The organism is Pseudomonas huaxiensis (assembly GCF_003231275.1).
GTDB lineage: Bacteria > Pseudomonadota > Gammaproteobacteria > Pseudomonadales > Pseudomonadaceae > Aquipseudomonas > Aquipseudomonas huaxiensis.
The window spans coordinates 56947-98791 of sequence record NZ_QKVL01000024.1 but is presented as its reverse complement, the minus strand read 5'-3'; the positions used below and the strand labels follow the sequence as shown (position 1 = coordinate 98791).

At 62.3% G+C, this 41845-nt stretch carries 34 protein-coding genes, 1 tRNA gene and 2 pseudogenes (1 of these 37 cut by a window edge); 21 read left to right on the top strand and 16 right to left on the bottom strand.

The features are described 5' to 3' along the window. Positions 1-200: 200 nt before the first annotated feature. The 5 genes from DM374_RS21990 to ung all read right to left on the bottom strand — a co-directional run bounded on the left by DM374_RS21990 (position 201) and on the right by ung (position 7855). Positions 201-443 (bottom strand): hypothetical protein, encoded by a 243-nt coding sequence (locus DM374_RS21990; RefSeq protein ID WP_157969734.1) that lies wholly within the window; start codon positions 441-443, stop codon positions 201-203. A 21-nt stretch (positions 444-464) separates the two neighbouring features. Beyond that, positions 465-2333, bottom strand: coding sequence for an autotransporter outer membrane beta-barrel domain-containing protein (locus tag DM374_RS21985; protein WP_225422558.1), 1869 nt, complete (start codon positions 2331-2333; stop codon positions 465-467). Positions 2334-2947: 614 nt separating this feature from the next. Continuing rightward, entirely contained in the window at positions 2948-4882 is a 1935-nt protein-coding gene (locus DM374_RS21980; protein ID WP_110971794.1) for a hypothetical protein, read from the bottom strand. Positions 4883-5113: 231 nt separating this feature from the next. Next, a complete protein-coding gene (locus DM374_RS21975) occupies positions 5114-7024 on the bottom strand; it encodes a hypothetical protein (RefSeq protein WP_110971793.1) in 1911 nt (636 codons plus the stop codon). A gap of 138 nt (positions 7025-7162) precedes the next feature. After that, positions 7163-7855 (bottom strand): uracil-DNA glycosylase, encoded by a 693-nt coding sequence (gene ung, locus DM374_RS21970; protein ID WP_110971792.1) that lies wholly within the window; start codon positions 7853-7855, stop codon positions 7163-7165. Between the two features lie 129 nt (positions 7856-7984). Here ung and DM374_RS21965 point away from each other — a divergent pair, with 129 nt between their 5' ends. After that, positions 7985-9115: an enoyl-CoA hydratase/isomerase family protein gene (locus DM374_RS21965; RefSeq protein ID WP_110971791.1), complete on the top strand. Its 1131-nt coding sequence runs from the start codon at positions 7985-7987 to the stop codon at positions 9113-9115. Positions 9116-9149: 34 nt separating this feature from the next. On the opposite strand, the gene DM374_RS21960 is transcribed toward DM374_RS21965, so the two are convergent. Further along, a complete protein-coding gene (locus DM374_RS21960) occupies positions 9150-9626 on the bottom strand; it encodes a hypothetical protein (RefSeq protein ID WP_110971790.1) in 477 nt (158 codons plus the stop codon). A 213-nt stretch (positions 9627-9839) separates the two neighbouring features. On the opposite strand from DM374_RS21960, the gene DM374_RS21955 reads away from it, so the two are divergent. The 5 genes from DM374_RS21955 (at position 9840) to DM374_RS21935 (ending at position 13695) form a co-directional block, all read left to right on the top strand. Next, positions 9840-11327, top strand: coding sequence for a sensor domain-containing diguanylate cyclase (locus tag DM374_RS21955; protein WP_110971789.1), 1488 nt, complete (start codon positions 9840-9842; stop codon positions 11325-11327). Next, complete coding sequence (locus DM374_RS21950; protein WP_110971788.1) at positions 11320-11541, top strand: cysteine-rich CWC family protein; 222 nt, start codon at positions 11320-11322, stop codon at positions 11539-11541. Before DM374_RS21955 ends, DM374_RS21950 begins: the two co-directional genes overlap by 8 nt. A gap of 32 nt (positions 11542-11573) precedes the next feature. Continuing rightward, the gene (locus tag DM374_RS21945; protein WP_110971787.1) at positions 11574-12266 is read left to right on the top strand and encodes a 16S rRNA pseudouridine(516) synthase; all 693 of its coding nucleotides are present in this window, start codon (positions 11574-11576) and stop codon (positions 12264-12266) included. A 323-nt stretch (positions 12267-12589) separates the two neighbouring features. Then, the gene (locus DM374_RS21940; protein ID WP_110971786.1) at positions 12590-13474 is read left to right on the top strand and encodes an alpha/beta fold hydrolase; all 885 of its coding nucleotides are present in this window, start codon (positions 12590-12592) and stop codon (positions 13472-13474) included. A 147-nt stretch (positions 13475-13621) separates the two neighbouring features. Next, a tRNA-Gly gene (locus DM374_RS21935) sits at positions 13622-13695 on the top strand. A gap of 157 nt (positions 13696-13852) precedes the next feature. Here the strand turns inward: DM374_RS21935 and DM374_RS33240 are convergent. Beyond that, positions 13853-14152, bottom strand: a complete 300-nt coding sequence (locus DM374_RS33240) for a hypothetical protein (RefSeq protein WP_157969733.1) — start codon at positions 14150-14152, stop codon at positions 13853-13855. A 74-nt stretch (positions 14153-14226) separates the two neighbouring features. On the opposite strand from DM374_RS33240, the gene DM374_RS21930 reads away from it, so the two are divergent. The 5 genes and pseudogenes from DM374_RS21930 to DM374_RS21915 all read left to right on the top strand — a co-directional run bounded on the left by DM374_RS21930 (position 14227) and on the right by DM374_RS21915 (position 20789). Beyond that, entirely contained in the window at positions 14227-15579 is a 1353-nt protein-coding gene (locus DM374_RS21930; protein WP_110971785.1) for an APC family permease, read from the top strand. A 42-nt stretch (positions 15580-15621) separates the two neighbouring features. Next, positions 15622-16914 (top strand): annotated as a pseudogene (locus DM374_RS34445) (PDC sensor domain-containing protein); the annotation flags it as partial. Positions 16915-17016: 102 nt separating this feature from the next. After that, a complete protein-coding gene (locus tag DM374_RS34440) occupies positions 17017-17772 on the top strand; it encodes a methyl-accepting chemotaxis protein (protein WP_404821365.1) in 756 nt (251 codons plus the stop codon). Positions 17773-17836: 64 nt separating this feature from the next. Next, positions 17837-18784 carry a cation diffusion facilitator family transporter gene (locus DM374_RS21920; RefSeq protein WP_110971784.1) on the top strand — a complete coding sequence of 316 codons (948 nt, stop codon included), beginning with the start codon at positions 17837-17839 and terminating at the stop codon, positions 18782-18784. A 274-nt stretch (positions 18785-19058) separates the two neighbouring features. After that, the gene (locus DM374_RS21915; protein WP_110971783.1) at positions 19059-20789 is read left to right on the top strand and encodes a SulP family inorganic anion transporter; all 1731 of its coding nucleotides are present in this window, start codon (positions 19059-19061) and stop codon (positions 20787-20789) included. A 37-nt stretch (positions 20790-20826) separates the two neighbouring features. Here the strand turns inward: DM374_RS21915 and DM374_RS21910 are convergent, their stop codons facing one another. Both DM374_RS21910 and DM374_RS21905 read right to left on the bottom strand, forming a co-directional pair. Then, positions 20827-21465, bottom strand: coding sequence for a LysE family translocator (locus DM374_RS21910; RefSeq protein ID WP_110971782.1), 639 nt, complete (start codon positions 21463-21465; stop codon positions 20827-20829). 66 nt (positions 21466-21531) lie between these two features. Continuing rightward, entirely contained in the window at positions 21532-22605 is a 1074-nt protein-coding gene (locus DM374_RS21905) for a glycerophosphodiester phosphodiesterase (protein WP_110971781.1), read from the bottom strand. A gap of 112 nt (positions 22606-22717) precedes the next feature. Here DM374_RS21905 and DM374_RS21900 point away from each other — a divergent pair, with 112 nt between their 5' ends. From DM374_RS21900 to DM374_RS21885, 4 genes and pseudogenes are all read left to right on the top strand, one after another. After that, positions 22718-23743, top strand: a complete 1026-nt coding sequence (locus tag DM374_RS21900; RefSeq protein WP_110971780.1) for a DUF4917 family protein — start codon at positions 22718-22720, stop codon at positions 23741-23743. A 103-nt stretch (positions 23744-23846) separates the two neighbouring features. Then, positions 23847-24392, top strand: a complete 546-nt coding sequence (locus DM374_RS21895) for an RNA polymerase sigma factor (RefSeq protein ID WP_110971779.1) — start codon at positions 23847-23849, stop codon at positions 24390-24392. Continuing rightward, positions 24389-25342 carry a FecR family protein gene (locus DM374_RS21890; protein WP_110971778.1) on the top strand — a complete coding sequence of 318 codons (954 nt, stop codon included), beginning with the start codon at positions 24389-24391 and terminating at the stop codon, positions 25340-25342. The genes DM374_RS21895 and DM374_RS21890 overlap by 4 nt, the downstream gene beginning before the upstream one ends. Positions 25343-25607: 265 nt before the next feature. Next, positions 25608-28178, top strand: a pseudogene (locus tag DM374_RS21885) (TonB-dependent hemoglobin/transferrin/lactoferrin family receptor). Between the two features lie 172 nt (positions 28179-28350). Here DM374_RS21885 and DM374_RS21880 read toward each other — a convergent pair. The 4 genes from DM374_RS21880 to DM374_RS21865 form a co-directional block, all read right to left on the bottom strand. Further along, positions 28351-29568 carry a class I SAM-dependent methyltransferase gene (locus tag DM374_RS21880; protein WP_110971777.1) on the bottom strand — a complete coding sequence of 406 codons (1218 nt, stop codon included), beginning with the start codon at positions 29566-29568 and terminating at the stop codon, positions 28351-28353. Positions 29569-29674: 106 nt separating this feature from the next. Beyond that, the gene (locus tag DM374_RS21875) at positions 29675-30292 is read right to left on the bottom strand and encodes a TPM domain-containing protein (RefSeq protein WP_110971776.1); all 618 of its coding nucleotides are present in this window, start codon (positions 30290-30292) and stop codon (positions 29675-29677) included. 194 nt (positions 30293-30486) lie between these two features. Then, on the bottom strand, positions 30487-31239 hold the full coding sequence (locus DM374_RS21870) for a TPM domain-containing protein (protein WP_110971775.1): 753 nt from the start codon (positions 31237-31239) through the stop codon (positions 30487-30489). Beyond that, positions 31239-31835 (bottom strand): LemA family protein, encoded by a 597-nt coding sequence (locus DM374_RS21865; protein WP_110971774.1) that lies wholly within the window; start codon positions 31833-31835, stop codon positions 31239-31241. The genes DM374_RS21870 and DM374_RS21865 overlap by 1 nt, the downstream gene beginning before the upstream one ends. A 186-nt stretch (positions 31836-32021) precedes the next feature. Between DM374_RS21865 and bglX the strand changes: the two genes are divergently transcribed. From bglX to DM374_RS21845, 4 genes are all read left to right on the top strand, one after another. Then, the gene (gene bglX, locus DM374_RS21860) at positions 32022-34319 is read left to right on the top strand and encodes a beta-glucosidase BglX (protein WP_110971773.1); all 2298 of its coding nucleotides are present in this window, start codon (positions 32022-32024) and stop codon (positions 34317-34319) included. A 63-nt stretch (positions 34320-34382) separates the two neighbouring features. Beyond that, complete coding sequence (locus DM374_RS21855) at positions 34383-36140, top strand: sensor histidine kinase (protein WP_110971772.1); 1758 nt, start codon at positions 34383-34385, stop codon at positions 36138-36140. Continuing rightward, complete coding sequence (locus DM374_RS21850; RefSeq protein ID WP_110971771.1) at positions 36134-37468, top strand: sigma-54-dependent transcriptional regulator; 1335 nt, start codon at positions 36134-36136, stop codon at positions 37466-37468. Before DM374_RS21855 ends, DM374_RS21850 begins: the two co-directional genes overlap by 7 nt. 260 nt (positions 37469-37728) lie before the next feature. Further along, positions 37729-39054: an MFS transporter gene (locus tag DM374_RS21845; protein WP_110971770.1), complete on the top strand. Its 1326-nt coding sequence runs from the start codon at positions 37729-37731 to the stop codon at positions 39052-39054. Positions 39055-39157: 103 nt separating this feature from the next. Here DM374_RS21845 and DM374_RS21840 read toward each other — a convergent pair whose 3' ends face one another. After that, positions 39158-39913: a COG4705 family protein gene (locus DM374_RS21840; protein ID WP_110971769.1), complete on the bottom strand. Its 756-nt coding sequence runs from the start codon at positions 39911-39913 to the stop codon at positions 39158-39160. 331 nt (positions 39914-40244) lie between these two features. On the opposite strand from DM374_RS21840, the gene DM374_RS21835 reads away from it, so the two are divergent. Together DM374_RS21835 and DM374_RS21830 are read left to right on the top strand one after the other, a co-directional pair. Beyond that, complete coding sequence (locus DM374_RS21835; RefSeq protein ID WP_110971768.1) at positions 40245-40649, top strand: hypothetical protein; 405 nt, start codon at positions 40245-40247, stop codon at positions 40647-40649. A gap of 108 nt (positions 40650-40757) precedes the next feature. Further along, a complete protein-coding gene (locus DM374_RS21830; RefSeq protein ID WP_095154796.1) occupies positions 40758-41363 on the top strand; it encodes a flavin reductase family protein in 606 nt (201 codons plus the stop codon). A gap of 9 nt (positions 41364-41372) precedes the next feature. Here the strand turns inward: DM374_RS21830 and DM374_RS21825 are convergent, their stop codons facing one another. Next, a complete protein-coding gene (locus DM374_RS21825; RefSeq protein ID WP_110971767.1) occupies positions 41373-41603 on the bottom strand; it encodes a hypothetical protein in 231 nt (76 codons plus the stop codon). Positions 41604-41643: 40 nt separating this feature from the next. Further along, positions 41644-41845, bottom strand: the 3' portion of a protein-coding gene (locus DM374_RS21820) for a putative quinol monooxygenase (protein ID WP_110971766.1). 107 nt of this gene lie beyond the right edge of the window; 202 of the gene's 309 nt are visible here — the last part of the coding sequence; the start codon falls outside the window, past its right edge; it ends in the stop codon at positions 41644-41646.

Sequence of the window (41845 nt, the reverse complement as noted above, 5' to 3'; positions counted from 1 at the left end):
CCGGGTCCCCTCCCTCCGGTGCCTTGCGGGGCCACGCGGCCTACGACTCGCTTCGCAAGTCTACATCTCGCGTCTTCGGCTAACGCCGAAGGGTGCTTCGCACCTGCCCCTTCAGACACCTCCACTCGGCCTCCTGACGTCGCACCTTGTGGCGTCTGGACTTGCGTGCATGAAGAGCAGAAGCAAGATCAAGAGCAAGATCAAGAAAGAGCAAGAAAGAGCAAGAAAGAGCGAGTCGGCGGCTTCATCAGATTCTGTTTTCGAAGATCCGCCATCACAGGCGCCGCCGAAAGGTGGAAGGGGCCGGCAGCCTCGCCACATCGAATGGATAAGCTCCCAGCAGCCAAGCCCAAGCCCCAAAGATCACGGCCCCGGTACTCAATGAAGTATCCACAATAAAAAAAGCCCGGATCACCGACCCGGGCCACAAAACGCAGCTCCATGCTGCCCCCCATCCGCTTCGCTTACCAGAGGTAGCGAAGTCCTACGTTCATGCTGTACGGCATTTCGATGTTCTTGCCGTTGCTGTATTCAAAATCGGCATGTACCTGGAAGTCCCTCGACAGCGACAGTGCGACACCGGCACCCAGCTCTCCACGGGAACCGGACAGGTCGTTGTTGAAGCTGTTGTCGTTGACCTTGACCTTGTTGTTGCTGGCGAACTCATGGGCCAGCGCAGCCTTCAGGTACGGCTGCAGGATGCGCCCCTCGTCCAGGTGGATGGTCTTGCCCACGGTGGCACCGACCTTGCCGAGCAGGGAACGGGTCGCACCGGTGTCGGCTTCCATGTCGTTGCTGAAGCTATAGTCCTTCGACTGGATCACGGTCCCCGCAACCTGCGCGAAAGGCTCGACGAAGTAGTTGTCCTTGAGCTTGATATGCCGCCCCACTTCCACCGAACCGCCGATACCGTGGTTGTCGTAATCACCCTTGGCCCGGGTGCCATCGCTCAGGCCGACCTTGGCATCGTTCTGATAGCGGTTGTACTTGATCACGGTGTCGACGTAGTAGCCGCTCTTGGCGTCCAGCCAGGTGGCATAACCACCGAGGTAGTAGCTATCGATAGTGCCGCTGGATCCGTGGCTCAAGTTCAGGTCAGACTTGCTGTAACCAGCCAGGGCACCGATCAGCCATTGGCCGTCACCCCAAGGCAGCGGTGCGTCCGCACCGAAGGACATGCCTTGTTGGTTCTGGGTGTAACCCACGCCGGACGAAGCATCGGCGACGTTGTACTGGTTGCTATGGGCACGCATCCAGACACCGGCGCTACGGCCTTCGCTGTAGCGCAACTCGCCCATTCGGGTACGCAGGGTGGTCAGTTCGCCGTAGAACACTGTCGGTGCGGTACCTGAGAGGGCCATTACCGTTCTGGTGCCGGGGCTGATAGTGCGGGTTTCCGGATCGAGGAACCAGTCGTCGCCTTCCTGCTTGAGGCTGTAGGAGTAGGCACCGAGGTCCACTGCACCACCCAGCAGGCTGAACTGGGCACCGCCGCCGCCGGTATGCACCACCTGCAACGGCACGCCGGCCGCCGGATCAGTGCCACTGGCGCTGATCAGCAGATCATGGTTGCCAGTGGCCTGGCCGGTGATGTTGATGAAGTCGGTTTCGTTGGTGGCGAAGTTCGAACCCATGACGAACGTGCCGTTGCCGGACAGCGTTTCGAGATTGAGGGTGTAGAAGGAATCGGTGTCGCCCATGGTGATGCGGCCACCATTCATGTTCAGCTTGGTGACGCTACTGTCGCCGGTCATCATCCACTGCGAGGTGGCGTCGATGCTGGCCTCCTGCACGTTTTCCATGCGGCCGGTGAACAGCGAGCCGTTGTTCAGCGCGAGGGTGCCGGTACCGCCCTGCTCGATGATGAAATCGCCGGTCAGGCCGCCATTGTCGAAGGTGAAATTACCGGTGCTGGTGTCCGAGATATTGATATTGCCGATGAGGTCGCTCTGGGAGACGCGCACGTTGGCCGTGGAGCCGTCCAGCACATCGATGATGGTGCCGTTGCCGCCTTCGAGCGTGGTGCCGTTGAGGATATCGATGTCGGCGCTGGCGCCGCCAGACAGATCGATAGCGGAACCGGTCTGGCCGACCACGCGCGTGCCAGCCAGCACCAGCGTCGCTCCCGGCGTCGGGTCACTTGGATCGACAAGAATGGAGATACCCGTCCCCGCGCCAATGATGCTGCCGCCCTGCGCACTGGTTTTGCCGGCGAGGAAAAGCGCGACGCTGCCAGCCCCCGTGGAAATGAGATCGGTGTCAAGCAAGGTGAGGGTGCTTTCGCCCGAGACCGAAGCGGCACCAGCACCTCCGGTGATTACACTGCCGGTCACAAGAGCGGTGGAGCCCCTGGCCTCATTCAGGTCGGTCGACAGCGAAAGTCCCTGGCTAGTACTGGTGACATTGACGCCAGTCAGGTTGACAGAAGACCCGGCCGCGTCGATAGCACTGAAAGCCGGGCCGCTGTTGATGACGGAGCCTCCCGTCAAGTTCAGTGAGGAACGCTTTTCAAGAGCGACCGAATTGAGCGTTGCATCCTGGCCATTGAGAGCCGCGTCATTCCTTAAAATGTAGTTATCGGGAGCAGTGCTGGAATCGATATTACGCGTCGTGCCGTCGATGATCTCGACAGCTTGTACCATTCGACCCGGCAACAAGAACAACGGCATTAAAAGAACAAGCGGCGCGACCCGAACAATGCTTCGCTCAGGCTTGGAAGTTCTGGTGACCATAATATTCTCACCTACGTTGTTTATCTGAAATTCATCTCGAATATGAAAAGTTATTTCGAATATCAGCGATTTTCCGGAGCCGCAGGATACTTAGCGTCCTACGGACGGTATGTAGGATTTTTCCACTCCCAATGTAGGGCATGGCAACACGTAACGAAACTTTCGGTGGGGTCTGGAATGTAGAAATCCAGACCCCATCGAAACGGGGCGGTTTATCAAGGCCGCGGGCAGACAGTCCCATCCGAGTAGAAGCGGCCGATGAGTACGTAGTGAGGACTCGAGGTTCCCGAGGTCGCCCCACCATCGCGGGTGAGCTTCCAGAACACAACGATCGACCCTATGGGTACGGGGTCGATGTGCTCGCCATCCCCCCATGGCACATTGAATGTCACCACTCTGACAGCCGCTTCGGCCACTGTGACTGTGTGCTCGAATACGCGGCGGGTAGCCTCCACCGGGTTAGCGGGGAACCCTGGATCACCCGGCATGATAAGGTCAGTGTCCATGACCCAATGAATTTCCAGCGCGTCATCGGGCTCGAATCCGGGATAGCTCATCTGGATATCGACACCCTTGATCCAGGGCTCGACACTGCAGTTGATAGTGTCACTGACGGGGTCTCGATTGGAGAAGACTACGAGTGGCAGGTCCTCGATAAGATTGACCGTTACCACAATGTTGGTTGGAGGAGACTCCTGTGCATTTGACTCCAGGCCATCGGCGTAGATCGAATAATGAGCTGGAATGTTGCCATTACCATTCGCTTCAATCATCGCCCACGGCAAGGGCATCGTAATTGAGCCGGTGGTAATGTCCGCAGCGCTCAGTTCGCGCACACCCACGACAGTTCCACCGTAATAGACTTTGATGAATTCGCCAGCCTGAGCCTGGTCATAAACCTGCACTGTGATAGTCGCATCCTGCCCTTTGTCCTCCGGTACGATTGCATCGCTCTCGCCGGTGAAACTTTCCAGCGTCAGTTCCTCCAGATCAGGGTTGATGATATCCGGCTCATCCGGATTTGGCGGGCCAACTTGCGTCAGATCAACCCGAACAGTCGTCGGCGGGGACGGGTACGTCACACCACCGCGAGTCACGTCATAAGTGACCTCTGCATCATATTCCCGACCAAGGTCGCTTATTTCCTTGAAGCTGATAGTTTTGTACTCTTCCGGGTGCGAAATAGACTCCAGATTAACGCTATTCCAGTAGAAGTTTACGAAGTCTCCACTGATGGGCGTGACATAGTCATGGTACAGATCGACACCATCCCGGGCCTGCGCCAAGGATATAGTTGGCCCTTCCGGAATCTCAGGGGCGTTCACCAGGGTCGGTGCGGGGTTTTTAACAAGATAGACATCATCTGGAATCGACAGGTTCGTGCGGTTCCCCGCCCGGTCGACCACATTGTAGGTGAACTGCAGCTCCCCTCCGGGGAGAGCATCGAAGAATGATCGTGCAATCGTTACTTCAAACGGATCCTCCAACAGAACATCCGCAATGATCAAATCAGTATTGATGTAGAAGTCATACCTGTCTCCCGGTTTGTGCGCACGCAGCGTTGGAATCTTGACGGTGACGCCACCATGGGTCGTCAGATACTCTGGCGTGATCCTGTTGCCGGCAGGCAGATCGTCCGGGAGTTCTGCAGCAGCGGGCTGACTGCCTTCGTTCGGGTCAACTTTATCAATGAAGAACGGCACAGAAAAACTGTAGGTCGGGTTAAGGAATGGCTTGTCCCGGGTCCTGTAGGAGAGCTGGTAAGCCCCATGGGAAAGCGCGCTGACTGGAACCTCGAGTTCTACCTTGCCAAAGCCTGGCAGAATATCTTGCGGCTCGCCATAATCGCCATCGTTGAACCGGAACGCGATCTCGTGAGGCCTGTTAGGCATGCCGTCCCATTCCAGCACCTCGACCTTGACCGCCTGATCGATAGGAATGGTATTGGGCTGGTCGTCGTCTTCATCTGGCAGTGCATTCAGCAGGGTCGGAGGATCGAGCGTCGGCACCTCGTTATTGACAAGATTAAAAACTCCAGACCTTTGACTCGCTTCGAACCTGGCTTTCTGCGCCCGCTTATCCGCTTCGGTCCTGGCCTTCAGCACTTTCAGTTGTACCAGCTCAGGGGAAAGTTTATCCATATCATTCATGTCAGTGTCTCCCGTTTTATCGACGCAGCTATTGACGTGGCTTCACCACTTGACTTCAGTAGACTCCGGTTTTAAAAATCGCGCACCTGACAGAAATAACAGGTACGTTTTACAACAGCGCTTCCCACACAGATCTGACTCAATACAAGAACCCGAAAAAGTTCCAGCCATGTATCAGGCCGAACAATCGTCACGGCCTCCGCGGACAGCGCTCATACAATCAACTTCTAACTAGGTTCCATCACAGGGCTTATCAGAGCCGGGGACGACAAGCGAAATCTTGAGCACTCGGTTGGGCGCGATTCCCGGCGTACCGTCGACTTTGCTCAAGTGATAAGTGACATTCGCCGAGCCATCTTCGAGTGGCAGGGGCAAAACCAGATCGACGAATCTATCCATCAACACGTTCAGCCCGTTTTGTGCTTGATCCTGCGTCAGCGTTACAGCCGGGAACAATACATGGCCGAACATAGGTCGATCGCCAACGATGCCCCTCGACAACTGCCAACTGAGCTGAATCTTGTCGCCTGCTTCGAGCAACTGGGGATTGCCGGGTATCTTTATCCAGATCCCTTTCCAGGGTTCGTTTATGCAGCTGATGAAGCCATACAGGTTGGCATCGGGGAACGACACCCGTTCCAGACCTTCCAGCGGTATGACGGCCACTCTCACCTGCGTGTCATCGCTGCGCTGGCGATTAACGCCATTGGACACCCAGTACCAGACCGGCAGCGCCGCATTGTTCCCGACAGCCTCGATGATTGGCCACGGCACGGTGAACGAGATCAGTTGGCCGGGCAGGTCACCCGCCTGCACACGGTAGCTGTCCACCGCCACGGGATGGTTGCCCCAATGCAGTTCCAGCAGGTCACCGACGTCCGGGTTGCTGTACAGCCGGACTTGCACCGTTGCATTTTTGCCCCTATCGGGCCCCACCAACTGGTTGTCGCCGGTAAGCCCCTTCACCACCACCCTTTCCAACGCCGGGTTTATCGGGTCAGGGCCGACCGGATCAGGCCCTGCGACCGAAAGGTCGACAGTGAAATTCGTGGGCAAGGAGTTCCTGCCTGCGCCAGCCCCCCGCTTCCACTGATAGATGACCTCGCAAGGCACTGCTCCGGCGAAGCCATCGGCAGAAAGCGTCACCCAGTCGACCGGAACCGATTGAGGCCATTGCGGGTTGCTGCCCAGGGTTATCAGCGACAGCGGCCGACCGTTCCACCAGGCCTGAAGGGTGTCGCCGGCCAATGTGTCGGCGATGGGCCCTATTTCCACCCTGACACCGGTTCGAGCATCTTCCAGATCAATCAATCGATCGGAGGTCGCCAAGGGAACGACCGGCGGCGGAAACTCGCGAGGAATGGCCGGCAGGTCGATGACCTCGATGCGCACGGGCGGTGACTGGTCGTTGCGATTTCCCGCCCGATCCATCAGTACGTAGTAGCCGTAGCGCGTCCCGTTGCCTGCCTCGCGCAGGACATCTCCCGAATAGCTGATCGTGATTTTTGCAGCTGGCAGCAAGTGCTCTTCGGTGATCAACAGACGCCCGACCGGCTCAGCCTCGAAACGCCCGCCCCAATAAAACAGGACCTGATCCCCAAGCTTCATTTCCAGCCAAGGTGGTACCTCGACGTCACCCAACTCATCCCCATTGGCAGCCAACCACTCCTTCGTGACCCCCTTGGTAACCACGTCGGGAGGAAAGATCAATGGCTTGCCAGGATTGTCGGTGTTGGGCGCCCGGCGATCCACATCGACCAAAATCGATTCCGACTCGTTAGAGTTGCCACTTTCCGTGGCCACCGTGTAGCGAAGCGTGCGGATACCGTCAGCGTTGAAGTGACTAGGGTCAATCGAGTACTCCACCGGAAAATCCTGAGTGGAGTCAAAGGGTCGCGCCCGGCGGACAAATCCAACCATCTCGTCGCCCCAGAAGAACCGGAAGTCCAAGTAAAAACCCGGGTATGTGTCATAGGTCGGCCAACCATTCAGCACCGCAACTTTCAACGGCTGATACTGAAACTCCACGGGGAGCACCCAGGCACTTTCGCCAGGCAAAGGTGCCAAGGCATCCGGCACCACCGGGGCCTCATAGAGCGTCTTGCCCGCTGAGCAGCCGATGCAAACGATAGTTTCAGACATTAGAAAACTCCCAAATCGCGTCATGCAACCTGGGAACTATTCAAAGCCCAAAATCAAAATCGCGAAACTGACAAAAATACTAGGTACCCACGAAAACGCCCGGTCGGAACCGGGCGCTTAATTTTCATGAGGATTTCTTCAGTTCGCCGGAACCTGCCAGACGATCGGCGCTAATCCACGCTCTTCGAGGAACTTGTTGGTCCGACTGAAATGTCCGCAGCCGAGGAAGCCTCGGTACGCGGACAGCGGTGAAGGGTGCACCGACTTGAGGATCAGGTGGCGGGTGCCATCGATCAGCTTGCTCTTGCTCTGAGCGTGAGAGCCCCACAACAGGAACACCACATCGCTACGTTGCTCGCTGACCACCTGGATGATGCGATCGGTAAAGAACTGCCAACCCTTGTTGGCATGCGATGCGGCGTTGGCGCGTTCGACCGTCATGGTGGTGTTGAGCAGCAGCACGCCCTGATCGGCCCAGGATTGCAGGCAGCCGTGGCGGGGAATCTCGATGTTCAGGTCGCGGTGCAGCTCTTTATAGATATTCACCAGCGATGGCGGCGTGGCTACCCCCGGCTGCACCGAGAAGCACAGGCCGTGGGCCTGGCCCGGGCCGTGGTACGGGTCCTGGCCGAGGATCACCACTTTCACCTGGTCCAGCGGCGTGGAGTTGAGGGCGTTGAAAATCAGCGGGCCGGGCGGGTAGACCTCTTTGCCGGCGGCCTTTTCCTGGCGCAGGAATTCGCGCAGTTCGTGCATGTAAGGCTGTTCGAATTCGGCGCGCAGGGCCTCCTTCCAACTGGGTTCGAGCTTGATACGATCGTCGTCGGTCATGGGGGTATCCGTTGAACAATGGGGCGGACACTAGGAAAGCTGTCCGCGCTTGTCAATCGATCCGACCGGCGACCTGCACGATCAGCCTCAGCGACCATACTTGTCGGGTCTACTTGAGTGAGGTCGCCCATGGCTGTGCAGTTCGAAGTACTCACCGGTGTCGACGGCGCGCGCCTTGGCATTGCCACCCTCGATGCGCCGTCGAGCCTCAACGCCCTGTCGCTGCCGATGATCGAGCAGTTGAGCCTGCACCTGCGTGCCTGGGCCCAGGATCCGGCGATCGTCTGCGTGCTGCTGCGCGGCAACGGCGCCAAGGCCTTCTGCGCCGGCGGCGACGTGCGCAGCCTGGTGGAAGCCTGTCGCGCCCACCCTGGCGAAGTGCCGCCGCTGGCCGCGCACTTTTTCGCCGCCGAATACCGCCTCGACCATTCGCTGCACCACTATCCCAAACCGCTGCTGTGCTGGGGCCACGGCCATGTGCTCGGTGGTGGCATGGGGCTGCTGCAGGGCGCCGGGGTACGCATCGTCACGCCGTCCAGTCGCCTGGCTATGCCGGAGATCAGCATCGGGCTTTACCCGGACGTCGGCGCCAGTTGGTTTCTCGCCCGCCTGCCCGGCCGTCTCGGCCTGTTTCTTGGCCTGACCGGTGCACCGATCAATGGCCGCGACGCCATCGACCTGGGCCTGGCCGACCGCTTCATGAAAGACGAACAACAGGAACAACTGATCGAGGGCCTGCTGCAACTTAACTGGCAAGAACAGACCGCGATGCAACTCACCAGCCTGCTCAAGGCGCTGGAGCAGGAGGCGCACGAAGCGCTGGAGCAGGAAGCGCACGAAGCGCTGCCCGCGGCGCAATGGCTGCCGCGTCGGGAGAAGATCGACAAGGTGCTGGATGTCAGTGATCCGGCCTGCGCCTGGAAGGGCATCGGTCAACTGGCGCAGCAGGACGACGTGGTGTTGGCCAATGCCGCGCGGACGCTGCTCAAGGGCTGTCCATTGACCGCGCATCTGGTCTGGGAGCAGATCAACCGGGCGCGTTATCTGTCGCTGGCGCAGGTGTTCCAGATGGAATACGCCATGAGCCTGAATTGCTGCCGGCACCCGGAATTCAGCGAGGGCGTGCGGGCGCGTTTGCTGGACAAGGACAACACGCCCCACTGGCACTGGCCGGACATTGCCCAGGTGCCGGAGGCGGTGGTCGAAGCGCATTTCAACAAGGCCTGGGAAGGACGACACCCCCTGGCGGATCTGGCGTGAGGCCAGGCGTCAGAGGGTGTCGGATTTAGCGACATCAGTGGTCGCGGCCACGGTCACCGTTGCGGTCGCCGTTGCGTCCATCGCCGCGGCCGTCACCGCGATTGCCACGCCAACCGCCACCCCGGTCGTCACGACCTGGTCCGCGGCTCCAGTTACGGTCGTTGCGATCAGGACCACGGTTCCAGCCATGATCATTGCGGTCAGGCCCGCGATTCCAACGGCCGTCTGGACGGCCCGGACCATGACCGTCAAAGCGGCCAGGGCCAGGGTACGGCCGGTGGGACGGACCTGGCGCCGGTTGGTAGTAGCGCGGCGCCGGAGCGTAGTAACGCGGTTGCTGGGGTACTACGTAGTAACCGCGGTTGTAGGGATAAGCCGGCCGGTAGTAGCCCGGATAGTCATAGCGATCGACCGAATAGACATCGGTTCGATAATAGCCACCGCCCCCATAAGGCACGCAAGCGGTGAGCAACAAACCCAATACGGCAAGCAGAGAGAGTTGGCGATACATGGCGGCCTCCTGGACCGCGGAACTGCCCATCCCAGCGGCGCTGGTCGGCGTCGATCGGCAAACGTTCATCGACATTGAATCAGACCGCGAAAAGTCCGTGCCGTGCGATTTCAGCAATAATTTGAAATAGGTTGATACCCGCAAAAATCCTCCAGTTATTTTTTCGCTACACCTCTAGAATAGGAGGCATTGGTAGCTGCTCCCGGGATTCCCATGCCCCTTCGTTCCGCCCTGTTTTCGCAACGGTCCCTGCTGCTGGCATTACTGCTGTTACTTGGCTGCGGCTTCATCTCGACTTCGCTGGTCAGCTACTACGCCTCGCGCAGTTCGATCCGCGACAACATCGTCAATACCGAACTGCCGCTGACCTCCGACACGGTCTATTCGGAAATCCAGAAAGACCTGATCAGGCCCATCGTGGTGTCCTCGATGATGGCGCAGGACACCTTCCTGCGGGACTGGACCCTCGCTGGCGAAACCAATCCGGAGCAGGTCACCCGCTACCTCAGCGAGGTCGAGCGCCAGCAGCGCGCCTACACAGCGTTCTTCGTGTCCGAGGCGAGTGGCACCTACTACCAGGCCAAGGGCATCCTCAAGAAAATCGACCCGAGCACCGAGCGCGACCGCTGGTACGCGCGGGTCAAGCAGATGACGGCGCCCTACGAGATCAACGTCGACCTGGACATGGCCAATCAGGACAGGATGACGGTATTCATCAACTACAAGGTGTTCGACTACAACCACAACTTCATCGGCGCGGCGGGCGTCGGGCTGACGGTCGATGCAGTGGTCAAGCTGATCGATGCCTACCAGTTGCGTTACCAGCGGGCGGTGTACTTCGTCGATGTCCGCGGCAAGATTGTCCTCACCGGCTCTTCCGGCGGCCCGGAAAGCGCCCGCGCCGGTATTTCGCTGGACAGCATCCCGGCGCTGAGCCCGCTGCTGGCGCGCATGCCGACGCCGACCACCGGCAGCCGCGACTACGAGCGCAACGGCCAGAGCCACTACCTCAATGTGCGCTTCATTCCCGAACTGGACTGGTACCTGTTCGTCGACAAACCCATCGGCGACAGCCTCGACAGCGCGAAGCAGTCGCTGTACCTCAACCTGGCGATCTGCGGGGTCATCTCGCTGATTGTCCTGGCGATGATCAACGGCATGATCCGCCGGCATCAGGACGGTATCCAGGAACTGGCGACCCTCGACAGCCTGACCCACCTGCACAACCGCCGTGCCTTCGACCTGCTGGCGGCCCAGGCATTGCTGGAAGCAGAACGCACGCCAGCGCCGCTGACCGCCTTGCTGCTCGACCTCGACCACTTCAAGGAACTCAACGACACCTACGGCCACCTGGCGGGCGACGAAGTGTTGCGCCAGTTCGCCCGGGTGCTTGAAGGCAGCCTGCGCCAGGCCGATATCCTCTGCCGCTGGGGCGGCGAGGAGTTTGTCGTCCTGCTCAAGGACACCGATGCGACGAAAGGGCTCGCCGTGGCCGAGAAAATCCGCCAGCGCACCGAAGAGCGGACGTTCATGTTCGGTGAAACCGCCATCGAGCTGACCACCAGCATCGGTTTGAGCAGCCTCCACGCCAACGACACCCTGCACAGCCTTATCGCCCGTGCCGACCTGGCGCTGTACCGGGCCAAACAGAGCGGGCGCAATCGCGTCTGCTGCGAACCCTCGGCGCCCGACCATGGCTGATCCCGACCGCTGCCCCGCCTGCGGCGCCCGCAATCAGTGCAGCCTCGCCGATCCGCGCACCGCGGACCGGGCCTGCTGGTGCTACAGCGTGCAAATTGATCCGGCGCTGATCGAGGCGCTGCCCGCCGAACTGCGCAACGTCGCCTGCCTGTGCCCGTCCTGCGCGCAGGTCGATGCCCAACTGAAAGCTGCCGACGCTTCACCAAACGGCTAAACTGCGCGCCCTTTTACAGCACGCCCTCGCCCATGCGCCTTGATCGCTTTCTCACCAATCTGCCCTGCTTCAATCGCCAGCAAGTGCGTTTGCTGCTGGTGGAGCGCCGCGTTCGGGTCGATGGCCAGGTGGTGAGTGATCCGCGGCACGAAGTGCGGGTGTTCAGCCGCGTCGAAGTTGACGAGCAGGTGTTGCAGGCAGGGTATCCGGCGCGTTACTTCATGCTGCACAAACCCGCCGGCTGCGTCAGCGCCACCACGGACCCGGTTCACTCCACGGTGCTGGACCTGCTCGATGAGCCGCACAAGGACGACCTGCACATTGCCGGGCGGCTGGACTTCAACACCACCGGCCTGATGCTGCTGACCAACGACGGGCAGTGGTCGCGACGCCTGACCCAGCCGCAGACCAAACTGCCCAAGGTCTATTACGTGGAGACCGAGCAGCCGATCGAGGAGCACTACGTCGCGCGCTTTCGCGAGGGGTTCTACTTCGCCTTTGAAGACCTCACCACCCAGCCCGCCGAACTTGTGCCGCTCAGCAGCCACAGCGCGCGCCTGAGCATCATCGAGGGCCGCTACCATCAGGTGAAACGCATGTTCGGCCACTACGACAACAAGGTCGTGCGCCTGCATCGCGAGCGCATGGGCCCGCTGGAACTGGACCCTGCACTCGCCCCCGGGCAATACCGGCCACTGCGGGCGGACGAAATCCTGGCAATCTGAACCGCCCCGCGTCCGACAGAAAAAATTCATTAATTGCCCGAACGGCACTTGCAGCATCGCCCACGGGCTGCTTGAATCGAATCGTCGGTCTTCATGTGACTTACCAGTCACATCCATAGTCCAAGACACCTTTTTGCTGGCTACCCGTGCCTCGATGCGCAGGAGACCTGCAAATTGCCCACCAAGAACAACACCCGTCGACCAAGCCGGTATCGGATCGACAAGGGCCCCTCGCTTCACTTCCAGGCGTATGCCTACCTGTCATAAAGAACGTGCAAGCTTGCTTGGACGGATACCCTTTTTTTGCGCCAGGAGTCCATGACATGAGGCCAGAAATTGCTGTGCTGGATATACAGGGGCAGTACCGGGTTTACACGGAGTTCTATCGTTCGCAAGAAGCCGAGAAAACGATCATCCTGATCAACGGCTCGCTGGCTACCACGGCTTCTTTCTCGCAGACCGTGCGCAATCTGCACCCGCAATTCAACGTTGTGCTCTACGACCAGCCGTATGCCGGCAAGTCCAAGCCGCACAACCGCCACGAAAGGCTGCTGACCAAGGAAACCGAAGGGCAGATCCTGCTGGAACTGATCGACCACTTCGGCGCCGACCAGGTCATGTCCTTCTCGTGGGGCGGCGCCTGCACCCTCATGGCCCTGGCGCACAAGCCACGGCGCATCGAGCGGGCAGTGGTCAGTTCGTTCTCGCCGGTAATCAACGAACCGATGCGCGACTACCTGCAACGCGGGTCACGGTTCCTCAAGGACTGCGACCGCTATCAGGTCGGCAATCTGGTCAACGACACCATCGGCAAGTACCTGCCGCCGCTGTTCAAGCGTTTCAACTACCGGCACGTCAGCAGCCTGGACAACCACGAATACGCGCAGATGCACTTCCACATCCACCAGGTGCTCGACCACGACCTGGAGAAAGCGCTGAGTTCGGCCCGGGCCATCGATATTCCGGTGCTGTTCGTCAATGGCGAATGGGATGAGTACACCACCACCGACGATGCACGGCAGTTTGGCCGCCACGTGCGCAACTCGCACTTCAGCGAGATCCGCAGTGCCGGGCACTTCCTCGACATGGAAAACAAGTCGGCCTGCCGCGACACCCGCGACGTGCTGCTGAACTTCCTCAAGCCGACGCAACGCGAACAACGCCTGCGTTACCAGCCTGTACAGGGCCAGCATGCACTGGCCATCTGAGGGAAACGGGCACCTGTAGCACAGCCAGCGGTATCGATTGCCCTGCCAGGCAAACTGAAGATCATCGCCCTGTCGCTACAGGTCGCACGCACGATTCACGGATAAAGCTTCAAATCGTTTCACGGTTCTGGTAAAAAGTCGGCCTGCGCGGGTGTCGTATAATGGCATTACTCCAGCTTCCCAAGCTGATAACGAGGGTTCGATTCCCTTCACCCGCTCCAGATTCCCCAACACCCGCCCCACGTTCCGCCCTTCCTGCGCTGCACTCCTCCTGATTCAAATCCTCGCGAACCACCCGAACTCCAGACGCATTCGCGTCGACCTGTTCTACGCTCTCTGATTAAAAAACCCTGCCAACTACGTAAATTTTTACGAACATCAAAATCGACAATCAGGCGTAAAAGCCGGATCAACACCGAAAAAATACAAAAAATCTCGATAAATATTCATGAAATAAAAATAATGTAGCGTTTTACTTGACACGCTACCGCCCCTTCGTTTCTTATTTTTCACACCTTGCCCTGCGCCCGATAAACGAAGAAGAACAGCGCCGCCGCCATCATGACGCCCGTCCGCCCTTGCCCACACGCACCGCCTTCGTCGTTCCGGCCCTGCAAAACCTGACACCGGCGCCTTGTCCGCGCCCATTTCCGCTCCGCCATAAAAGGTAAACAACATGGAGCTGATCCGCCCAACCTTGCCGTGCCCGTCGCGCACCGTACCCGTCGTCCTGCTTCAGGAGCATCGCCCCCATGCAGCCTGAACACAGCAGTGCCGGCAACGTCCAACTGCGCAAGTCCCTTCGCCTCTGGCAGGTGGTGGTCATCGGCCTTGCGTATATCGCGCCGATGACGGTGTTCGATACCTTCGGCATCGTGTCCGGTATCACTGCCGGCCACGTTCCCAGCGCCTATGTCCTGGCCCTGCTCGGCATCCTTTTCACGGCGGTGAGCTACGGCACGCTGGTGCGACGTTTCCCGCAGTCCGGCTCGGCGTACACCTACACTCAACGGGCAATCAACCCCTATGTCGGCTTCCTCGTCGGCTGGTCGTCGCTGCTGGATTACCTGCTGCTGCCGATGGTCAACGCGCTCCTCGCCAAGCTCTACTTGTCGGCGATGTTCCCGGAAGTGCCGGAGTGGATCTGGGTGGCGGGCTTCGTCACGCTGATCAGCCTGGTCAACATGCGCAGCATCAATCTGGTGGCGAACTTCAACACGCTGTTCGTCGCCGTGCAGATTCTGATCATGGCGGTGTTCGTTTACCTCTGCCTGCGCGGCCTGCACCAGGGCGAAGGCCTGGGCACAGCCTGGTCGCTGACCCCGTTCGCCGACGAGAAAACCCAGTTCAGCGCGCTGATGGCCGGGGCGACCATTCTCTGTTTCTCGTTTCTGGGCTTCGATGCGGTCACCACGCTCTCGGAAGAAACCCACCAGCCGGAGAAAGTCATCCCGCGCGCGATCTTCCTGATCGCCCTGATCGGCGGGGTGGTGTTCATCCTCATGTCGTTCTTCATCCAGTCCTACTTCCCGACCATGGACCGCTTCCATGACCACGAAGCCGCCCTGCCGGAAATCGCCCTCTATGTCGGCGGCAAGCTGTTCCAGTCGATCTTCATCGCCTGCACGGTGATCAACACCATCGCCTCGGGGCTGGCCTCCCAGGCCAGCGTGTCGCGCCTGCTGTTCGTCATGGGCCGCGACAAAGTCATCCCGCACAACGTCTTCGCGCGCCTGCACCCACGTTTCAAGACACCGGTGCTGAACATCGCCATCGTTGGTTTCATTGCCCTGTCGGCGATCTTCTTCGACCTGGTGACCGCCACTTCGGTGATCAACTTCGGCGCGCTGGTGGCCTTCAGCTTCGTCAACCTCTCGGTGATCAACCACTGCTACCTGCGCGAAGGGCGCAATCAGGGGTTGGCCAACAAGCTCAAGTACCTGGTCCTGCCCACCATCGGCTTTTGCATCATCGCCATGCTCTGGCTTGACCTCGACGAACACTCGCTGCTGTTCGGCGGCGCCTGGGCATTGTTCGGGGTGTTCTACCTGACCTGGCTGACCAAGTCTTTCCGGGTTGCGCCGCCCACCTACATCGCCGAATGAGCCAGCCCGTCGACAACGCCCGCCACTGAGCGGGCGTTGCTCATGATCGAGAAGGAAATCACCCCCATGCTCCTGCGCCGCTTCTCCATTCAGTGGAAGATCATTCTCCTTACCGGCCTGTGCGTTTCGGCCATCATCGTGTTCCTGATGCTCACCTCGCTGACCCAGGCCCGGCGCAGCGCGGAGCAGGTGTTCGCGGCCAACACCGAGCTGCTCGACCATAACGCCCGCCTGCGCCTGCAAGCCCACGGCGAAACCCAGGCACTGCGGATCCAGCGTTACTTCATGGATGCCTGGCAGTACGGCAATGGTTTCGCCCGCCTGGTCCAGGTCCTCAAGGCCCGCGGCGATGCCGACCTGCGCAGTGAGCTGGTCAGCCAGACGCGCACCGCCCTGGCCGGCAACTCCGACCTGATCGGCCTGTATCTGGTGTTCCAGCCCGGCGCGCTGGACCATCAGGATGCCCGCTTCGTCGGCCAGGACAGCCTGGGCAGCAACGACAGCGGGCGCTTCTCGCTGTATTGGTCGCAGCCCAATCCCGGCAACCTGGAATCGGAAGCGATGCCCGAATCAATGCTGGCCGACACCAGCACCGCCGCCAACGGTTCGCCCTACAACCGCTGGCTTACCTGCCCGCTGGATACCGCGCGGGCCTGCGTGCTCGATCCCTATTTCGACGAGGTCAACGGCCGTCAGGTATTGATGACCAGCATCGCCCTGCCCCTGCTGGAAGACGGCAAGGTCATCGGCGTGATCGGCCTGGATATCGGCCTCGACAATCTGCAGCAACTGAGCCAGGACAGCCGCAAGGAGCTGTTCGACGGCCAGGGCCAGGTCAGCATCGTCAGCCCCGCCGGCCTGCTGGCCGGGTACAGCCGCGACGCCACGCAATTGAGCAAGACCCTGGAACAGGCCTTCGGCACGCAGGCAGGCGAACTGGTAACGGCGATCCGCTCCGGCAAGGCAGTCGAGCGTCTGGAAGGTGGCGACATGCACATCACCCGCCCCTTCGCGCCCATTCCCGGCGCGGCGCCATGGCAGGTGCTGCTGGAGGTACCGGAAGCGGTACTGCAAGCACCCGCCATCGCTCTCAATGAACGCCTCGACGCGCACAACCAGGCGGCCAACCTCACTAGCCTGTTGATCGCCATCGCCGCCGCCGTGGTCGGCCTGCTGCTGGTCTGGCTGACCGCCCGCAGCGTCACCCGGCCGATCCTCGCGGTGTCTGAGCGACTGCGCGACATTGCCAGCGGCGAAGGCGACCTGACCCAGCGCCTGAACTACACCCGTGAAGACGAACTGGGCCAGTTGAGCGGCTGGTTCAACCGTTTTCTCGACAAACTCCAGCCGGTGATCATCCAGGTCAAAGCATCACTGCACGAGGCCCGCGGCACCGCCGACCAGTCCGCCGCCATCGCCAGCCAGACCAGCGGTGGCATGCAGCTACAACAACGGGAAATCGAACAGGTCGCCACCGCCGCCAACGAAATGAGCGCCACTGCCCATGACGTCGCCCACAACGCCTCGCAAGCAGCCCATGCCGCGCGCGGCGCCGACCAGGCAACCCGCGAGGGCCTGGAACTGGTGGCGATCACCCGCGAGTCGATCGACCGGCTGGCCACCGACATGGACCTGGCCATGGACCGGGTCCGCGCCCTGGCCGGACGCAGTGAAGAAATCGGCTCCGTACTCGACGTGATCCGCGCCATCGCCGAACAGACCAACCTGCTGGCGCTCAATGCCGCCATTGAGGCCGCCCGCGCTGGTGAAGCGGGTCGTGGCTTTGCCGTGGTCGCCGACGAAGTACGCAACCTCGCCCAGCGCACCCAGGTCTCGGTGGAGGAGATTCGCCATGTGATCGAGGCGTTGCAGCTCGGCACCCAGGACGTGGTCGACGCCATGCACGAAGGCCAGCGCCAGGCCAAGGACAGCGCCACCCGGATGGAGCAGGCGGTACCCGCGCTGCAACGGGTCGGCGACGCGGTGACGGTGATCAGCGACATGAACCTGCAGATCGCCTCGGCCGCCGAAGAACAGAGCGCGGTGGCCGAAGAGGTCAACCGCAACGTCGCCGGAATTCGCGACGTGACCGAGTCGCTGTCCGGTCAGGCCGATGAGTCGGCGCGCATCAGCCAAGCCTTGAATCGCCTGGCCAATCAACAACAAGCTTTGATGGAGCAATTCCGGGTCTAGGATATGACCAGCAAAAAACGGGCGTGCCGTGGTGGACGCCCGGCAATCATGGGAGCCCCATTAGATGGGTACGCGCTTTTTTGACCTGACGAGCGAACAGGGCGTGCTGCGCACGTCCATCGTCGTCACTTTATTCATCGCCGCAATCGGCATTGGCTTCGGCCTCGCCTCAGGCTCGTTCTCCATCGTCTTCGATGGCGTCTATTCGATGGTCGATGCCAGCATGAGCGGCTTGTCCCTTGTGGTGGTCAAGCTGATCACTGCCCACACCCGCACCGAACGCATGTCACGCAAGTTGCGCGAGCGTTTCACCATGGGCTTTTGGCACCTGGAACCAATGGTCCTGGCGCTCAACGGCATCCTCCTGACCGGCGTGGCGCTGTATGCGCTGATCAACGCCGTGAGCAGCCTGCTCGAAGGCGGGCGAGACCTGGAGTTCGGCGTGGCGCTGATCTACGCCGTGGTCACCGTGAGTGCCTGCCTGGCCATCGCCATCCTCGAAGCCCGCGCCAACCGCAAGATCCGCTCGGACTTCGTGGCGATGGACGTGAAAGGCTGGGTGATGTCGGCAAGCATCACCGCGGCGTTGCTGATCGCCTTCTGCTTTGGCCTTGCGGTCCAGGGCACGCGCTGGGAATGGCTGTCGCCGTATATCGACCCGGCGGTGTTGGCGCTGGTCTGCGTGGTGATCATCCCGATGCCGATATCGGTGGTGCGCCAGGCGCTGGCGGACATGTTCCTGGTGACCCCGGCCGATTTGAAGCAGCACGTCGATGAAGTCGCCCAGGCCTTTGTCGAGCGGCACAGCATGCTGTCGTATCGGGCTTATGTGGCGAAGGTCGGGCGGTCGCGGGAAATCGAGCTGTACTTCATTGTCCCCCGGACCATGCCCGCCCGGAACATTGCCGAGTGGGACGCGTGGCGGGATGAGATCGGCAATGCCATTGGCGGAGAAGGACCGGATCGGTGGTTGACGGTGGTGTTCACCGGGGATCCGGAGTGGGCGGAGTGATGGGGTGATTTTTAGGGCCTCATCGCTGCGGTTCGGCGCCCCGACAAGCCAGCTCCCACAAGGTTCTGAAACTGTGGGAGCTGGCTTGTCGGGGCGCCGAACCGCAGCGATGAGGCCAGAGAGACCACAACAACCGCTTCAGATTGGCCTCACAACTGTTCAGGGTATAGGATGCTGGCCAAATGCCGACCACGACCCCGACCGTCCCCCAAGGACGCGCCGGGCGTCAAGGTATTGCGCTTGTGTCTGCCCGATACATCAAAAGGACCTGATCATGTTTCTTTCCCGCTGGCTTCCGGGCCTGGCCAACCTGCTGCATTACCGTCGCGAGTGGTTCCGCCCGGACGTGCAGGCTGGCCTTTCGGTTGCCGCCATCCAGATTCCCATCGCCATCGCCTACGCGCAGATCGCCGGCCTGCCGCCGCAGGTGGGCCTGTATGCGTGCATCCTGCCGATGATCGTTTACGCGCTGGTGGGCAGTTCGCGGCAGTTGATGGTCGGCCCGGATGCGGCCACCTGCGCCATGGTCGCCGGGGCGATCGCGCCACTGGCCATGGGCGATCCGCAACGGCTGATGCAGTTGTCGGTGGTGGTCACGGTGCTGGTGGGGCTGATGCTGATCGCCGCGGGGGTGGCGCGGGCCGGGTTCATCGCCAGCTTCTTCTCGCGCCCCATTCTGATCGGCTACCTCAACGGTATCGGCCTGAGCCTGCTCGCCGGGCAACTGGGCAAGGTGGTGGGCTTCAAGATCGAGGGCAACGGCTTCATCCTCAGCCTGATCAACTTCTTCGAGCGGGTCGGCGAGATTCAATGGCTGACCTTGAGCATCGGCCTCTCGGGTCTGGCGATGCTGATCTGGTTGCCACGACGCTACCCCAAACTGCCCTCGGCGCTGGTGACGGTGGCGGTGTTCACCCTGATCGCCGGTGTGTTCGGCCTCGACCAGTACGGCGTCGCGGTGCTCGGCCATGTACCCGGCGGTATGCCGGAGCTGGCCTGGCCGCAGACCTCGCTGGAAGAAATGAAAAGCCTGCTGCGCGACGCCCTGGGTATCGCCACCGTGAGTTTCTGTAGCGCCATGCTCACCGCCCGCAGTTTCGCCGCGCGGCACGGCTACGCGATCAACGCCAACCATGAATTCGTTGCGCTGGGCGTCTCGAACCTGGCCGCCGGGGTGTCGCAGGGCTTCGCCATCAGCGGCGCCGACTCGCGTACCGCAGTCAACGACATGGTCGGCGGCAAGAGCCAGTTGGTGGGCATCATCGCCGCGCTGGTGATCGCCGTGATCCTGATGTTCTTCACCACGCCCATGGCCTGGATTCCGCAGGCGGCGCTGGGCGCGGTGCTGTTGATGGCTGGCTGGGGCCTGATCGACGTGCAGTCGCTGCGCAAGATCTGGGCGCTGAGCCGCTTCGAATTCTTCCTGTGTGTGTTCACCACCATCGGCGTGCTCGGGGTTGGCGTGTTGCCGGGGATCATCATCGCCGTGACCCTGGCGATCCTGCGCCTGCTCTACAGCATCTACCAACCCACCGACGCGGTGCTCGGCTGGGCACCCGGCATCGAAGGCCAGGTGGACATCAGTCGCCACAAGGACGCTCGCACCGTGCCGGGCCTGGTGGTGTACCGCTTCGACGACGCGATCCTGTTCTTCAACGCCGACTACTTCAAGATGCGCCTGCTCGACGCCGTGCAGCGCGAGCCTGAGCCGAAGGCCGTGCTGTTCGATGCCGAGGCGGTAAGTTCCATCGATGTCAGCGGCATCGCGGCGCTGCGCGAAGTGCGGGATACGCTGAAGGCCCAGGGTATCGAGATGGGCATCGCCCGGGCGCGCGGGAATTTCCTCAGGATGCTGGTGCGCTCGGGCCTGGCGCGGGAGATGGACAACCATCTGCTGTATGGCTCGGTACGCGCCGGGATCCGCGCGTACCGGTTGTGGCGCAACAAGGTCAGACGGGATGAGCAGGATGCCGGGCGGGCAGCGCCGGTGCCTGATCTGCCTTGAGGATGGCCCGGCAGGAGCGAGCTGGCTCGCGCCTGCATCAGCCGCGCCGCGGAATCAGTCCCGGCAGCGCATGCAGCAAGGCATTCACGGCAAAGCCGATGAACATCAGCCCGCACGCCCGGGTGATCCACAGCTCGTAGCGGGTGTACAACGTGCGCACCTGCCGTGCGCCGACCACCACGATCAGGATCAGGTAGGCCAGCAAGCCGCCAAGGAAGCTCAGCGCGATCAGCGCCGGCAGCATCGACCAGTCCAGCGCCTCGGCGCGACTGGAGAGCAGCGCGGTAAAGGTCGCCACCGCCACGGGGTACGCCTTGGGGTTGGTCAGACCGAAAACCACACCGTGCCAGAACGGCTGGCGTACCGCGCCCTGCTCGCTACCTGCTGCGCCCGGTCGGCTGCGCAATGCACGCAGGCCGAGCCAGAACAGGTACAGGCCGCTGATCAGGCCGAGGATGTCGAACACCGAACTGCCGATCTGCCGCGCGCCGACGATCGCCACCAACGCAGTGCTGCACCAAAGCACATCTCCCAATAAGTGACCGCAAAGAAACCCGGCGCCGGCGCGACGGCCCCGGGTGGCGCCGATCCCCAGCACAGCCAGCACGCCAGGGCCCGGTGTGATGCCATAGATGAAGCCGGAAGCAAGCACGGCGAACAGCAGCGATAGCGTCATGGGGAGGAAGTCCGTATCAGGTAGACGCCAGAGTCTACGCCGCCTCCAGGGCAATCGACCAGTGGCTCAATAGCCGCCGGACTTCAACAACACCGCCTCGTCCTGCGGCACCCCTCGTCCATAAAAGCGCAACAGCGCACCCGTGCGATTCGTGAAGATGCCATCGACCCCGGCGTCGCTGACGCGCTGGAAATCCACCGCCTCATCAACGGTGTAGACGTGCACCAGCAGACCCTTGTCGTGAGCCATGCGGTTCATCCATGGCTGCACCAGGTCGGCGTAACTCTGCTCGCCTCCCGCTGCCAGCGCAGCGGACGGGCCGACGCCGACGGCGCCCGCCGCCTTGGCATGATCGAGCCAGCGTTCGAATTCGGTGCGGTCCCGGGGTTGCTGGCGGGCGAGGAAGGCGGCTTTGTCGCGCTCGCCCGACTCGGCAAAGGTCGGGCCCGGCGTCGGTTCGATGTGCCCCTTGCCCAGCCACAACAGCAGCACCTTGGGCACCTGCGGCATGGCTGTGTGCAGCAGCGCGAGGCTGTCGCGGTCAAAACTCTGCAGCACCACCCGCCCCGGCACATCCAGCCAGCCGCGAGCCTGCAAGGCGCGCTGCAGGTCCTGCTCGATACCGGGAAACAGGTTCGGCACCTTGGTTTCGATGTACAGCCCGGGCCGCAGGGCAGGATTGGCTTCTGCGATGTCCATCACGTCCTCGAGCGTCAGCACCTTGAGGCCGGCGAACGCTGCGCGGGCGCGCTGGGGATAGGCCTCGTTGAACCAGCTTCCCGCATCCAGCGATTTCAATTCGGCGAGGGTGAAGGCGCTGACCGGGCTGTCCTTGCGCTCGGGAAAGCGCTCGGCCACATCGCTGGTGCGTTGCAGGTCATTGTCGTGCACCACCACCAGCACGCCATCGCTCGTGCGTTGCAGGTCCAGTTCCAGGTAATCGGCGCCCAGGTCGCGGGCCAGTTCATAGGCCGGTGCCGTGGACTCCGGTGCGTCGAACGACGCCCCGCGGTGGGCGATCACCGCCGGGTGGACAATGCCCTGTGTCTTGGCCAGCGCCGCGCCGGCGCGGGCCATGACCGGCGCGCTCAACCCCAGCAGCGCGATGCTCAGCCCCAGAAAGATTCCCTTGAATGACATCGACCCCTCCTCATCAAAACAGGCCCAGAGCATAGCCGCCGACGCGGAGGACAGCCCGCGACGTGCTACAGTCCCGCCCTGCCAATTTGCAACAGATTCCTACGAGACAAGCATGCCCCTCGCCGACGTCGACGCCACCCTCGCCTCCTGGCCGGATCTCAACAGCCGTCACCCGTGCAGCGGCCTGCTGCTGGGCAACGGCGCCAGCCGGGCGATCTGGCGACCGTTCAGCTATTTCTCGCTGTTCGAACTGGCCCAGCGCGTGCGCAACAAACCGCTGGGGGTGAGCGACCAGGCATTGTTCAAATCCCTCGGCAGCGAACTGTTCGAGCCGGTGCTCAGCGCCCTCAACACCACGGTGCGGGTCAACGCCGCACTGGCGATCAGTTCGTCGGCGCCACTGAACCGCTATTACGCAATCAAGGAAGCGCTGATCCACGCCGTGCGCAGCGTGCACATTCCGTGGAAGCTGCTGCCATCCAGCACACTGGCCGCGATCAACGCCGAACTGCGCAACTACCGCACGGTGTTCTCCGGCAATTACGACCTGCTCAACCACTGGGCCGTCAGCCATGACCCGCAGGGTTTCCAGCCGTTGTTCGATGAAGAAGGCCACTTCGACGTCAGCCGCACCCATGGTGAAGGCACCCGCATGCACTACCTGCACGGCGGCCTGCACCTGCTCAAGACCCAGGACGGCGGCACGCGCCAGCGCGCGGCCGATGGCAGCCAGTTGCTCGACGGCTTTGCCATCAACACGCCCGGCGACGTACCGCTGTTCGTCAACGAAGACACCAGCGAACACAAGCTGCAAGCGATCCGCGCCTCGGATTACCTGACCTGGAGCTACGCCGCGCTAGCCGGGCACACTGACGGCCTGTGTATTTTTGGCCATCACCTCGACCGTGCTGACCGGCATTTGCTGCGAGCGATCCAGCAGGCCCGCCCGGCCCATCTGGCGATCTCGATCTTGCCGTTGAACGACGCTTCGATCATCAGCCAGAAGCAGCATTACGCGCGCATCTTCGGTGAATCGCCGGAGATCACGCTGCACTTCTTCGATGCCAGCAGTCACCCGCTCGGCCGTGCCGAACTGAACGTGCCGGCACCCGCGCCGATCACCCGCCGGCGCCGCTAAAAGACGTCCGCGGCGGGAACATGCTGAAACACCCATAGTAAATAACAATAATTCTCGATAACATTTGCGACCTTTCTCTCCGGCACTTTCCTGGAAAGCTCGCATGCGCCGCCCCAAACCCGATCCTTTCGCGCAAGAAACCTGCCATGGGTTTTACAGCGACATCCTGCATTTCCTGCGCAAGCGCATGGACAACGCCAGCGATGCCGCGGACATGACTCAGGACGTCTTCACCCAATGGCTGGGTTACCGCGACAAAGCCCGGGTGGAGCAGCCTCGCGCGTTCCTGTTCCAGATGGCGCGCAACCTGCTGCGCGATCACTGGAGACGGCAGAAAGTGCGCCACACGGTGCTCGACGAACACGCCGAATCGGCGGAGGAAACCCAGGCCAGCGAAGCCCCCGGCAGCGACCCGATGGCCAGCGCGCAGCACCTGCAACGTCTGGATCATTTGAAAATTGTCCTTGCCGAACTCTCGCCGCGACGGCGCGAAGCCCTTATGCTGCACCGCTTCGAAGGTTTGAGTCAGGCACAGATCAGTGAACGCATGGGCATTTCAGTCAGCATGGTGGAGAAACACATCGCCGCCGCGCTGCTGTACCTCAAGCAGCGCCTGGACAGTGACAACGTTGCGGAGCAACCAGAATGACCCTTCCTGACATGGACAGCCGTTCGGTCGACGCCCAGGCGGCGAGCTGGTTTACCCGTAACCGCAATGAGCGCTCGCGGGCCTCGCGCAAAGCCTTCGCCCAGTGGCTGGAACACCCCGGAAACGCCCGCGCGTACCACCAGTTCGAACAGCTCTGGGACGACCTTGCCGCCCTCAAGGAACTGAACAAGCCGGTGCAGCTACGCCCGCGCAAAACCTCGTACTGGCGCCCGGCGCTGGCTACGGCGGCAGCGCTGGTCTGCGCATTGCTGGCGAGCAACCTGGGCAAGCCGGCCGCGCCGGTGGACCAACAACTGGCCAGCCTGGATGGCCAGCCGCGCAACATCACCCTGCCCGACGGCAGCCGTCTCAACCTCAACGCCAACTCCCGCGTGCGGATCGAGTTCGATGGCGAACGACGCCTGGTGCACCTGGACCAGGGCCAGCTCTATCTGGAAGTCAGCCCGGACAAGGAACGACCGTTGTTCGTCGATGCCGGCCCCGCCCGGGTTCGGGTGGTGGGCACCGCGTTCGACCTGCGCCGCGGCCAGCAGGAACTGGTGCTGAGCGTGGACCACGGCCTGGTAGCGTTCGACGCGCCGGGTGAGCGCCGCGAACCAATGCTGCTGGGTGCCCGCGAGCGCGCGGTGTACAACCTGGCCCGCGGCGACCTGGTGCGGCAAACCCTGAGCGACGGCGAAGTCGCCGACTGGCGCAGCGGCCATGTCTCGTTCCGCAACCGCGAGCTGGCGAGCCTGGTGGATGAGCTGTCGCTGTACCGTCCGGCGGCGGTGCTGCTGGCTGATCCGGCGCTGGCGAAGTACCGGGTTTCCGGCAACCTCGATGTGAATGACCCGGATGCCCTGCTCAATGCCTTGCCGGCTTTGTTGCCGGTGAAGACGGCGGTGCTGGCGGATGGGCGGATGCGGATCGAGCGGGCCGGGAAGTAAGGCCGTTCTGCCAAGGTGTGGCTGATGGCCTAATCGCTGCGGTTCGGCGCCCCGACAAGCCAGCGCCCAGAGTGGTGAGCCCTTGTGGGAGCCGGCTTGCCGGCGATGAGGCCACCAGCACCAAGCGCCCTCCCTGCAAGACCTTGAAAAATTCTGAGAATATTTTTCATTCGCATGTGAGGGTTTTTCCTCGCCCCGCGTCTTCCTCCCCGTCCGCGCCCTGCGCACTGACTTTTTCTGGCCTTTGGCCGCACTGGGGGATTTCATGTTTCGCGCGTTTCGACCTTCCAAGCCGTTGTCTGCCCGTCCATCGCTGCTCGCCGTGTGCCTGGCCCTGAGCCTTCAGGCCCAGGCCGCACCCGTTGAGCTGCAGTTGCCGGCCCAGCCACTGGCCACCTCGCTGAGCCAGGTGGCGCAACAGACCAAAGTGCAACTGCTGTTCGACGAGTCGTTGCTGCGCAACGTTTCCGCGCCAGCCCTGCGCGGCAATTTCAGCGCCGAGGAAGCGATTGCCCGCCTGCTCGCCAGCAGCCGCTTCACGCTGGTCAAGGTGGGCACCACCTACGTGGTGCGCCCGAAGGAAGACGAAACCACGCCTCCAGGCAACGACAACACGTCCATCCAGCTCGGCGCCATGAGCATCGTCGGGGACGGCCAGCAAGTCACCCCGGCTACCGTCGGCCGCTCGACCCTGACCCAGCGCGATATCGACCGTGAACAGGCGAACAACGTGCCGTCCCTGCTGAGCACCCTGCCCGGCGTGGAAATGGCCGGTTCCATGATGCCCGGTGGGCAGAAGATCAATATCTGGGGCATGGGCGACGCCGAGGACGTGCAACTGACCGTCGACGGCGCCACCAAGACCGGCTTCGAGCGCTATCAGCAAGGCACGATGTTCGTCGAGCCGGAACTGATCAAGAGCATCGAGGTAGAGAAAGGCCCGCACTCGCCGTTCGTGGGCAACACCGGCCTTGCCGGCAGCGTGCACATGACCACCAAAAATGCCCCGGACCTGCTGCAAGAAGGCCGCGACACCGGCGCGATGGTCAAATACGGCTACTCCAGCAACGACCATCAGCAGGTGTACAGCACGGCCTTGTTCGGGCGCACTGAAGACCGCCGTATCGACGGTCTGGTCTACCTGACCAAGCGCGACGGCGACGACTTCAAGCTGGCCTCGTCACAGCCCGACACGCGCAACCAGTACCCGATCAACCCCAAGCGCCTGCCCGACAGCGCCCAGGACCTGGAAGGCGGCCTGTTCAAGCTGAATGTCCAGCTCACCGATGAGCAGTCGCTGGGCCTGTCCTACTCGCGCTCGAACAACCAACGCATGACCCGCTACTAGTCGACCAACTACGCGACGCCGCCGACCCAGGTCAATATCGACCGCTACGGTTACAAAGACGCCATGCGCAGGTTCCTGGCCCACCGCGAAACCATCGACACCACCTGGTCGGCCAAATACCGCTTCCAGCCGGTGGACAATCCGCTGGTCAATCTGGAAGTCAGCTATTCCGAATCCGATGTCGACCAGACCGACGAGCGCGGGCCAAACGCCGTGTTCCAGCTCGCCACCGGCGGTCGGCGCATGGATACCGAGTACAAGGACCGCAACTTCGAAGTACGCAACACCGCCCAGTTCAACACTGGCGTGCTGGAACACTCGCTGACCACCGGCGTCGAGCTGCACCGCCACGCCCGCGAAACCGAGATGTGGCTGCCGGGCGCCACCTACAACACCAGGAACTACAACTACGGCTACTTCCAGCCGAACTTCATGCCCCACGGCAAAGTGGACACCAACAGCGCCTACGTGCAGGACGCCATCACCCTCGGCCAGGTGACCATTACCCCGTCGCTGCGCTACGACCATGTGCGCAACCGCGGTGAAGACAACGACGCGCCGTTCTACAACGTCGCCTCGGCCGGCCACGACTACAGCGCCAAGACCTACACCGGCTGGTCGCCGCGCCTGTCCGTGTTCTGGCGTGCCACCGACGACGTCGCGTTCTTCGCCGACTATTCGAAGACCTGGCGCGCGCCGGTCATCGACGAGCAGTACGAAGTACAGAGCGCGGCCAGCACGCGCAGCGCCACCAGCCGCGACCTCGATCCAGAGCGCGTCACCGCCCTGCGTGCCGGTAACGTCACCGACTTCTCCGGCCTGCTCTTCGCCGACGACAACCTGCAGGTGCGCACCACCCTGTTCCACAACAAGATCAAGGACGAGATCTTCAAGAACCTCGGTATCGAGTGCCAGGCGCAGGTCGCGACCGGCGGCAGCATTGGCCAGAGTTGCGGCAACTACCTGATCAGTAACTACCGCAATCTCGACGGCGTGACCTACAAGGGCTTCGAGGTGGAAAGCTTCTACGACTCCACCTACCTGTTCGGCACCCTCTCCTACACCTGGATGACCGGCAAACACGAAGGCGCCTACAACAACCCGTGGGGCCCGGATGTCTGGGCGCGTGATGTACCGGCACCGAAATGGGTGGCGCGTCTGGGTGTGAAGATTCCCGAATGGGATGTGGTGGTGGGCTGGAAAGGCCTGTGGGTACGCCAGACCGATCGTCTGCCGAGCGACAAATACCCACCGGGTTTCATGGGCAGCGCACTGGGTGACAGCGCCTGGGACCATCGCGCCAACGACGCCTACAACGTCCAGGGCCTGTTCGCCAGCTGGAAACCGAAGCAGCAATACCTGAAGGGCACCGAGGTCAACTTCACCCTCGACAACATGTTCAACCGCGATTACGTGCCGATGCTCAGCGACAACAACGTCTACAGCACGGGGCGCAATGCCAAGGTGAGCATTACCCGGTTCTTCTGAGTAACGCGGAACGACGATCAGTAACCTGTGGGAGCTGGCTTGCCAGCGATGGCGTCCGACCAGACAACATCGTTGTCACTGATGGCCTCATCGCTGGCAAGCCAGCTCCCACGGGGTTCTCGGCCGCATCTACGAACCCTGTTTCAAGCCCACACCAGAGCCGGTAACCAAGTCACGCCGGAATCAGTTGATCCGCCCGCAGCAATGTCTCCAGACAATGCTCAGAAACCCCATAGAACGCCTTCAACTCCGCGATCTTCTCCAGCAACGCCGCTGGATCCCCCGCCTCCTTGCGCTTGGTCGCGAGGATCATCTTGTTCTTGTTGGTGTGCTCCAACGAGATGAACTCGAACACCTTGGTGTCGTAACCACAAGCTTCCAGGTACAGCGCGCGCAGGCTGTCGGTCAGCATTTCCGCCTGCTGTCCCAGGTGCAGGCCGTATTGCAGCATCGGCTTGAGCAACCCCGGGCTGTGCAGTTGCGGGCGGATCTGTTTGTGACAGCACGGCGAGCACATGATGATCGCCGCACCACAACGGATGCCGGTGTGGATCGCATAGTCGGTGGCGATATCGCAGGCATGCAGGGCGATCATCACATCGATCTCGGCCGGCACCACGGTGCGCACGTCACCCTGTTCGAACACCAGCCCCGGATGCTCCAGATGAGCCGCCGCGGCATTGCACAGTTCGACCATGTCCGGACGCAGTTCGACACCCGTCACCTGCGCCTGACGCTGCTGGGTGTTGCTCAGGTAATCGTGGATGGCAAAGGTCAGGTAACCCTTGCCTGAGCCGAAATCCGCCACCCGCACGGGTTTGTCGTCCGCCAGCGAAACGCTGGCGAAGGCATGGGAAAACACTTCGATGAACTTGTTGATCTGCTTCCACTTGCGCGACATCGCCGGGATCAACGCCTGCTGCTTGTCGGTCACGCCGAGGTCCTGGAGGAACGGCCGGCTCAGCTCCAGGTAGCGTTTCTTCTCGCGGTCATGCTCGCCGCCCGCGGCCTGGCGCTCTTGCTGCGCGGCGTTGCGGTGCAGCATCGGCTTGCCCTTCTTGCTGAACTCCAGTTGCGCGTCATCGGCCAGGCTCAGCAAGTGGGCATTGCGAAACGCGCCCGGCAACCACTCGCCGATCTGCGCCAGCGCTTCGTCCAGCGGCAGGTTGCGGGTGATATCGCGGGTCTTGTAGCGATGGACGAATGACAGGCAGGCCTGCCCCTTGACCGTCAGCGGCTTGGCGATGATGCGTTGCAGGTCGGCCTCGGCGCCGACGTGACGGGCCAGTACCAGCTTGACGAAGGACTGCTGGTGCAGGCTCTCGGCCAACAGGGCGAGAAACTGCGCACGCGCATCCGGCGCGGCCTGGGCGGTGGGGGTAGCGGACATGGGGATTGGGTGCCTCGGGGGTTGCGGGGGCGCCAGCCGGCGCGCAATGGCGGGCATTTTACGTTGATGCCCGGCCAGCGCACAGCTTTTGTCGATCAGCGCGGCATCAGTCGAGGATCACCAGGCGGTTGGGCAGCTCGTTGCGGTTTTGGGTCGCCGGCACATGAGCCTTGAGCAACTCGCCGCAGGCCTCGATGCAGGTGAGGAAACCCGCGAGGGTCTGGCCCGCGCGGACCTGGGCGGTGAAGCCGGCGACGATGGCATCCCAGGCCTGGTTGTCCAGGCGTGAGGCGATGCCGTCGTCCACCAGGATTTCCACATAGCGCTCTGCCTCGCTGACGAAAATCAGCACACCGGTACGGCCTTCGGTGTGGTGCAGGTTCTGTTCGAGAAACTGCCGCCGCGCCAGATTCGACGCGCGCCAGTGGCGCACTGCCTTCGGCACCAGGCGACTGGTGAACAGCGGCAGACCCAGCACCAGGCAGAGCACGATAAACGTCACCCATTGAGTGATCAGCAAACCGTGGGCGCTGAACCAGCCCGTGACGTAATACACCAGCCCCGGCACCAGCAGCGCCAGCAGGCTGGCCCAGACCAGCGGCACATAGGCGTAGTCGTCGGCGCTGCGGGCCAGCACCGTGACCAGTTCCGCATCGGTGTATTTTTCGACCGCCGTGATCGCCTCGGCGACCTGTCGTTGTTGCAACTCGTTGAGCAATGCCATCAGGTTGTTCCTTGAACACAATTAAGAGGCGCTGCGTTCTCTGTGGGAGTGGCTTCAGCCGCGAATGGGCGCGCAGCGGCCATAAACCTGAGCCCGCGGTGTATCAGGCTGGCCGGGGACTCAGGTTCTACGACGGCTCTGCCGCCGTTCGCGGCTGAAGCCGCTCCTGCAGGGGGTCCGTCGCCCCAAAGAACTCACCAGCTACCGGACGATCCGCCGCCGCCAAAACTGCCGCCACCGCCGCCAAAGCCGCCACCTCCACCGCCGCGACCAAACCCACCGACGCCGCCCAGCCCGCCGAAGCCACCGCCAAAACCACCGCCCGGCCCGCCACGACGACCGCCGCCACCAAGGCCCTGCAAATACAGCACAACCACCACCATCAGAATGAACAGCCCGATGGACAACAAGGACGGCGACTCACCCTCACTTTGTCCGCCGCTGAGCGCGGACGGCTGGGCCAGCGGATTTCCGCCGAGTACCTGAAGGATCGCGGCCGCGCCCTGGACGATGCCCTGACTGAGTTCGCCGCGCTTGAAGGCAGGCAGGATGATGCGGTTGATAATGACCGACGACTGGGCGTCGGTGAGGCGCTCTTCCAGTCCATAACCCACTTCGATGCGGACCTTGCGTTGCTCGGGCGCGACGATCAGCAGCGCGCCATTGTCCTTGCCCTTCTGGCCGATCCCCCAGTGCCGGCCCAACTGGTAGCCGTAATCCTCGATGGGCAGCCCTTGCAGGTCGGTCAGCGTCACCACTACGACCTGCTCGCCGGTGGCCTGCTCGTGGGCTTCGAGCATTTGCCCGAGCTGGCTGCGGGTATGGGCGTCGAGCAGGTTGGCGTTGTCCACCACCCGCCCGCTGAGCGCCGGGAACGACGGCTCGGCGCGCACCGCCAAGGCCATGGCGAACAGCGCCAGCAGCACCAGGGCCTTGAACAGGCGCATCAGAATTTCACTTCAGGGGCTTTGTCGGCATCGGCACTGGTCGCTTCGAAGCTCTCGCGCAGCGGCAAGTCGCTGTACATCACGCTGTGCCAGATCCGTCCGGGGAAGGTGCGAATCTCGGTGTTGTAGCGCTGCACAGCGGCGATGAAATCCTTGCGCGCCACGGCGATACGATTTTCCGTCCCTTCGAGCTGGGATTGCAGGGCAAGGAAATTCTGGTTGGCCTTGAGGTCCGGATAGCGCTCCGAGACCACCATCAGCCGGCTCAACGCTCCGCTCAACTGCGATTGCGCGGCCTGGAACTGGCGCAGTTTTTCCGGATCGTCGAGGGTGCTGGCATCGACCTGAATCGACGTTGCCTTGGCCCGCGCCTCGACCACGGCGGTCAGGGTTTCCTGTTCATGCCGGGCATAGCCCTTGACCGTTTCCACCAGGTTGGGAATCAGGTCGGTACGGCGCTGGTACTGGTTCTGTACCTGGCCCCAGGCCGCCTTCACCTGTTCGTCATAGTTCGGAATGTTGTTGATCCCGCAGCCGGCCAGCAGACTGGCCAGTAGCACCAGCAACCATGGCTTTGCACCCTTCAATACCCGCATCGTCGCAACGCTCCTTGATTATCCGTAAAGCACCGGACTTGAGGCATAATCCGTGGCCGCCGCTGGATACTGCAGGCCCAATCGGCTAAAAACATGCCCCAGCAAACTACAACAATAGCCGCTCCCCCAATTTCGGCTGGCCGGTATCTACCGTGAATGCCGGCGCTAGCCTCGAGAACTGAATCCATGAACAAGCTGTGTTTGCTGGGCCTGCTCGTCAGCCTGGCCAGTCAGACGGCCCTGGCCGATACCTCTGCCGCCGCCACGCACCTGCAAGAGAAAAAAGTGTTCGTCGCCAAGCTACTGGAGCAGATGACCCAGGACGAGAAGATCGGCCAGTTGCGCCTGATCAGCATCGGCCCGGAGATGCCACGGGAGAAGATCCGCGAGGAAATCGCCGCGGGCCGCATCGGCGGCACCTTCAACTCGCGCACCGGCCCGGAAAACCGGCCGATGCAGGACGCCGCCATGCGCAGCCGGCTGAAGATCCCGATGTTCTTCGCTTATGACACCATTCACGGCAACCGCACCATTTTCCCGATCGGCCTGGGCCTGGCGTCGAGCTGGGACATGAACGCCATCGCCACCGTCGGCCGCACTTCGGCCATCGAAGCCTCCGCCGACGCCCTCGACATGACCTTCGCGCCGATGGTCGACATCGCCCGCGACCCGCGCTGGGGCCGCACCAGTGAAGGCTTCGGTGAAGACACCTGGCTGACCTCGCGAATCGGCGAAGTGATGGTCAAGTCGTTCCAGGGCAAGAGCCCGGCCGAGCACGACAGCATCATGGCCATCGTCAAGCACTTCGCCCTGTACGGCGCGGTGGAAGGCGGGCGCGACTACAACACGGTCGATATGAGCCTGCCGAAGATGTACAACGACTACCTGCCGCCGTACCGCGCGGCCATCGACGCCGGTGCCGGCGGGGTGATGGTGGCGCTGAACTCCATCAACGGCGTGCCCGCCACCTCCAACACCTGGCTGATGAACGACCTGCTGCGCAAGGAGTGGGGCTTCAACGGTGTGACCATCAGCGACCACGGCGCCATCCAGGAACTGATCCGTCACGGTGTCGCCCGCGACGGCCGTGAAGCGGCCAAGCTGGCGATCAAGGCCGGCATCGACATGAGCATGAACGACTCGCTCTACGGCGAAGAACTGCCGGGCCTGCTCAAGTCCGGCGAAGTCAGCCAGGCCGAACTGGACCAGGCAGTACGCGAGGTGCTCGGCGCCAAGTACGACATGGGCCTGTTCAAAGACCCGTACGTACGGATCGGCAAAGCGGAAAACGATGTGCCGGACTACTACGCCGACTCCCGCCTGCACCGCGACGCCGCCCGCGACGTGGCGCGCCGCAGCCTGGTGCTGCTGGAAAACCGCAACCAGACCCTGCCGCTGAAAAAGAACGGCACCATCGCCCTGGTCGGCCCGCTGGCCGATGCGCCCATCGACATGATGGGCAGCTGGGCAGCCGACGGTAAGCCGGTGCACTCGGTCACCGTCCGCGAAGGCCTGCGCCGCGCGGTCGGCGACAAGGCCAAGCTGGTCTACGCCAAGGGCTCGAACATCACCGGCGACAAAGCGATGTTCGACTACCTGAACTTCCTCAACTTCGACGCCCCGGAAATCGTCAACGACCCACGCCCCGCCGCGGTGTTGATCGACGAAGCGGTCAAGGCCGCCCAACAGTCCGACGTGATCGTCGCCGTGGTCGGCGAATCCCGTGGCATGTCCCACGAATCGTCCAGCCGCACCACTCTGGAAGTCCCGGCCGTACAGCGCGACCTGATCAAGGCGCTGAAAGCCACTGGCAAGCCGCTGGTACTGGTGCTGATGAACGGCCGTCCACTGTCGATCAACTGGGAACGCGAACAGGCCGACGCCCTGCTGGAAACCTGGTTCAGCGGCACCGAAGGCGGCAACGCCATCGCCGACGTGCTGTTCGGCGACTACAACCCGTCCGGCAAGCTGCCCATCACCTTCCCGCGTTCGGTCGGCCAGATCCCGATGTACTACAACCACATGCGCATCGGCCGTCCGTTCACGCCAGGCAAGCCAGGCAACTACACCTCGCAGTACTTCGAGGAACCAAACGGCCCGCTGTATCCGTTCGGTTACGGGCTGAGCTACACCGAGTTCTCGGTGTCGCCGCTGACGCTCTCGGCGAAAACCCTGAAACAGGGCGGCAGCCTGGAAGCCAGCGTCAAGGTGAAGAACACCGGCAAGCGTGACGGCGAAACCGTGGTGCAGCTTTATGTACAGGATGTCGCAGCGTCCATGAGCCGTCCGGTCAAGGAACTGAAAAACTTCCAGAAAGTCCTGCTCAAGGCGGGTGAAGAACGGGTCGTGACCTTCCGCATCAGCGAAGACGACCTGAAGTTCTACAACAGCCAATTGAAGCTCGCCGCCGAACCGGGTGAGTTCAACGTGCAGGTCGGCCTCGACTCCGAGACAGTGCAACAGCAGAGCTTCGAGCTGCTGTAATACCTCGCCCTGCCCAAGGGGAAGCGCCTCGCGGCCTTCCCCATCGCCGCGGATGGTCTATCGATGCTTTTCTCCTTTCGCACCCTGCGCCTCGGCCTGATCCTCCTGCTGATCAGCGCCGGCACCTTGCTCGCCGCCGCCTGGGCCATGCACCACGCACAACGCCAGGCCATGGTCGAGGAAGCGGCGCGGGCCAACCAGCAACTGGGCCTGTACGCCACCTCACTGCACACCCTGATTGAACGCTACCGCGCCTTGCCCGCCGTGCTGGCGCTGGACCCGGAATTGATCGCCGCCCTCGACGGACCGGTGAATTCCGTCACCCAGGATCTGCTCAACCGCAAGCTCGAGCGCATCAACGACGCGGCCAATTCCTCCACCCTGGAACTGCTCGACCACACCGGCCTGGCCGTGGCCGCCAGCAACTGGCGCCTGCCCAATACCTACGTTGGCCATAACTATGGCTTCCGGCCCTATTTCAAGCAGACCCTCAGCCAGGGCACCGGACGCTTCTACGCCGTGGGCGTGACCAGTGGCATTCCCGGTTACTTTCTGTCCAGCGCGGTGAAGGACGACAACCAGCGCTTCCTCGGCGCCATGGTGGTCAAGCTGGAATTCCCCGAGCTGGAACGGGAATGGCGCCAGGGCAACGACGTGCTGCTGGTCAGCGACTCGCGCGGCATCGTCTTCATCGCCAACCAGGAAGGCTGGCGCTACCGCAAGCTCAACACCCTCTCGGCCCATGACTTCAACGAACTGGAACAGACCCGCCAGTACGACAAACAGCCCCTGGTGCCCTTGCAGCGTCAGGTGCTCAACCACTTCGACGACAACAGCAATCTGGTCCGCGTGCAGGGCCCGGAAGGCACACAGGACTACTTATGGGAAAGCCTGCCGCTGGAAACCGAAGGCTGGACCCTGCACCTGCTGCGCACGCCACAGACAGGCAATGACGGGCGCAACGCCGCGCTGGCCGCCGCAGCGATCTGGCTGACCCTGGTCTTCGCCGTACTCTTCGTCAACCAGCGCCTGCGTCTGGCCCGCCTGCGCCAACGCAGCCGCGAAGAGCTGGAGCGCCTGGTGGAAGAGCGCACCCGCGACCTGCGCACCGCTCAGGAAGGCCTGGTGCAATCGACCAAGCTGGCGGCGCTCGGGCAGATGTCCACCGCCCTCGCCCACGAACTGAACCAGCCGCTGACCACCCAGCGCATGCAACTGGCGTCGCTGCGCCTGCTGCTGGACCACGACCGCGTCGAGGAAGCCCGCCAGGCCCTGCAACCACTGGAGCAGATGCTCACGCGCATGGCCGCGCTCACCGGGCACCTGAAAACCTTCGCCCGCAACAGCCCCAGCGGCCTGCGCGAAAGCCTCGACCTGGCCACGGTGGTCGATCACGCCCTGCAACTGCTCGATACCCGCCTGCGCGCCGAAAGCGTCAGCACCGCGCTGTACCTGGCCCGCCCGGCCTGGGTCCGCGGCGATGCGATTCGCCTGGAGCAAGTGCTGATCAACCTGCTGCACAACGCCCTGGATGCCATGGCCGGCAAAGGCTATCGCCGCCTGGAAATCCGCATCGACTGCGAAGGCGACGGCTGGCGCCTGAGCGTGCTCGACAGCGGCGGCGGCATCGCCCCGGAACACCTGGGCAGCGTGTTCGATCCGTTCTTCACCACCAAGCCGGTGGGCGAAGGCCTCGGGCTCGGCCTGGCGATTTCCTATGGCATCATCCACGAAGCCGGTGGCCGCCTGCAGGTCGACAATCAGCCCGGCGGCGCCCGCTTCAGCTTCACCCTTCCCCGCGATCCGGAGCCCGTATGTTGAATTCGGTGATTGTCGTCGACGATGAAGCCAGCATCCGCACCGCCGTCGAGCAGTGGCTGAGCCTATCGGGCTTCCAGGTCAAGCTGTTCAGCCGTGCAGACGAATGCCTGGCCAACCTGCCGGCGCACTTTCCCGGGGTAATCCTCAGCGATGTGCGCATGCCCGGCATGGACGGCCTGCAACTGCTGGATCAACTGCGTAGCCGCGACGCCGACCTGCCGGTGATCCTGCTGACCGGCCATGGCGACGTGCCCATGGCCGTCGAAGCCATACGCAACGGCGCCTACGACTTTCTTGAAAAGCCCTTCAGCCCCGACGCCCTGATGGGCAGCCTGTGCCGCGCCCTGGAAAAACGCCGGCTGGTCCTGGAAAACCGTCACCTGCACGAACAGGCCGATATCAAGAGCCGGCTGGAGTCCACCCTGCTGGGCATGACCCAAGGCATGCAGCAACTGCGGCGCCAGGTGCTGGAACTGGCGAACCTGCCGGTCAACGTGCTGATCCGTGGCGAAACCGGCAGCGGCAAGGAACGTGTCGCCCGCTGTCTGCACGACTTCGGCCCGCGCGCCGACAAACCCTTCGTCGCGCTGAACTGCGCGGCCATCCCCGAACACCTGTTCGAAGCCGAACTGTTCGGCCATGAAAGCGGCGCCTTCACCGGTGCCCAGGGCAAACGTATCGGCAAGCTGGAGTACGCCGACGGCGGCACGGTGTTCCTCGACGAGATCGAAAGCCTGCCGCTGGCCCAGCAGGCCAAGCTGCTGCGGGTGATTCAGGAGCAGCGCCTGGAACGCCTCGGCTCCAACCAGAGCATTGCGGTGGACCTGCGCATCATCGCCGCCACCAAACCCGACCTGCTCGAAGAAGCCCGTGCCGGACGTTTCCGTGAAGACCTGGTGTATCGGCTGAATATTGCCGAGTTGCGTCTGGCACCGCTGCGCGAGCGGCGTGAGGACATCCCGCTGCTGTTCGAACACTTCGCCCGCCACGCCGCCGAACGCACTGGCCGCAGCGCGGTGCAGTTGAGCATCGCGCAACTGGGCCAGTTGCTTGGCCACGACTGGCCAGGCAACGTTCGCGAACTGGCCAACGCCGCCGAGCGCCATGCCCTCGGTCTGGCCGAACCAACATCGCCTCCCGAAGAGCCCGGACAGTCCCTGGCCGCGCAACAAGAGGCTTTCGAGGCCAACTGCCTGCGCGCCTCTTTGCGTCGGCACAAGGGCGAAATCAAGGCGGTGATGGAAGAACTGCAACTGCCGCGGCGCACTCTTAACGAAAAAATGCAGCGCCACGGACTGGTCCGCGAAGACTTTCTCGAACGCCCTTAAACATGGGCGGATTCCCGCTCAGTGCAGTCTGTGCATAAGCGGATTTCCGCTCATTTGTTCTTCATTGTTGTTGTTTGTGGAACCGCTATCGCTGGCAAGCCAGCTCCCACAGAGGCCTCGCAGGCCTCTGTTTCAATGCTTTGGTGGGAGCTGGCCTGCCAGCGATGACGGTGATGAAGTCCCCTGGCACAGCTCCTGCTATAGCCCCGCCAGGCTGCGTTTCGGCGCGCTCCACAAAAACAACGATGAAGGTCCCGTCAATGGATAACTCCACCTCTGTGCCTGCTGGGGCGATTGCCACGCCCGCGCCGGTAAAAACCACCTCCAGTCGCCTCAAGTCGATCTTCAGCGGATCGGTCGGCAACATGGTCGAGTGGTACGACTGGTACGTCTACGCCGCATTTTCCCTGTATTTCGCCAAGGCCTTCTTCCCTGCCGGCGACACCACCGCGCAACTGCTCAACACCGCCGCGATCTTCGCCGTGGGCTTCCTGATGCGCCCGATCGGCGGCTGGCTGATGGGCATCTACGCCGACCGCAAAGGCCGCAAGGCCGCGCTGATGGCCTCGGTATTGCTGATGTGCTTCGGCTCCCTGGTCATCGCCCTGACCCCGAGCTATGAAACTATCGGCGTCGCCGCACCGGTCCTGCTGATCATCGCCCGCCTGATGCAGGGCCTGTCGGTAGGTGGCGAATACGGCACCTCGGCGACCTACCTCAGCGAAATGGCCACCAAGGAACGCCGCGGGTTCTTCTCCAGCTTCCAGTACGTCACGCTGATTTCCGGCCAGCTCATCGCCCTCGCCGTGCTGATCGTCCTGCAACAGACCCTGACCACCGAACAGCTCTACTCCTGGGGCTGGCGCGTCCCCTTCGTGATCGGCGCGCTGTGCGCGGTGGTTGCGCTGTACCTGCGTCGCGGCATGGAAGAAACCGCTTCCTTCACCAAGAAGGAAAAAACCAAAGCCAAAGAGAGCCTGATGCGCACCCTGATGCGCCATCCGAAGGAACTCGCCACCGTGGTCGGCCTGACCATGGGCGGCACCCTGGCCTTCTACACCTACACCACCTACATGCAGAAATACCTGGTCAACACCGTCGGCATGAGCATCACCGACTCGACCATGATCTCGGCAGCCACCCTGTTCCTGTTCATGTGCCTGCAACCGGTGATCGGTGCCCTCTCCGACAAGATCGGCCGACGTCCGATCCTGATCGCCTTCGGCGTCCTCGGTACCATTTTCACCGTGCCGATCCTGACTACCCTGCACACCATCCAGAGCTGGTGGGGCGCGTTCTTCCTGATCATGGCGGCACTGGTCATCGTCAGCGGCTACACCTCGATCAACGCCGTGGTCAAAGCCGAACTGTTCCCCACCGAAATCCGCGCGCTGGGCGTCGGCCTGCCTTACGCCCTGACTGTCTCGATCTTCGGCGGCACCGCTGAATACGTGGCCCTGTGGTTCAAGAGCGTCGACATGGAAACCGGTTACTACTGGTACGTCACCGCCTGTATCGCCTGCTCGTTGCTGGTGTATGTGTTCATGAAGGACACCCAGAAACATTCGCGAATCACGACGGACTGATCCACACGCTACTCTGCCCGCAATAAAGACAAAGCCCCCGGCCAATTGGCCGGGGGCTTTTTTCATGCGCGCAGGAACAGATCGTTGAAGACGGCCCCAGAAATCAGGACAACTCGCCCACCCGCACCGGCTGCTCGCGCCGGTTGAAGTGATGCGCCATGAGGATGAAGCCCAACAGGATCCCGCCCAGCACCAATGACGATCCCACCGTGCCGAAATCCAGCCCGCCTTTTTCGTGAGGTTTGGTCAGGAAGTCGCCCAAGGTCGCCCCGAACGGCCGAGTCAGGACGAAGGCAACCCAGAACAGCACCACGCCCGAGATCCGCGTCCAGTACCGCGCCAGCACCACCAGGCCGATCGCCGCACCCACCACCAGTGCGCCACCGGCAAAGCCCAGACCCGAGTCGTCGGCCAGGTAGTCGCCCAAGGCCGTGCCCAGCGTGTTGGAAAACAGGATCGCCACCCAATAGAACAGCTCCGTGCGGCGGGTGCTGATGTTGTTGACGTTGATCGGGTCGCCACTCAGGCGCCACAGCGCGAAGGTCAACACCAGAATGCCGATCAGAATCGCCGAGCCGGTGGCATAACCCAGGCCCAGGGTGCGGTCCATGAAGTCCGACATGGTAGTGCCGGCCGTGCTGGTGGAGAGGATTACCAGCCAGTACAGCACCGGGTGATAACGCCTGGAAAACAACTGCGTCACCAGCGTGACCAGGAACAGGCTGATCAGGATCACGGAGCTCAGCGCGTAACCCACGTTGAGCGTCATGGACAGCAGGTCACCCGCTGTCTCTCCAAGCGTGGTGGCGCAGATCTTCATGATCCAGAACGCCAGGGTGATTTGCGGGAGTTTATTCATCGGCTCGAAGCTCCAGAGGGCAAGTGCGGCAGAGACTGCGCAAGCGGCGATGAAAAAGAGGTCAGCGCAAAATGAAAAAAGCGTTTGGCCGGAAAAATCCCGTTAATCCGCCAATAACGTTGGGCGCGCATGCTGTGTGAAATGGGCAGCGATGTAGCCCGTAGGTACGCAGTCCAGAGCAATCCGCGCAGTTGAAACGGACTGATCGCGCCCAGTCACATCGATTAAATCGATTTATATGGCCGATTTTTTGCGCTTTTTAATCGAATTAATCGGCGTAGCATCAAACCCATAGAAACAAACAACCTCTCACTACCCCGGAGCAACGACCATGAAAAGCAAACTGATCCTGACCCTGGCCTTCTCGATCCTGACCGCCAACGCTTTCGCCGCCGATGGTTTCGACCGCACCAACGCCCACAACTTTGCCTATGCACCAGCCCACTCGGCGGCTGTAGCGGCTGACGGCTTCGATCGCACCCCAGCCGGCAAAGTCGCCGCTGACGGCTTCGACCGCACTCCTGCTGGCAAAGTCGCCGCTGACGGCTTCAACCGCACCCCAGCCGGCAAAGTCGCCGCTGACGGTTTCGACCGCACCCCAGCCGGCAAAGTCGCCGCTGACGGTTTCGACCGCACTCCAGCCGGCAAAGTCGCTGCTGACGGCTTCGACCGCACTCCAGCCGGCAAAATCGCTGCCGACGGTTTCGACCGCACCCCGGCTGGCCGCATCAGCTAACACCGACGCAACGTCTTCACAGCCCGGCTTCGGCCGGGCTTAATCGTTTTCAGGGAACGCGGCACTTGGCACACTAGGCGTCCGTGCACTCGCCACAAGGCTTGATCGATGTACTACTACGAACCCGCAAAAGGCCACGGCCTGCCCCACGATCCGTTCAACGCCATCGTCGGCCCACGCCCCATCGGCTGGATTTCCACCCAGGACGCCCAAGGCCGCCTGAACCTCGCGCCCTACAGCTTCTTCAACGCCTTCAACTACATCCCGCCGATCATCGGTTTCTGCAGCGTCGGGCGCAAAGACAGCCTGAACAACATCGAGCAGACCGGCGAATTTGCCTGGAACCTGGCCACCCGGCCGCTCGCCGAGGCGATGAACCAGAGCTGCGCCGCCGTTGCGCCGGAAGTCGATGAGTTTGCCCTGAGCCAGCTCACGCCCGCCGCCTCACGCGTGATCGCCGTGCCGCGAGTGCAGGAAAGCCCGGTGTCGTTCGAATGCAAGGTCAGCCAGATCGTGCAATTGCAGCGTGCCGACCACGCGCTGGTGCCGAGTTGGCTGATTCTCGGTGAAGTGGTGGCGGTGCATATCGCCGAACACCTGCTGAAAGACGGCATCTACGACACCGCCGCCGCCGAGCCTATTTTGCGTGGCGGCGGTCCGGCGGATTATTTCGAGCTGGGCAACCTGTTCCAGATGAGGCGCCCACAGGTCTGAGCCTTGCGCTTACCAGACAAGCTCGGCGTCCGCGTTGACGCCGCTGAGCCGCTCAAGCTCGGCGGACGCCGCATCGTCGGCGTCTGCGGCGGTCTTGAAGGTCTGGTCTGCCAGCACCTTGTGGAAACGCGGCGCGCCGGTGGCGCCCAGGCCTTTCACCGCGATGGCGGCGCTGTAGCCGCCTTCGCCGGGAACCACCGCCGATACTGCTTCGAAACCTACGAATACTCTGCGAGCCATGTTGCTCGATCCCCATCAGTGACGAAAAAAGGCGCTCATTCTAACCTGCGCCGGGCTCGCTGAATGTGTGCAGATCGAGGCTGTCCAGCACCCGCGCCTGCACCAGTTCGCCAAACACCTGCAGGCTGGGCGAGTTGAAATAACCGTTCATCGCCGCCTGGTCGCGCCAATGGCTGCTGAGCAGCCACAAGTCGGCATCGCAGGTGGACCGTTGCAGGGTGAACGCCAGGCAACCTGGGGTG

What these genes read in the sequence shown, in the direction of transcription:
- DM374_RS21990 (WP_157969734.1), bottom strand. Translation starts at nt 443, where the DNA reads ATGGAGCTGCGTTTTGTGGCCCGGGTCGGTGATCCGGGCTTTTTTTAT.
- DM374_RS21980 (WP_110971794.1), bottom strand. Translation starts at nt 4,882, where the DNA reads ATGAATGATATGGATAAACTTTCCCCTGAGCTGGTACAACTGAAAGTG.
- DM374_RS21975 (WP_110971793.1), bottom strand. Translation starts at nt 7,024, where the DNA reads ATGTCTGAAACTATCGTTTGCATCGGCTGCTCAGCGGGCAAGACGCTC.
- ung (WP_110971792.1), bottom strand. Translation starts at nt 7,855, where the DNA reads ATGACCGACGACGATCGTATCAAGCTCGAACCCAGTTGGAAGGAGGCC.
- DM374_RS21965 (WP_110971791.1), top strand. Translation starts at nt 7,985, where the DNA reads ATGGCTGTGCAGTTCGAAGTACTCACCGGTGTCGACGGCGCGCGCCTT.
- DM374_RS21960 (WP_110971790.1), bottom strand. Translation starts at nt 9,626, where the DNA reads ATGTATCGCCAACTCTCTCTGCTTGCCGTATTGGGTTTGTTGCTCACC.
- DM374_RS21955 (WP_110971789.1), top strand. Translation starts at nt 9,840, where the DNA reads ATGCCCCTTCGTTCCGCCCTGTTTTCGCAACGGTCCCTGCTGCTGGCA.
- DM374_RS21950 (WP_110971788.1), top strand. Translation starts at nt 11,320, where the DNA reads ATGGCTGATCCCGACCGCTGCCCCGCCTGCGGCGCCCGCAATCAGTGC.
- DM374_RS21945 (WP_110971787.1), top strand. Translation starts at nt 11,574, where the DNA reads ATGCGCCTTGATCGCTTTCTCACCAATCTGCCCTGCTTCAATCGCCAG.
- DM374_RS21940 (WP_110971786.1), top strand. Translation starts at nt 12,590, where the DNA reads ATGAGGCCAGAAATTGCTGTGCTGGATATACAGGGGCAGTACCGGGTT.
- DM374_RS33240 (WP_157969733.1), bottom strand. Translation starts at nt 14,152, where the DNA reads ATGTTGTTTACCTTTTATGGCGGAGCGGAAATGGGCGCGGACAAGGCG.
- DM374_RS21930 (WP_110971785.1), top strand. Translation starts at nt 14,227, where the DNA reads ATGCAGCCTGAACACAGCAGTGCCGGCAACGTCCAACTGCGCAAGTCC.
- DM374_RS34440 (WP_404821365.1), top strand. Translation starts at nt 17,017, where the DNA reads ATGCAGCTACAACAACGGGAAATCGAACAGGTCGCCACCGCCGCCAAC.
- DM374_RS21920 (WP_110971784.1), top strand. Translation starts at nt 17,837, where the DNA reads ATGGGTACGCGCTTTTTTGACCTGACGAGCGAACAGGGCGTGCTGCGC.
- DM374_RS21915 (WP_110971783.1), top strand. Translation starts at nt 19,059, where the DNA reads ATGTTTCTTTCCCGCTGGCTTCCGGGCCTGGCCAACCTGCTGCATTAC.
- DM374_RS21910 (WP_110971782.1), bottom strand. Translation starts at nt 21,465, where the DNA reads ATGACGCTATCGCTGCTGTTCGCCGTGCTTGCTTCCGGCTTCATCTAT.
- DM374_RS21905 (WP_110971781.1), bottom strand. Translation starts at nt 22,605, where the DNA reads ATGTCATTCAAGGGAATCTTTCTGGGGCTGAGCATCGCGCTGCTGGGG.
- DM374_RS21900 (WP_110971780.1), top strand. Translation starts at nt 22,718, where the DNA reads ATGCCCCTCGCCGACGTCGACGCCACCCTCGCCTCCTGGCCGGATCTC.
- DM374_RS21895 (WP_110971779.1), top strand. Translation starts at nt 23,847, where the DNA reads ATGCGCCGCCCCAAACCCGATCCTTTCGCGCAAGAAACCTGCCATGGG.
- DM374_RS21890 (WP_110971778.1), top strand. Translation starts at nt 24,389, where the DNA reads ATGACCCTTCCTGACATGGACAGCCGTTCGGTCGACGCCCAGGCGGCG.
- DM374_RS21880 (WP_110971777.1), bottom strand. Translation starts at nt 29,568, where the DNA reads ATGTCCGCTACCCCCACCGCCCAGGCCGCGCCGGATGCGCGTGCGCAG.
- DM374_RS21875 (WP_110971776.1), bottom strand. Translation starts at nt 30,292, where the DNA reads ATGGCATTGCTCAACGAGTTGCAACAACGACAGGTCGCCGAGGCGATC.
- DM374_RS21870 (WP_110971775.1), bottom strand. Translation starts at nt 31,239, where the DNA reads ATGCGCCTGTTCAAGGCCCTGGTGCTGCTGGCGCTGTTCGCCATGGCC.
- DM374_RS21865 (WP_110971774.1), bottom strand. Translation starts at nt 31,835, where the DNA reads ATGCGGGTATTGAAGGGTGCAAAGCCATGGTTGCTGGTGCTACTGGCC.
- bglX (WP_110971773.1), top strand. Translation starts at nt 32,022, where the DNA reads ATGAACAAGCTGTGTTTGCTGGGCCTGCTCGTCAGCCTGGCCAGTCAG.
- DM374_RS21855 (WP_110971772.1), top strand. Translation starts at nt 34,383, where the DNA reads ATGCTTTTCTCCTTTCGCACCCTGCGCCTCGGCCTGATCCTCCTGCTG.
- DM374_RS21850 (WP_110971771.1), top strand. Translation starts at nt 36,134, where the DNA reads ATGTTGAATTCGGTGATTGTCGTCGACGATGAAGCCAGCATCCGCACC.
- DM374_RS21845 (WP_110971770.1), top strand. Translation starts at nt 37,729, where the DNA reads ATGGATAACTCCACCTCTGTGCCTGCTGGGGCGATTGCCACGCCCGCG.
- DM374_RS21840 (WP_110971769.1), bottom strand. Translation starts at nt 39,913, where the DNA reads ATGAATAAACTCCCGCAAATCACCCTGGCGTTCTGGATCATGAAGATC.
- DM374_RS21835 (WP_110971768.1), top strand. Translation starts at nt 40,245, where the DNA reads ATGAAAAGCAAACTGATCCTGACCCTGGCCTTCTCGATCCTGACCGCC.
- DM374_RS21830 (WP_095154796.1), top strand. Translation starts at nt 40,758, where the DNA reads ATGTACTACTACGAACCCGCAAAAGGCCACGGCCTGCCCCACGATCCG.
- DM374_RS21825 (WP_110971767.1), bottom strand. Translation starts at nt 41,603, where the DNA reads ATGGCTCGCAGAGTATTCGTAGGTTTCGAAGCAGTATCGGCGGTGGTT.